Source organism: Bradyrhizobium genosp. SA-3, from assembly GCF_004212635.1.
Lineage (GTDB): Bacteria > Pseudomonadota > Alphaproteobacteria > Rhizobiales > Xanthobacteraceae > Bradyrhizobium.
This window is the reverse complement of the sequence record NZ_PSRT01000072.1, coordinates 1-44613: the sequence shown is the minus strand read 5'-3', so window position 1 is coordinate 44613 and position 44613 is coordinate 1. Positions and strand designations below refer to the sequence as shown.

Sequence of the window (44613 nt, the reverse complement as noted above, 5' to 3'; positions counted from 1 at the left end):
AGCGAAGCAATCCAGAGTCCTTCCGCGGTGGCAGTCTGGATTGCTTCGCTACGCTCGCAATGACGATGTCGAGACAGCCGCGCAATCCAGGACAACGTGCACCGCGGTTCCTGAGAACGCCGTTCAACTCTCAGCCTTCCGGTCCGATGGCGACTGCGAAAATCGAAAGTAGCAATGGCTCGCGCCGCCGGCCAGCGTTTGCGTCCTGTCCGAGCGGGAGGCGATGGCGCATGGCCGTCTCCATGACACCGCAGATGCGACTCGTAGAAGGGATGGATGATCTCCGCCATAGGACACCTGGCGCATTTGGCCTATTGCAAGGTTGGTGAGAGCTGTTTTCACTCCGCTGCGATCGCCTCGATCTCCAGCAGCCATTTGCTGTCGACGGTTTCAGCGATCATGACCGTCAGCGCGGGTTCGTGTCCTTCGAGCATCTTGCGACGAATGGCACGATTGGGCACGACCTGACTGATGTCGGTCAGGAACGTCGTGACCTTGACCAGATGCGTGACGCCGAGGCCGGCGGCGGCGAGCACCTCGATGACATTGCGCCAGGCTTGCTCGCATTGCGCTTCGAAACCTTCGGGCACACTGCCGTCGGATTTTTCGGGCACCTGGCCGCTGACGAACAGCAAGCGGCGATGCTGACTGAATTCAAGCCCCATGCTGTAACCACCGGCGGGAGCATGGACCGATGGAGGATTATGACCGACGATTTGAGCCATGTCAGATTGTCTCCTGTTCGCTCCGGTTTGCGATCGGTCGACCCTAACCGGCGGCATCGCGCCGGCGCAAAGCAATGTTGCTGCGGTTCAGCGCAAGAAAATCTATTGCAAGCGCGCGGCCATTCAGTGACAAGCTAGGCAGCGATGACCTACATCCTTCCTCCGCTGAACGCGCTCCGCGCATTCGAAGCCGCCGCGCGGCATCTTAGCTTCAAATTGGCCGCGCACGAGCTGCACGTAACGCCCGCCGCCGTGGGGCAGCAGGTGAAGGCGCTGGAGGCGCGCCTCGGCGTGCGCCTGTTCGATCGGCTGCATAAGCAGCTCATCCTGACCGCGGCCGGTCAGGCCTATCTGCCCGGGATATCCGAAGGCTTTCGTCACATTGCGGAGGCGACCTCGCAATTGAAACCGGCAGGTGCGGCGCTGCTGCAATTGGGAGTCCATGGCAGCGTCGACCTGCGCCGCCTCGAATTGACGGAGTTTCGCAGCGCGCATCCAGACATCGGTCTGCGGGTGCTGCAGCCCGCCGGCCTGCACGAACTGGTCGAGGGCAAGGTCGACCTGCTGATCGCCCGCGGTCTTGGCCACCATCCGGGCTATCGCTGCGACCGGGTCAGTGAGGGGGCCGGTTTGGGTGATTGGCTGGTTGCGCCTGAAGGCACTGCGGATTGCCCTGAAGTCGTCAGCTTCCGCGAATGGCTGCGCGCCTTCCTCCCCGAGAACCCGCGCACAAACCACCGCCGCCCTCGCCTGGTCGGCATCAGCGGACGTTGAGGCGCCCCTCTGTCGTTGCCAATCCCGCCTGCGCCACAATCTCGTCGCTTCGCCAGCACCGGACCGAATGCCCGTCGGCACGCGTTTCAAGCATTGGACCCGGCTCGCTCCGGCACACCGCTTCGGCGTGACGACAGCGCGGGCTGAACGCGCATCCGTTTGGCGGATTGAGCGGATTGGGCAGGTCGCCCCCTGTCGTCGCTAACGGTGCGTGGCGCAGCGGATCGGGGATGGCGGCGATCAGGGCTTGGGTATAGGGGTGCGCCGGTCGTTCGAAGATCTCGCGCCAGTGGCCATTCTCCACGATGCGGCCGAGATACATCACCGCGACCCTGTCGCTCATGTGCTCGACGACGCCGAGGTCGTGGCTGATCATGATGAATGAGAGGCCGAGCGTGTCCTTCAGTTCCAGCAGCAGATTGATGATCTGGGCACGGATCGAGACATCGAGCGCGGAGACCGGTTCGTCGCAGATAACGATCCTGGGATTGAGGATCAGCGCACGCGCAATGCCGATGCGCTGGCGCTGGCCACCGGAGAATTCATGCGGGTAGCGGCCTGACTGTTCGGGGCGCAGGCCCACATGCCGCAGCATCGTCGCAACGCGGTCCTCGATCTCGCTTTTCGCGGTTACGCTGTGCACACGCAGCGGATCTTCCAGCGTTCGACGAACGGTCTGGCGCGGATTGAGCGAGGCGTAGGGATCCTGAAACACCATCTGCACGATGCGGGCCAAGGCCTTCCGATCGCCGGATTGCCGGTTCGTCACGGCCTGTCCGTCCACCACGATGCGGCCGCGCGTCGGCGTCAGGAGACCAAGGATCGACAACGCGACGGTCGACTTGCCCGAGCCGGACTCGCCGACGAGGCCGAGGCATTCGCCGCGCCTCAAGCTGAGATCGACGCCGTCGACGGCACGGAGCAGCCGCTTCTCGCGGCCCAGCAAGCCACCCCCGAGCGGAAAATGAACCGCGAGATCCTCGACGCTGAGGATGACGTCGTCATCCGCTCTCCCCTGCGGTTCATGCATGGTGGTGGCACCTGACAAGACCGCCTGCTTCCAGCAAATCCGTCTCTGGCGCGGTGGTCCGGCAAATATCGGTCGCCTGCGCGCAACGCGGATTGAACCGGCAGCCGTCTGGGAAGCTCGTGATGGCCGGAACGACGCCCGCGATCTCCTTCAGTCTGCTACGGCCAAGCGCGGCGCGGCTGCCAAGCCGCGGCAGCGAGGCGACCAGACCTTGCGTATAGGGATGCGATGGCGTTCGAAAAATATCGGCCGAGCCGCGCTCCTCGACGATGCGGCCGGCATACATGACGGCGACGCGGCGGCAGACATTGGCCACCAGGCCGAGATCATGGCTGATCATCAGAATGGCCGTCCCTCTCTCGGCGCATAGATTGCGCATCAGCTCGATGATTTCCGCCTGCACGGTCACGTCGAGCGCGGTGGTCGGCTCGTCTGCGATCAAAAGATCCGGACCGCATGCCAGCGCGATGGCGATCATCACGCGTTGACGCATGCCGCCCGAGAGCTGGTGCGGGTAATCCTTCACGCGCCGCTCCGGCGCGGGGACGCGGACGCTCGCCAGCGCCTCGACCGCCAATTGGTTGGCTTCCCGCCAGCTCTTGCCCTTGTGCAGCACGAACATCTCGGCGATCTGCCGTCCCACCGGCGAGACCGGGTTCAGGGCCGTCATCGGCTCCTGGAAGATCATCGCGATGCGGTTGCCGCGCAGCTCCCGCTGCCCGGCGGTGGAAAGTCTCTGGATTTCCTGTCCCTCGAAGCGGATGGCGCCACCGCCGATCGATAACGGCGGCCGCAGCAGACCGATCAAGGCGAGCGCCGTGATGCTCTTGCCGCAGCCGGATTCGCCGACCAAGCCGAACGTCTCGCCACGATCGATGCGGAACGAAACGTTCTCGACGGCGGGTACCTTGCGGGATCCGTCGTCGAGATCGATGCGCAGATCCTCGACTTCGATCAGCGGCGAGCCCGTCATGTGCGCCGGCTCCGCGATTGTGGATCGAGAATGTCGCGCAGGCCGTCGCCGAGCAGGTTGAGGCCGAGCACCGTCAGGAAAATGGCAAGGCCGGGAAAAACCGAGAGCCACGGCGCCGTCGTGATCTGGTCGCGGGCTTCCGACAACATGCTGCCCCAGCTCGGAAATGGCGGGCGGACGCCGAGGCCGAGGAACGACAATGCGGCTTCGGACAGGACCGCGCTGCCCATGCCGAGCGTGCCGATGACGACGATCGGTCCGAGCATGTTGGGCAGCAGCTGCGTGATCATGATGTGCAGATCGCCATAGCCGAGCACGGTTGCGGCCTGCACATAGCCCTGGCTCCTCAGCGACAGCGCCGAGGCCCGTGCGATCCGGCAGGTAAAGGACCAATTGGTCAAGCCGAGCGCGATGAGCAAGCTGGTCAGGCCGGGCCCAAGCACCGCCATGATGGCCAGCGCGAAGATCAGGGAGGGGATCGCCAGCATGAGGTTGGTCAGGGCGTTGACGACATCGTCCCACCAGCCGCCCAGGTACCCGGCGCTCAGGCCCAGTGCCACGCCGATGATGCTGTTGATGAGCTGGGAGACAATACCCACCGTCAGCGAGACGCGCGCCCCGTACACGACGCGGGAATAGATGTCGCGGCCCTGCCCGTCGGTGCCGAACCACCAGGTCCAGCTCGGCGCCTCCTCTGCGTTCATGAGGTTGGCGTCCATGACGGGATCGGTGTGCGCCAGCCACGGCGCAAGCAGGCCGACCAGGATCGCAAGCGCGAACAATACGCCACCGATGATGAGATTGGCGCGGAGCTTCATGCGTATCTGATCCTGGGGTCGATCACGCCGTAGAGCACGTCGATCAGCAAATTGATCGCGAGAAAGGCCAGAACCACCACGAGAATGGAGCCCTGAACGGCGGGAATGTCGCGCTGGAGAACACTGTCGACGAGCAGCGAGCCGATGCCCGGCCACGAGAACAATTTCTCGACGACGACGGCTTGTCCCATCAACGCACCGAATTGCAGGCCCATTGTCGTGAGGATCAGGACGAGCGCGTTGCGCATCACGTGCCACTTCACGACACGCATCTCGCTCATGCCCTTGGAGCGCGCCGTGCGGACAAAATCGGCGGTCATGATCTCGAGCACCGCGGCGCGCGTCGTCCGGGCCAGCAGCGCCATCGGCGAGACGCCGAGTGTCACGGCCGGCAGGATCAAATATTTGAGGCTGCCGTCGCCATAGCCGAAGCTCGGCAGCCAGCCGAGCTTCAAGGCGAACAGGTACATCAGTAGCAGCCCGAGCCAGAATTTGGCCATTGACAGGCCCGACACTGCGACAACCATGGAGACCGTGTCGACGATGCCGCCTGGTCGCAATGCTGCGACGAAGCCGAGTGGAACGCCAATCGCAATCGCAAACGTCAAGGCTGCGAATATCAATTGTAGCGTCGGCCACATCCGTTTTGCGATCATGATCGTGACCGGCTCACGGGTCCGGAACGACGTCCCCAGATCACCGGTCGCAAGCTTGGCGATGTAGGAGCCAAAGCGCATGTAAACGGGATCGTCGAGGCCGAGCTGCTTCTTCATGCGTTCCACGACCTGCGGGTCCGCTGCACCTCGGCCGTCATCGCTCATGCTCGATACGATGCTGCCCGGGACCACGCTGAACAGCACGAAGACCACCAGCACCACGGCCAGCACGGTCGGAACGGTTTGCAGGATTCGACGGATCAGGAAGGCGAGCATTTGCAACTGTTCCTCCCTCCCTCCATCGCTTGCTGCGATGGCGGGAGGGTGAGAGCGCGTGTCACTTGGCGGGCGACGACTCGTCCACCCAGAGGTCCTCGACGTTCTGATGGGTCAGTTCCGTCGCATTCAACTGAATCCCCTTCAGCCACGGCTGCACCGCCATGACCGCCTTGTTGTAGTTGAAGAACCAGACCGGCGCCTCTTCATAGAGCAGGGCATTGGCCTTCTGCAGCAATTGGTCGCGTTTTGCGGCGTCGTCGGTCTGCCCGGCTTCGTCGATCAGCTTGTCGAAATCCGCGTTCTTGAAGGATGTGTAATTGCAGGCTGATTGCGGCGTCGACGAGTAGAAGCATTTCAGCGCCGCCTGAGGATCCGGCCCTGTCGCCATGGAATAGACATAGGCCTGGAAGTCGCCTTTCTTGATTACCTCCGCCAGCACCGCGGTCTCGACCTGCTTGACCTTCACCTTGATGCCCACGCGGTCCAGCATCGGGATGATGGCCTCGACGATCGGCAGACCCCAGCTTTCATTCTGACTGGTCGTCCATTCGAATTCGAAGCCCGTGGGATAGCCGGCCTCCGCAAGCAACTGCTTTGCTTTCGCGGGATCGAAGGCGTAGGGCTTCATTGCCTTGTCGTAGAGTGGCGAGGTCAGAGGCAGCCAGCTGGTGGCGCGATAGGCCTTGCCTTTGACCAGCTTTTTGATGATCAGGTCGGTATCGATCGCGTGGTTGATCGCCTGCCGGACGCGCTTGTCGGCAAACGGCTTGAATGCCGGATTCATCCCCATGTGACGCGTGAAGACCTCGGCGACTTCGACGATGGTGCCCTTGAGGTCGGGGTCGGCCTGATAGGCGAGATATTGTGCAGGCCCGAGCACCGAGGTGTCGATCTCCTTGTTGCGGAATGCGACATCGCGGGCCGCGGCCTCGCCCATGACCGACACGATGAGCTTGTCGGCATAGGGCTTGCCGGGCTTGTAGAACCGGTCCCAACGTTCCAGAACGATGCGCGATCCCGGCACGTGCTCGACGAACTTGAACGGGCCGAGGCCGATCGGCTTCTGGATGAAGCTTTCCTTTGCACCTTCGTCTGCGGGATAGATCGAGGTCAGCGCGTTGAAGAAATAGAAGCCCGGATCGACCTTCTCGGTCAGCTTCATCTCAACGGTAAAGTCGTCGATCTTCTTCAGGCCGGAGATCTCCTTGGCCTGGCCCTTCTCCACTGCGGCCGCGCCCTCGATCACCCGGACGAAACGCGCGCCGGGATAGGCTTTGGTGCCGTCCATGATGCGATTGTAGGACCAGATGACGTCATCGGCCGTCATCTTGCGGCCGTTGTGGAAATAGGCATCGTCTCGCAGCTTGAAGGTGTGAACCAGGCCTCCGCCCGAGACCACGTCTTCCTTGGCAAGCTCCAGGACCGGCTTGCCTTCCGCGGAATTCCAGATGTAGAGCGACCGATGCAGGGCCTTGGCGTAGATCTCGTCCTGGGCGCGCTGTGTCGTGTGAATGTCGAGGCTGGAGAAACTCGAGCCATAGGGCGCGGTCATGCGGATGGTTCCACCCTTGCGCGGTGTCTGGGCCTCCGCTGTGGTAACGAGCGCCAGCCCCAAACCAGCGACGATCGCAATCATCCTGAACATCATGTGTCCCCCAAGAACGCAGGTATTCCGATCAGGGATTTGATCATTCGTCGCCTGTCGAAAGCAAGCTTCGTTTTTGGTGACAACCGATGCCGGTTCCGGATAGCAACCCTTCGACGGCTACCCCGTTCTCAGGTTGTATCCCCCGGGCGATGCAAGCCGCCGATTGACGCGGTGCGTCATCGAGCGACCCGAACCAGTGAACATTTTTCGCGATCAACGCGACCAAGCTCAGGATCGTTATCCGAGTCCGAGGGACCGCGCACGGCGTCCTGCTCGCGGTGCGGCTTTATTGACGTTCAGCGACAATCCCTCCCCGTCATTGCGAGTTTGGCACCGGCCGATGGCGGACCCGCCCTTGATGTAACGGGAGAAGCAATCCAGAATCTTTCCGCGGCGGCAGTCTGGATTGCTTCTCGCAATGACGGAGCGCGAAGGCGCGCTCCTCTTGAGGCTCTCAACTGGATAACTCCGGTTGCCAATCGCGCAGTTTCCGCGCTGCACTGGTGACGTCAGCGATCGTTCGAAACGCTTCCGTCTCCACCATCATCGCCCTTGCCAGACGCACGGCGCGGGCCTCGCTGATCGCGCGCTTCTTCGGATCCTCGATCAGCTCGAAGTCGATGTTATGGGCGAGGCCGAAGATACGGCGGATGGTTTTTGCGGCTGCGAAGCCGACCGTATCAGTGAACAGGCGCTGCATGTAGGCCTGCCGCTCGGCCTCAAGACGTGCGGCGCCCTTCTCGCCGGAAAAGAGTGAGACGGGATAGGCATCGCCAGCAGCGCCGGCGCGCCAGAGGCCGAGGAATTTGCGGGCGAACTCGCTCCAGACCTGCCCAATGGTCTCCAGCACCCAGTCCTCGAACGCCCCCCGCTCACCCGGCGAGCGCTCATGGCCGGCGGAGGCGAAATACGCCATCAGCAGGTTGGCCAGCACGGCGCCGACGTCGAATCCCATCGGGCCGTAGAACGCGAATTCGGGGTCGATCACCCGCGTCTGGTTCTCCGTCACCATGATCGAGCCGGTGTGGAGGTCGCCGTGGATCAGCGCCTCGGGGCTTGCCATGAACTTCAGCTTCAGCCGGGAGATCGCGACATGCAGGTCCATGTCGTCGCGGAGGCTTGCGGCCAAGCCATCGAGGTAAGGCGCGGTCCAGCGGTTCTGTTCGGCTATGCGGTAGGGATCGGTGAAGATCAGGTCTTCGGTGATCTTGCACAGCGCGTGATTGCCGGCGAAGGCGGCGATGCCCTGCTTCTTCTCGGCCGCGGAGAGCGCGAGATCGGAGGTGAAGAACAGCGTCCGCGCCATGAAGGTGCTGATATCGTCCACAAAGCGCGGATATTGCGTTGCCGCAACCAACCCCTTGCGCATGATGATGTGAGGCTCGAGCAGCTCCATCACCGTCAGCGCCAAGGCCTCGTTGTGATGCAGCAGAGCCGGCACGAGGCCGGGTGCGAGCTGGGCCTGCTTCGACAGCGCCAGATATTCGTAATGAGCCCGCGACAGCGGCAGCGGCCAGCTCTCGCCGACGAGGCGGACATAGGGCAGTGCCTGCTTCACCGCGATGCCGCCGCGCCCGCCTTTGACGATGAAGACGAGGTTGAGATTGCCGTCGCCGACCTCGGTGATCGCCCAGGATGGTGGCGCATCGCCGAGGAGTGCCTTGAGGTCCGGCAGGCCCGCGAGATAATCCCGCAACGCCGCCTCATGCAGAATCCGGTAATCCCCCTGCCCCTGCACCATGACGATCCCATCCCATGCGCGATGAGATCGCGCTTTAGATTATTATTTGAGCATGATCTTCTCGGAAAACCGCTTCGCACTTTTCCGGATCATGCTCTTGGCATGGCCGGATCGTTACTCCCGCTCCAGGAAGCTCGAGCCGATCCCGGCCTTTCTTTTGATCGGATCGTAATCACAATAGACGCTGTCCGCCACCAGCGTGTAGCTGGCGCTGACGATGTATTTGTCCAGCTTGACCGAGTTCAGGCCGATCACCGAGGTGCTCTTGCCGCCGTTCCATTTGAACGGCGTCGAGCTCTTGGCCTGCTCACACGCCATCACCGCCTCATTGAAGACGTAGCCCTCGACGAACGCCTTCAGGGTGCGCACCTGCACCGCCATCTTCCATTCGACATAGCCGATGGCACCAAGGCCGGCGACGATCAGCACCAGAAGCGCGATGACGATGCGCTGAAAAGTCATTCTTCCCCCCAAAACAATAATCAGCAAAAAACGTCTAGAACGGCATTCCCATCATCTTCGACAGGCGTTCGATCGAGAGATAGCCGGCGTGATAAGCGGCCATGCCGAGGCCGTAGATGATCGCCGAGATGATCGTGGTCCAGATCAGCTTGCGCCCCATCCGCGTCAGGATCGGTGCGCCTGGGTCGGTGCCTGGCGCACCGACGCCGTCCTCGTGCTGGCTGCGCACGCCGAACGGCAGCGTCAGAAACAGCGCGATCCACCAGATGACGAAGTAGATCGCGATTGCCGTTGATATCTGGATGGCCATGGGGCGGCCTTATGCTTGCTCAATCTCGACCAGGGCGCCGGAAAAATCCTTGGGGTGCAGGAACAGCACCGGCTTGCCGTGGGCGCCGATCTTGGGCACGCCGTCGCCGAGCACGCGCGCGCCCTCCTTCACCAGCGTGTCGCGCGAGGCAATGATGTCGACGACCTCATAGCAGACATGGTGGATGCCGCCATCGGCATTGCGCTCGAGGAATTTTGCGATCGGCGAGGCCTCGCCGAGCGGCTCGATGAACTCGATCTTGGTGTTGGGCAGCGTCGCGAACACCGTGGTGACGCCGTGCTCGGGCAACGCCACGGCTTCCGAAATCTGCGCCCCGAACGCCGCGCCATAGATCTTTGCGGCCTTGACGGCGTCCTTCGTCGCAATCGCGACATGGTTGAGCCGGCCCAGCATGTCCTTCTCCCTTAGAGCATGATCCGGAAGCGATTTTGCAAAGAGATCATGCCCAAATTATACCGTCAGCACGTGTACCAGACAGGGGGGCTTTTTGCCCCAATGTTCGTTGATCACGGCCCGCACCGCGCGCCGCACCGACTCGGCCAGCGCGTCCGGATCACGGCGCCGCGGCCGGGGCAGGCCCTCGATGGTGGAGACAACGGCATCGAAGACGATGTCGTCGAAGGTCTCGCCCGCCCTGTTCTTGTCGGGGATGCCGACGAGATCGACCTCGGGATCGTCGGCGAGCTCGCCCTGCTCCGTCATGGCGATGGCGACGAAGGCACAGCCGGAGAACGCCATGCGGCGCCGCTCGACCACAGCGCGGGATTTTGCGTCCTCCAGGATCATGCCGTCCTTGTAGAGACGGCCCGACGGCACCTCGCCAACGATTCCGGGATCGCCGGGGCCGAGCTTGACGAGGTCGCCGTTGCGGCAGACCAGCACGCGCGGCACGCCGGCGGCGCGCGCGAGTTTTGCGTGCTCGTGCAGGTGCAGGGCCTCGCCATGGACGGGGATCAGGAGCTGCGGCTTCACCCAGGAGATCAGATCGCGCAGCTCGTCGCGGCGCGGGTGGCCGGAGACGTGGACCAGATGGTCGCGGTCGGTGATGATCTCGACGCCCTGGAGCACCAGATTGTTGATGATCGAGCCAACGGCCTTCTCATTGCCGGGAATGGTGCGCGAGGAGAAGATGACGCTGTCGCCGCGGTTCAGCGTGATCTCGGGATGGTCGTCATTGGCGATGCGCGCCAGCGCTGCGCGCGGCTCGCCCTGGCTGCCGGTGCACAGCGCCAGCACCTTATCCTGCGGCAGATGGCCGTAGACCTCGGGCGAGCGGAAATTCTGCACGCCGTCGAGATAACCGGTCTCGCGCGCGACCTGCACCACGCGCTCCATGGCGCGGCCGACCACGACGACCTCGCGGTCGGCGGCTTTCGCAGCCTCGGCCACGGCCTTGATGCGGGCGACGTTGGAGGCGAAGGTCGTCACCGCGACGCGGCCCTTGGCGGACTTCACGAGATCAATGATGGTCCGGGCGACCTCGGCCTCCGACGGCGAGCGGCCGTCGCGCACCGCGTTGGTGGAATCGCCGATCAAGGCGAGCACGCCCTGCTCGCCGAGCTCGCGCAGGCGCTTCTCGTCGGTCGGGACCCCCAGCGTCGGGGTCGGGTCGATCTTCCAGTCGCCAGTGTGCAGCACCGTGCCGGCTTCGGTGTGGATCGCCAGCGCATGCGCTTCCGGAATCGAGTGCGCGACCGGGATGAACTCGACGTTGAACGGGCCGACATCGACGCGGCCCCCGGACGGGACCACCGTCACCGGAATGTTGGGCGCACCGCGCTCAGCTGCGCATTTGGCCTCGAACAGCGCCGCGCTGAATTTGGTCGCGTAGATCGGGCATTGCAGCTTCGGCCAGAGATCGATGATGGCGCCGAAATGATCCTCGTGGGCATGGGTGAGCACCAGGCCCATCAGGTTCTTGCGCTCCTTCTCCAGGAAGGAGATGTCCGGCATGATCAGGTCGATACCTGGCAGATGCTCCTCGTCACCGAAGGAGACGCCGAGATCGACCGCGAGCCAGGCGCGCTGGTGGCGGTTGCCGAGGCCGTAGATCGACAGGTTCATGCCGATCTCGCCGACGCCGCCGAGCGGCGCAAACACCAGTTCGTCGGGCCTCGCCATCACGCAGCTCCCACGGAGGCGGCCGGGCCGAAGAACACCTCGCCCGCCGCAACCGGCACCCGCCGCCCCTCCGCGGTGCGGACGATCAGACAGCCTGTTTCGTCGATGGTGTCAAAAATGCCTTCCAGCGCCGTCGTCCCCGTATGGATCGCAACCCGCTCGCCGAGGCCGGCGGCGCGCTCAAGCCACAGTTTACGGATATCGACAAAGCCGCGGCCGTTGTCCCATATGCCACGGAATTCGACCCAGGCGTCGGACAGCGCCGCAAACAGCTCCTCCGCACTGATCTGGACGCCGAGGGCGGCCAGCGAGACCGCCGGCGTCGGCGTGCCCTCCGGCGCTGCGACGACATTGGTTCCGATGCCGACGACGACGGCAAGGCGATCGCCAATGGCCTCGGCCTCGAGTGCAATGCCGACGAGCTTCTTGCCGCCGGCAAGCACATCGTTCGGCCATTTCAGGGCGTAGCGGGGGCGGCCCTCGCCGAGGCGGAGTGCAGCCTCCAAGCTGACCTTCTCCAGCGCGGCCTCCTCCGCCAGCCCGGCGGCAAAGCCGAGCGTCGCGGCCACCGCCGGGGCTACGTCCATGACTTCGAGGATGCTGGCTGCGAGATTGCCCCGTGGCGCGATCCAGGCGCGCTGGCGCCGGCCGCGGCCGGCAGTCTGCTCGGACGTCACGAACCACATCGGGCCGCGTTCGCCGGCGCGGGCGTGCTCGATCGCGTCGGTATTGGTCGAGCCGGTTCGTTCGAAAGCCGCGAGCTTGTAGCCCGCGGCCTGTGCGCGAGGACCGAGCGCGAATCCCATCCTAGAACAGCGACTTTGCCGCTGCGGAGGCCACGCTCACCACCGGGCCCGCGAACAGCGCAAACAGGATGTTGAACAGCCCCGCGACCGCCAGAACCGTCCGCACCTCGACGCGCACCGGATCGACCTGGCCGGCCGGTTCGTCGAAATACATCGTCTTGACGACGGCGAGATAGTAGTAGGCGCCCACCACGCTGGTCAGCACGCCGATGACGGCGAGCGTGAACAGGTTGGCCTTGATCGCGGCGACGAAGACGTACCACTTGGCAAAGAAGCCGGCGAGCGGCGGAACGCCCGCGAGCGAGAACAGCAGCATCGCGAAGAAGAAGGCAAGCAGCGGATTGGTCCGCGACAGACCGGCGAAATCGCTGATCTGCTCGACCGCCTGGCCGTTGCGTTTCATGGCGAGGATGACCGAGAACGCGCCGAGCGTCATCGTCACATAGATCACGATGTACATCAGTACGCCCTGAGCACCCTCGACGGTGCCGGAGGCAAGCCCGACCAGGGCAAAACCCATATGGCCGATCGAGGAATAGGCCATCAGGCGCTTGATGTTGCTCTGGCCGATTGCCGCGAAGGCGCCAAGCGCCATCGAGGCGATCGACACGAACACCAGGATCTGCTGCCACTGCGGCACGATGCCGGGGAACGCGGTCAGCGTGACGCGGGTGAAGACGGCGAGCGCGGCGACCTTCGGCGCAGAGGCGAAGAAGGCCGTGACCGGCGTCGGCGCGCCCTCATAGACGTCGGGCGTCCACATGTGGAACGGCACCACCGAGATCTTGAAGCAGAGGCCGGCAAGCAGGAAGACGAGGCCGAAGACCAGTCCGACATTCGCTGATGTCGCGGCGGTAGCGATGCCGGTGAAGCTGACGGTGCCGGTGAAGCCGTAGATCAGCGAGGCGCCGTACAGCAGCATGCCCGAGGACAGCGCGCCCAGCACGAAGTATTTCAGGCCCGCCTCGTTCGACTTGGCATTGTCCCGGTTCGAGGCCGCCACGACGTAGAGCGCCAGCGACATCAACTCGAGGCCGAGATAGAGCGAGATCAGATCGCCGGCCGAGATCAGCACCATCATGCCGAGCGTCGAGAGCAGCACCAGGATCGAATATTCGAAGATCCGCCGCGACGGATCTGACAGGAACTCGGTCGACAGCACCAGTGTCACCGCCGAGCCGATCAGGGCCAGGATCTTCATGAAGCGGGCGAAATCGTCGACGATGAAGCTGCCACCGAAGGTGACCTGTTTGCCCGCAGGCTGCATGTAGACGAGCGCGCCGACCACGATCAGCAGCACCACCGCCAGCGAGGTGACGGTCTTGGTCGTCCCCTGCCCGCGATAGGCTCCCAGCATCAGAAGCGCCATCGCGCCGACCGCGAGCAAGAGCTCGGGCAGCACCGGCGCCAGTTGATATCCAGCAGTCTCAAAGCTCATGGCGATATCCTGACCTGCCCGCTCACTGGAGCAGTGCGGCGGCCTTCACGGCCGTCACAGCGGTGTTGTAGTTGTTGACGAGTTGCTGGACCGAGGCGGCCGACATGTCGAGCACCGGCTGCGGATAGACGCCGAACAGGATCGTCAGCGCGATCAGCGGGAACAGCGTCAGGCACTCCCGGAAGGTGAGGTCCTTGATGGTCATCAGCGACGGCTTTACCAAGGATCCGAACACGACCTTGCGGTATAGCCAGAGCGCATAGCACGCCGACAGGATGACGCCTGATGTGGCGAAGAACGCGGTCGGGATCGAGGTCTTGAAGGTACCGAGCAGCGTCATGAACTCGCCGACGAAGCCTGAGGTACCCGGCAGGCCGACATTGGCCATGGTGAAGACCATGAAGGTCATGGCGTAGAGCGGCATCCGGTTGACGATGCCGCCATAGGCCGCGATCTCGCGGGTGTGCATGCGGTCGTAGACGATGCCGACGCAGAGGAACAGCGCGCCGGAGACGATGCCGTGCGAGATCATCTGGAACACGCCGCCGGCGACACCCTGCATGGTGCCGGCGAAGATGCCCATGGTGACGAAGCCCATATGCGCGACCGAGGAGTACGCGATCAGCTTCTTCATGTCCTCCTGCATCATCGCCACCAGCGAGGTGTAGATGATGGCGATGGTAGACAGCGTGAAGATCAGCGGCGCGAAGTCATGCGAGGCCAGCGGGAACATCGGCAGCGAGAAGCGCAGGAAGCCGTAGCCGCCCATCTTCAGGAGGATCGCCGCCAGGATCACCGAGCCGGCGGTCGGCGCTTCGACGTGTGCGTCCGGGAGCCAGGTGTGCACCGGCCACATCGGCATCTTCACCGCGAAGGAGGCGAAGAAGGCCAGCCACGCCCAGGTCTGCAAGGACCGCGGCACGGCCGTGTGCATCAGGGTCGGAATGTCGGTGGTGTTGCCGTTCCAGTACAGCGCCATGATGGCGAGCAGCATCAGGACCGAGCCGAGCAGCGTGTAGAGGAAGAACTTGAACGAGGCATAGACCCGGCGCGGGCCGCCCCACACGCCGATGATCAGGAACATCGGGATCAGGCCGCCCTCGAAGAACAAGTAGAACAGCACGAGGTCGAGCGCCGAGAAGGTGCCGACCATCAGCGTCTCCAGGATCAGGAACGCCATCATGTATTCGCGCACCCGGCTCGTAACCTTCCAGCTCGCGATGATGCAGAACGGCATCAAGGCGGTGGTCAGGATCACGAAGGGCAGCGAAATGCCGTCCACGCCCATGTGGTAGGTGATGCCGGTGGCGAGCCAGTTCGCCTTCTCGACGAACTGAAAGTCGGCGGTCGAGGCATCGAAGCGCGCTACCAGGATCAGTGACACCGCGAAGGTGATCAGCGTGGTCCACAGCGCGATCCAGCGCGAGTTGCGCTGCGCGGCCTCGTCGTCGCCGCGGCTGAGATAGACGATCAGCGTCCCGACCAGCGGCAGGAAGGTGGTGACGGATAGGATGGGCCAGGTTGTCATTTACTGGCCTCCAAAGCCGAACATGAACCAGGTGATCAGGCCGGCGACGCCGATCAGCATGGCGAATGCGTAGTGATAGAGATAGCCGGTCTGGATCTTCACGACGTTACGGGTGACGTCCAGCACGCGCGCCGAGACGCCGTCGGGACCGAGCCCGTCGATGATGAAGCCGTCGCCCTTCTTCCAGAGCTGATAGCCGATCCACTTCGCCGGACGGACGAAGATGACGTCGTAGAGTTCGTCGAAGTACCACTTGTTGAGCAGGAACTGGTACAGCATCGGCTGCGTCTTCGCCAGCTCGACCGGCAGATACGGCCGGCGGATGTAGAACAGGTACGACACCAGGAAGCCCAGCACCATCATCACCGTCGGCAGGAAGGCGATGGTCTCGGGGATGTGGTGCATCTCCTCGATGATGTGCGGGTTCATCTTCACGGATTCGCGGAAGAACTCCTCGATGCCGTGACCGGCGAACAGCTCCTTGAACGGAAGGCCCGCGACGAACGAGCCGACCGCGAGCACGCCGATCGGGATCAGCATCCAGATCGGGGCCTCGTGTGCGGCCTCGTAGTGATGCTCGTCATGCGGCTCGCCATGGAAGGTCTTGAAGATCAGACGCCAGGAGTAGAACGAGGTCAGGCCGGCGGCGACGACCGTCATCAGGAAGCCATAGACCGCGAACGGATTGTGCGCGGCGTAGGCGGACTCGATGATCGCGTCCTTGGAGAAGTAGCCGGCGGTGAGCGGGAAGCCGGTCAGGGCCAGCGTGCCGACCACCATCACCGCGTAGGTGTAAGGGATCTTGCGCCAGAGGCCGCCCATGTTGCGGATGTCCTGCTCGTGGTGCATCGCGTAGATCACCGAGCCGGAGCCCAAGAACAGCAGCGCCTTGAAGAAGGCGTGCGTGAACAGGTGGAACATGCCGACCGAATAGGCCCCTGCCCCCATCGCCACGAACATGTAGCCGAGCTGCGAACAGGTCGAATAGGCGACGATGCGCTTAATGTCGTTCTGGACGAGGCCGATGGTCGCCGCGAAGAACGCGGTGGTCGCGCCAAAGAACATCACGACGGCCTGCGCGTTCGGGGCGAGCTCGAACAGCGGCGACAGCCGCGCCACCATGAACACGCCGGCGGTGACCATGGTCGCGGCGTGGATCAGCGCGGAGACCGGGGTCGGGCCTTCCATCGCGTCCGGCAACCAGGTGTGCAGCAGGAACTGCGCCGACTTCCCCATCGCGCCCATGAACAGCAACAGGCAGGTCAGGGTCAGCGCGTCGGCGTGCCAGCCGAAGAAGTTGATGGTCTTGCCGGTGAGACCAGGCGCGGCATGGAAGATGGTCTCGAAATCGGTCGAGCCGGCCAGCATGAAGATCGCGAAGATGCCGAGCGCGAAGCCGAAATCGCCGACGCGGTTGACCACGAAGGCCTTGATCGCCGCCGCGTTCGCCGACGGCCTCTGGTACCAGAAGCCGATCAGGAGGTAGCTGGCCAGCCCCACGCCTTCCCAGCCGAAGAACAGCTGCACGAGGTTGTCCGCGGTGACCAGCATCAGCATCGCGAAGGTGAACAGCGAGAGATAGCCGAAGAAGCGCGGCCGGTTCGGGTCCTGATCCATGTAGCCGATGGAATAGAGGTGCACGAGCGAAGACACGGTCGTCACCACCACCAGCATCACGGCGGTGAGCGTGTCGACCCGCAGCGTCCACCAGACCTGGAGATCGCCGGAGAAGATCCAGGGCAGCAGCTGGATGCGGGCGTCGTGATGCATGAAGCCGACGTCGACCAGCGTGAACCAGGACAGCGCCGCCGACACGAACAGCAGTCCCGTCGTGATCAGCTCGGCCGCGCGAGAACCAGCCGCTGGCGGCTCGTGGTCGTGATCGCCCGGCTCGTCATGGGTCTCATGAATGACGCTCCCCTCCTCCTTGATGGAGGCAGCGGAGACATGACCGTTATTCGCACCATTACCGTGCGCCTCGTCGTGATGTTCGACCGTGTCGCCTGAGGGATTGCGGGCATGCGCGCCGACCAGCGAGATCAGGCCGGCCAGAATGGCGCCCAGCAGCGGCAGGAAAACGATTGCCTGAACCATGACTGAGCTCAGCCCTTCATCAGATTGACGTCCTCAACCGCGATCGAGCCGCGGTTGCGGAAATAGACCACAAGGATGGCGAGACCGATCGCGGCTTCCGCAGCAGCGACGGTGAGCACCAGGAGCGCGAAGACCTGGCCGACGATGTCGCCGAGGAAGGTCGAGAACGCCACGAGGTTGATGTTGACCGAGAGCAGGATCAGCTCGATCGACATCAGGATGACGATGATGTTCTTGCGGTTCAGGAAGATGCCGAGGATCCCGAGCGTGAACAGGATCGCGCCGACCGCCAGATAGTGTCCGAGCCCGATCGTCATTTCACCCACTCCGCCGCATCGGCATCCGAGAGCCCCTGCCCCGACACCACCTTGCGCATCGCCATCGCCATCTCCGGCGTGCGCGCGTTCTGTACGTTGATGTCCTGCCGCTTCACGCTCGCCTTGTGGCGCAGCGTCAGCACGATGGCGCCGATCATGGCGACCAATAGCACCATGCCCGCGAGCTGGAAGTAGTGGATGTACTTCGTATAGAGCACGAGGCCGAGCGCTTCGGTGTTGCTGACATTGGCCGGGATCGCCGCCGTGATGGTCTTGGAGACGCCGGGGTTGATGACCCAGAAGCCGACGGTGAGCAGCAGTTCGAACATGAAGATGCCGCCGATCACCAGCCCGACCGGCAGGTACTCGATGAAGCCCTCGCGCAGTTCGAGGAAGTCGACGTCGAGCATCATGATCACGAACAGGAACAGCACCGCGACGGCGCCGACATAGACGACGATCAGGATCATCGCCAGGAATTCGGCGCCCATCAGCACGAACAGGCCGGAGGCGTTGACGAAGGCCAGGATCAGGTACAGCACGGAGTGCACGGGATTGCGCGAGACAATCACCATCACCGCCGAAGCGACGCAGACGCCGGCGAACAGATAGAAGAACAGCGCGGGAAGGATCATGCCCTCACCTCACCGGTACGGCGCGTCGAGCTCGATCGCCTTCGCGATCTCGCGTTCCCAGCGGTCGCCGTTGGCGAGCAGCTTGGCCTTGTCATAGAACAGTTCCTCACGGGTCTCGGTCGCGAACTCGAAGTTCGGACCTTCGACAATGGCGTCAACCGGACAGGCCTCCTGGCAGAGGCCGCAATAGATGCACTTCACCATGTCGATGTCGTAGCGCACGGTGCGGCGGGTGCCGTCGTTGCGGCGCGGGCCGGCCTCGATGGTGATGGCCTGCGCCGGGCAGATGGCTTCGCACAGCTTGCAGGCGATGCAGCGCTCTTCGCCATTCGGATAGCGGCGCAGCGCATGCTCGCCGCGGAAGCGCGGCGAGATCGGGTTCTTCTCGAACGGATAGTTGATGGTCGGCTTCGGCTGGAAGAAATAGCGCATGGCGAGGAAGAACGCCGAGACGAATTCCGACAGCAGAAGCGAGCGTGCAGTGGCGTTGACGTTGATACCCATGGCGGACCTCACTTCGGCGCGATGCCGGCGAAATGCAGCACGCCGGCCACCACGATCACCATCGCCAGCGAGATCGGCAGGAACACCTTCCAGCCGAGGCGCATCAGTTGATCGTAGCGGTAGCGCGGCACGATCGCCTTGGCCATCGCGAACAGGAAGAACATGAAGAACAGCTTCAGCGAGAACCAGATGATCCCCGGCACCCAGTTGAAGGGCGGCAGGTCGACCGGCGGCAGCCAGCCTCCCAGGAACAGGATCGTCGCCAACGCGCACATCGTGACGATCGCGACATACTCGCCGAGCATGAACAAGAGGTACGGCGTCGAGCCGTATTCGACCATGAAGCCGGCGACGAGCTCGGATTCGGCCTCCACGAGATCGAACGGCGGACGGTTGGTTTCCGCCAGTGCCGAGACGTAGAACACCACGAACATCGGGAACAGCGGCCAGACGTACCAGTTCAGGATGGTGAGCTGCGGCAGCCCGATCAGGCTGGCAAGACCGCGCGCATGCTGGGCCTCGACCACGGCCGTGAGGTTCAGCGTGCCGGCGCAGAGCAGCACGGTGATGATCACGAAGCCGATCGAGACCTCGTAGGACACCATCTGCGCCGCCGAGCGCAACGCGGCCAGGAACGGGTATTTCGAGTTCGACGACCAGCCGGCCATTATGATGCCGTAGATCGACAGCGACGAGATCGCGAAGATGAAGAGGATGCCGACATTGATGTCGGAGATCACCCAGCCGAGATTGGTCGGGATCACCGCCCAGGCGGCGAGCGCGAGCACGCAGGACACCAGCGGCGCCAGCAGGAACACGCCCTTATTGGCGCCGGCCGGGATGATCGGCTCCTTCAGCACGAACTTGAGCAAGTCCGCGAAGGACTGCAGCAGCCCCCAGGGGCCGACCACGTTCGGGCCGCGCCGGATCTGCACCGCCGCCCAGATCTTGCGGTCAGCGAGCAGGATGTAGGCGATCGCGACCAAGAGGACGACGAGCACCAGGACGCTCTCCGCGACCATGATGATCAGCGGCCAGAGGAACCCGGTCCAGAATGCGCTTTCGAAAAATTCCATCAGATCACGCTCACTCCGCTGCGGTCAGCATGTGCCCGGAGGCGAGGCGCGAGCATTCCGCCATCACGGCGGACGCACGCGCGATTGGGTTGGTCAGGTAGAAGTCCTCGACCAGAGGCTTGAACGGCGCCTTCTCCGGCGAGCCGCCCTTCCCCGCCAGCTTCTTGATCTGGTCGGCGGTGCCGGCCTCGATCTGGTCGAGACGGATCAGATGCGGCACGGCCTTGAAGATCGCCTGACGCAGGGCGGCAAGCGAGTCATAGCCGAGCTTCTTACCGAGCGCTTCCGACAGCGCGCGGATGATCGCCCAGTCCTCGCGGGCTTCGCCCGGCGGGAACGCGGCGCGGCCGGTCATCTGCACACGGCCTTCGGTGTTGACGTAGATCGCGGACTTCTCGGTGTAGGCCGCTGCAGGCAGGATCACGTCGGCGCGGTGCGCGCCGCGGTCGCCATGGGTACCGATATAGACGACGAAGGTGCCATCCGGCGCCTTGATCTCATCGGCCCCTAACAGGAACAACAGATCGAGCGTTCCGAATGTCGTCATCTGTGCCGCGTTCAGCCCGCCCGCCGTGGCGGAGAAGCCGATATCGAGCGCACCGACGCGCGAGGCGGTCTCGTGCAGCACGCCAAAACCGTTCCAGCCGTCCTTGGCCGCACCGACATCGAGCGCAAGCTTGGCGCTCGCGGCGAGAATGGCGGCGCCGTCGTGACGCGAGGTCGCGCCCGCGCCGACCAGGACGATCGGGTGCTTGGCGTTCTTCAGCACCTCCATGAAGGAGTGCTTGCCGGCCGCGAGATCGCCGAGCGTCTCAGTGCCCGCGCCGAGATGGTCATAGTCGTAGGTCAGGTCGGCCTTGGCGCCGATCACACCGATCTTGAAGCCGCCGGCGCGCCAGCGCTTGCGGATGCGGGCGTTGAACACGGCCGCCTCTTTGCGCGGATTGGCGCCAATGATGAGCAGCGCGTCGGCCTGCTCCACGCCTGCGAGCGTCGGGTTGAAGATGTAGGAGCCGCGGCCGAACGCGGGATCGAAGGCGTCGCCGCCCTGCACCGCCAGATTGCCCGAGCCGTATTTGGCGAGCAGGTCCTTCAGCGCGAACATCTCCTCGACACCGGCGAGGTCGCCGGCGATCGCACCGATGCGCTTGCCGTCGGTGCGCCCCGCCTTGGCCGCGATCGCGGCGAAGGCCTCGGGCCAGCTCGCCGCACGCAGCTTGCCGGCTTCACGGATATAGGGCCGGTCGAGGCGCTGGGTGCGCAAGCCGTCGACGACGTGGCGGGTTTTGTCGGAGATCCACTCCTCGTTCACGGCCTCATTGATGCGCGGCAGGATACGCATCACCTCGCGGCCGCGGGTATCGACGCGGATCGCCGATCCCAGGCCATCCATCACGTCGATCGACTGGGTCTTGCCGAGCTCCCAGGGGCGCGCGGCGAAGGCATAAGGCTTCGAGGTCAGCGCGCCGACCGGACAGATGTCGACGAGATTGCCCTGCAATTCCGATGTCAGCGCATGCTCGAGATAGGTCGTGATCTCCATGTCCTCGCCGCGGCCGGTCGCACCCATCTCGGGCGCGCCGGCGACTTCCGCCGAGAAGCGGACGCAGCGCGTGCACTGGATGCAACGGTTCATCGAGGTCTTGACCAGCGCGCCGAGATATTTGTCCTCGACCGCGCGCTTGTTCTCGGCGAAACGGCTGGTGTCGACACCGTAGCCCATCGCCTGGTCCTGGAGGTCGCACTCGCCGCCCTGATCGCAGATCGGGCAGTCCAGCGGATGGTTGATGAGAAGGAATTCCATCACGCCTTCGCGCGCCTTCTTCACCATCGGCGAACGCGTCGAGATCTCCGGCGGCTCGCCCTTGGGACCCGGACGGCAGTCGCGCACGCCCCAGGCGCAGCTCGCGACCGGCTTCGGGCCGCCCTTCACTTCGACGAGACACATCCGGCAATTGCCGGCGATCGACAGCCGCTCGTGATAGCAGAAGCGCGGAATCTCGGCGCCCGCAGCCTCGCACGCCTGGAGCAGCGTGTACTCGGCGGGCACATCGATCTCTTTGCCGTCGATGATGAGCTTGGTCATTTATCCTACTCCGCCGCGACCATGTTCACGGGATCGCGGACGCCGATATCGTCGATATCGGCCCTGTGCGAATACTGGTCGATGCGCGCTTCGATCTCGTGACGGAAATGGGCGATCAGGCCCTGGATTGGCCAAGCCGCCGCATCGCCGAGCGCGCAGATGGTGTGGCCCTCGACCTGTTTCGTCACTTCAAGCAGCATGTCGATCTCGCGCTTGTGCGCGCGGCCTTCGGCCATGCGGGTGAGCACGCGCCACATCCACCCCGTGCCCTCGCGGCACGGCGTGCACTGGCCGCAGCTCTCATGCTTGTAGAAATAAGAGATGCGGGCGATCGCACGGATCAGGTCGGTCGACTTGTCCATCACGATGACGGCCGCGGTGCCAAGGCCCGAGCGCAGCTTGCTCAGGCTGTCGAAATCCATCGGCGTGTCGATGATCTGCTCGGCGGGCACCATGCGCACCGAGGAGCCGCCGGGGATCACGGCCTTCAGATTGTCCCAGCCGCCGCGGATGCCGCCGCAATGCTTGTCGATCAGCTCACGGAACGGGATGCCCATGGCCTCTTCGACGTTGCAGGGCCGCTCGACATGGCCGGAGATGCAGAAGAGTTTGGTGCCGACATTGTTCGGACGGCCGATACCGGCGAACCAGGCCGCGCCACGCCGGAGAATGTCCGGCGCGACCGCAATGGACTCGACGTTGTTGACGGTGGTCGGGCAGCCGAACAGACCGACATTGGCCGGGAACGGCGGCTTCAGCCGCGGCTGACCCTTCTTGCCTTCGAGGCTTTCGAGCAGCGCGGTCTCTTCGCCGCAGATATAGGCGCCGGCGCCGTGGGCGACGTAAAGGTCGAACGGCCAGCCGTTGACGTTGTCCTTGCCGATCAGCTTGGCCTCATAGGCCTGGTCGATCGCGGCCTGGAGGCGCTCGCGCTCGCGGATGAATTCGCCGCGGACGTAGATGTAGCAGGCATGCGCGTTCATCGCGAAGCTCGCGATCAGGCAGCCCTCGACCAGGAGATGCGGATCGTGCCGCATGATCTCGCGATCCTTGCAGGTGCCGGGCTCGGATTCGTCGGCATTGACGACGAGGTAGCTCGGCCGGCCGTCGGTCGATTCCTTCGGCATGAACGACCATTTCAGGCCGGTCGGGAAGCCGGCGCCGCCGCGGCCGCGCAGGCCCGAGGCCTTCATCTCGTTGATGATCCAGTCGCGGCCCTTGTCGATGATGGCCTTGGTGCCATCCCAGGCGCCGCGGCGCCGCGCACCCTCGAGCCCCCAATCGTGAAGGCCGTAAAGGTTCTTGAAGATGCGGTCCTTGTCCTCGAGCATATCAGTGCTTTCCGATCAACGATTGGACTGCTTGTAGGCAAGTCCGGCGGCGCAGACGGCGAAGGTCAGCGCCCAGAGCAGACTGGATTCCAGCGACGCGTTCAGGATGAAACGCTGTAGCAGGAAAATGAAAATGGCCGCCACCGCAGCATGCATCGCGATGAAGCCCCACTTCTTCATGGCACCGCTCCCCTGCACTGAAGGTGACGAGAGATCACGCATCAGGTGATCTCCTTCAGCGTGGTCGGCCCGGTGATCGGCGCCGAGAACTGGCGGCCGTTCTGCGGGCCGGGCTTGGGCGGATTGCCCGAAGCAAAACCGTCGAGCACCTTGCCAAAACTCTCCTTGGTCAGGTCCTCATAGGTGTCCTTGCCGATCAGCACCATCGGCGCGTTCACGCAGGCGCCCAGGCACTCGACCTCCTCCCAGCTGAAATTACCGTCCTTGGAGAGATGGAAGGGCTCGTGATGGATGCGGTGCTCGCAGACATGGATCAGATCCTCGGCGCCGCGCAGGCGGCACGGCGTGGTGCCGCAAACCTGGACGTGGGCCTTCTTGCCGACGGGGGCGAGCTGGAACATCGTGTAGAAGGTCGCAACTTCGAGCACGCGGATATAGGGCATGTCGAGCATGTCGGCGATGACGCGGATCGCGGCTTCCGAGACCCAGCCCTCGTTCTGCTCCTGCGCGCGCCAAAGAATGGCGATGACTGCGGAGGCCTGGCGTCCGGCCGGATATTTCGCGATCTGCTGCCGCGCGAATGCGAGGTTCTCCTCCGTGAACGCAAAGCTCGCGGGCTGGACTTCCTTCGGTGCTAATCGGCGAACGGACATCTCTTCAATCTCTCACTGCATGCGGCGCGCGGACTTGGCATTCAGATTCTTGGCATTCAGGTTCTTGGCATTCAGGGCATCGATCCTGTCCTGCCAGAATGCGCTTGCGGTGCCGAAAACGTTGTAGCCGACGTGGGTCGAGACCTTGATGCGGTCGAGGATCGACAGCTCGGTCACGGTCTCCATCCGGTTGCTGCGCGGATCGAACACGATCAGCTTCAGCGGGGTCTGCTCGAGGATGTAGCGCGACACCGCATGGGAGCGGTCGCTGCCGTGCTCCTCGCACATGATGACGCTGTCGGCCTGGAGCAGCCGGGCACCGCCCTTGATCGCCTCGATCTCGACGCCCTCGACGTCGAGCTTGATCAGATACTTGCCGCTGGCGGCAACCTTGCCGTCGTCGATCAGGTTGTCGAGCGCGATGACAGGCACCTCCTCGCCGCCCACTGAGGGATCGCCGGCGATGCTGAAGGCTTCATGCTTGGTGCCGGACAAGCGCGCGGTGCCGCGGGCTGCGCCAATCGCGCATTTCATCGTCTCGAAGCGGCCCTCGTTGATGCGGGCGTTGTTGGCGAGCTTCGGATAGTTCTGGCCCGACGGCTCGATCGCGATCGCCTTGTGCGAACCGAACGGCCTGCTCGACACCAGCACCGACCAGTAGCCGTAATTGGCGCCGCAATCGAGCAGCGTGTAGTCGACGTCGACGGAGTCGGAAAACAGCAGCTCGAGCTCGTCTTCGTAGTTGTAGGAGCGGTTGAGCAGCTTGCTCCAATAGCCGTCGCCATAGGGGAACTCGAACACGGCGTCGGGATTGAGCCTGATCGCGATGTTGCGCTTCGGCAGCGTCTTCGCCAGCAAATTGGCGCAGGCGATGTAGCCCATATGCGAGAAGCGCGACGAGATCTTCGATCCCGTCACCAGCGCCAAGGCAGCCGTCCGCTCCCACAGGTTGGCCCCTTCAAGGGCCCCCGAGGCACGGTCAAACTGGATTGGCGCCTGCGCCATCACCGATCGACCTCTCCGAACACGATATCGAGCGAGCCGAGGATCGCCGAGACGTCGGCCAGCAGATGGCCGCGGCAGATGTGGTCCATCGCCTGCAGATGGGCAAAGCCCGGCGCACGGATCTTGCACTTGTAGGGCTTGTTGGTGCCGTCGGAGACGAGATAGACGCCGAACTCGCCCTTGGGCGCCTCGACCGCGGCATAGACCTCGCCGGCCGGCACGTGGACGCCTTCGGTGTAGAGCTTGAAGTGGTGGATCAGCGCTTCCATCGAGCGCTTCATCTCGCCACGGCGCGGCGGCGCGACCTTGTTGTCGGCGACGACGACGGGGCCCTTCCCCTCAGGCGCATTCAGCTTCTGGATGCACTGCTTCATGATGCGCACGGACTGGCGCATCTCTTCCATGCGGATCAGGTAGCGATCGTAGCAGTCGCCGTTCTTGCCGATCGGAATGTCGAAATCCATCTCGGCGTAGCATTCATAGGGCTGCGACTTGCGCAGGTCCCAGGCCGCGCCCGAGCCGCGCACCATCACGCCCGAGAAGCCCCACTCCCAGGCTTGCTTGAGCGGCACGACGCCGATGTCGACGTTGCGCTGCTTGAAGATGCGGTTGCCGGTGAGCAGGCGATCGAGGTCGTCGACCACTTTCAGGAACGGATCGCACCAGGCCTCGATGTCGTCGACCAGCTTCTGCGGCAGGTCCTGATGCACGCCGCCGACGCGGAAGAAGGCTGCATGCATACGGCTGCCCGAAGCGCGCTCGTAGAACACCATCAGCTTCTCGCGCTCTTCGAAACCCCACAGCGGCGGGGTCAGCGCGCCGACGTCCATCGCCTGCGTGGTGACGTTGAGCAGATGCGACAGGATGCGGCCGATCTCGCAATAGAGCACGCGGATCAGCTGGCCGCGGCGCGGCACCTCGGTGCCGAGCAGCTTTTCGGCGGCTAAGCAGAAGGCATGCTCCTGGTTCATCGGCGCGACGTAGTCGAGCCGGTCGAAATATGGGATCGCCTGCAGGTAAGTCTTCTGCTCGATCAGCTTTTCGGTGCCGCGATGAAGCAGGCCGATATGCGGATCGACGCGCTCGACGACTTCGCCGTCGAGCTCCAGCACCAGCCGCAACACGCCGTGCGCCGCCGGATGCTGCGGGCCGAAATTGATGGTGAAGTTACGGAGATTCTGCGGTTGCTCGTTCATGATCAGCTCTTCGGCCCCGCTTTTTCATCCCCCGGCAACGGATAGTCCGCCCCTTCCCACGGCGAGAGGAAATCGAACTTGCGGAACTCCTGGTTGAGCCTGACAGGCTCGTACACCACGCGCTTCTCCTGGTCGTCGTAGCGAACCTCGACGAAGCCGGTAAGCGGGAAATCCTTGCGCAGCGGATGGCCCTCGAAACCGTAATCGGTGAGGATGCGGCGCATGTCGGGATGGCCGACGAAGAACACACCGTAGAGGTCGTAGGCCTCGCGCTCGAACCAGTCGGCGCCGGGGAATTCGTCGATCAGCGACGGCACCTGCGTGGTCTCGTCGGCTTGGGCCTTGAGCCGGACCCGCGTGTTCAGCGTCGGGGACAGGAAGTGATAGATCACGTCGAAACGCTTCTCGCGATCCGGATAGTCCACCGCCGTGATGTCGGTGATGTTGACGAAGCGGCAGTTCGGATCGTCGCGCAGGTACTTGACCACCTCGACGATCTTGGCGGCCTCGACGTCTACCGTGAGCTGGTTGAAGGCCACCGAGTGACCGGTAGCGGCGCCCGGAAGCGCGCTAACGATCGTCTGCCCCAGGGCGTCGAGCTTGGCGTCGTCCATGACGTAAAACCTTAGCGTTCGATGGTGCCGGTGCGGCGGATCTTCTTCTGCAGCAGCAGCACGCCGTAGAGCAGCGCTTCCGCCGTAGGCGGGCAGCCCGGCACGTAGATGTCGATCGGCACGATGCGGTCGCAGCCGCGCACGACCGAGTAGGAATAGTGATAGTAGCCCCCGCCATTGGCGCAGGAGCCCATCGAGATGACGTAGCGCGGCTCGGGCATCTGGTCGTAGACCTTGCGCAGCGCCGGTGCCATCTTGTTGGTCAGGGTGCCCGCGACGATCATGACGTCGGACTGACGCGGCGAGGCACGCGGCGCGAAGCCGAAGCGCTCGACGTCGTAGCGCGGCATCGAGACCTGCATCATCTCGACCGCGCAGCAGGCGAGACCAAAGGTCATCCACATCAGCGAGCCGGTGCGCGCCCAGGTGATGAGATCATCGGTGGCCGCGACGAAGAAGCCCTTGTCGGACAGCTCGTGCTTGACCTCGAGGAAGAACGGATCATTCGCCCCGACCGGCTTGCCGGTCGATGGATCGAGAATGCCCTTCGCTGCCGGCGCGACGACCGGAGCCAAGGACTGAGTAGGAGGGTTCAATCCCATTCCAGTGCCCCTTTCTTCCATTCATAGGCGAACCCGACCGTCAGCACGGCGAGGAACACCACCATGGACCAGAAGCCGGTCGCGCCAAGCTTGCCGAACGCCACCGCCCACGGAAACAGGAACGCCACCTCGAGGTCGAAGATGATGAAGAGGATGGCGACCAGGTAGAAGCGGACGTCGAACTTCATGCGGGCGTCGTCGAAGGCGTTGAAACCGCACTCATACGCCGACAGTTTTTCCGGGTCCGGCTGCTGGAACGCCACGATGAAGGGCGCGATCAGCAGCACGAGGCCGATGAGGCCCGCGACCCCTATAAAGACGACGAGTGGAAGATAGTTCTGTAGAATGCCGCTCATTGACGAGCCCTTTTTCCCGCAGCCTCGGGACAGCCACGGATTCGTCCGATTTGGAATTATTCTGAGCCTTAGCGCAGTGCACCAATGGGCGCAAGACACGCTGTTTTCAGGCCCTTTGCCGCTCCCAGAACGGTGGAAATCCCGGAATCACCCCGCGCTGGTATGGAGCAGATCAGCTGCCCCAGCAAGGGCGATCCCCGATCAGTCCACGCGCGCTCGGCCGTGACGGCCATTATTGGGAAGGCGCACTTTATCTAGGCTGGGGCGCAGCAAAGTCCAGATTACAATCAGGACAGGCGCTCCCACCGTCACCCAGGCGACATATTGGCCAACCGTGCCCCAGAGCAGCGCCGCCAAAAGACCGGTGATGGTGGCGGCCGCGAGCAGGATAGGTGCAGCAAAGACACGTATCCACAGCCGCGAGCGGTCGGGCGAGCCATGCATCACGACGGGACCGGAACTCGTCTGGCGAATGCGTCGGCGCGGGCGGACGACCGCTTCCGCCGCCGCGCCAGCCAGAGATAGAGGCCGCTGCCGATCACGATGATCGTGAGCACGTCGAGCGCGGCCCAGATCACCTTGAGCGGCATGCCGCCGTAGTCGCCGAAATGCAGCGGCTGCGAGATCAAGAGCGCCTGCAGATAGAGCGGCAGTGCCCGGCTGTCGGCGACCTCCCCGCTTTCGCCGTCCAGTAGGACAGGCTTGAGCAGCCGCGCCGTCAGGGCCGTATCGCCCCGCATGAAGGCGGCGAAATGATGCGAGGATGTGAACGGCGTGCCCGGAAACGCGATGAAGGCGATCTCCATGCCGGGAGCCGCCCGCTTCGCGCGCGCGACGACATCATCGAGCGAGGCGAGATGCGCGGGCGGCGGCTTGCCGGCATAGGGTGCGACCATGCTGGCGAGCTCGGTCGCCTTCCACTGGTTCAGCATCAGCTCGGCCCAGGTGTTGACGACGCCGGTCAGCCCGACCACCAGCGCCCAGGCCACCGTCACCACGCCGATCAGGTTGTGCCAGTCGAGCCAGCGCACGCGGCGGGAGGCATGATCGCGGACGGTGGCAAAGCGCAGACGGCGGGTGAACGGCCAATACAGCACCACGCCCGAGACGATGGCGACGGCGAACAAGAACCCCATCGCACCGAGGAACAGTTTTCCGGCCTGGCCGGCGAACATGTCGGTGTGCAGCTTGAGCACGATCAGCATCGGCCCGACCCCGACAGGCCCGAGCAGCTTGGCCGAGACAGCGTCGAACGCTCGCACCGTCGCATTGTCGGGAACCCCGTCAGGGGCGCTGTTGGTGAAGGCCATCACGATCCCGGGCTCGTCCTTGTCCCAGGAGATATATTGCATCACCCGGCCGGGATCGGCGGCGAGCGCGGCCTTGGCGACGGCTTGCGGCGTCGCGCGCGCCGCGCTCGCATGAGCTTCGGGCTGGGGGGCATAGCCCAGGAGCTCATCGATCTCGTGGTGGAACACCAGCGGCAGGCCGGTCAGGCAGAGCAGCAGCAGGAACACGGTCGAGATCAGGCTGGTCCAGGTGTGGACCACGGACCAGAGCCTGACCGTGCGCGCCTTCACGATCGCCTCCCCTCGCCTGCGCCTACCACTTGTAGGACACGCTGGCGGTGACGCGCCGGCGGTCGCCGTAGAAGCAGGACGTGGCCGACGCGCAGCTCGCGACATACATCTTGTCGGTCACGTTGATCACGTTGAGCGCCGTCCGCCAGTTCTGCCATTCGTAGTGGACCGCGAGATCACCGAGCACCACCGCGGGAACTTCGAGGGTGTTGGCCTGGTCGGCCCAGGAGGAGCCGACGTAGCGCACGCCGCCGCCGAAACCAAATCCTTCCAGCGGTCCGTCCTTGAAGGTGTAGTCGGCCCAGCCCGAGACGAGGAGCTCAGGCGTGTTGGTCGGCGTCTTGCCGACCAGCGCCGGATCGAGATCCTTGCTGTTGAAGAGATGATAGGCCGTGAAGGAGCCGATCAGCTTCAGCTCCCTTGTGGCATTGGCCACCGCTTCGAGCTCGATGCCGCGCGAGGTCACCTCGCCGGTCTGGTTTTGCAACACGGGCACGCTGCCCGGCAATGTCGTCGCGACATTTTGACGGACCAGATCGAAAGCCGAGACCGTGAAATAGCCGTCGAAGCCTTTTGGCGCGACCTTCACGCCGATTTCGGCCTGCTTGCCGGTCTCCGGCAGAAACAGCTGGTTCTGGGCATTGAGGCCGATGATCGGATTATAGCTCGTCGAATAGGAGACGTAGGGCGCGATGCCATTGTCGAAATTGTAGATCAGCCCGGCGCGGCCGCTGAACCTGCTGTCGTCGCGGCTGGCGACCAGAGCGCCGGTGTCGCGCGCTTCCTGCGTCGTCTCCACCCAATCATTGCGCCCGCTCAGCACCAGCGTGAAGTTGCCGAGCTTCATCTGGTCCTGAAGATACGTGCCGGCCTGCTTCTGCGTGATCAGGAAGTTCCGGAACGGAGCGCTCGGTAATGGAACCTCGGCCGATCCATAGACGGGATTGAAGACGTTGATCGCAGGCACGCCGAACCCGAAGGCCTGATAGTCGTCGATCTGGTAGCCCCTCAGGTCGACCCCGAACAGCATCGTGTGCCTGACCGGGCCGGTGTCGAAGCGGTACTCGAGCTGGTTGTCGAGATTGGCCTGATTGGCAGTGTTCTTCGCATACCAATTGTACCGATTGAGAGTGGCCGTGCTGATGTCGCCCCAACCGTTGCCGACATAGCCGCGGTAGGTGATGTCGACATGTGCAAAGCGGGCGTTCTGACGGAACGTCAGGTCGTCGGTGAGATTGCGCTCGAACTGATAGCCGAGCATCTCCTGCTCGCGCGTGAATTTATCGACGCTGGGATCGCCGACGAAGAAGCTGGTCGGGATCTTGCCGAACGGCGCGCTGGTCACCGTGCCCTGGTAGGGCAGGAAGTTGATGCCGCGGGTATCCTGCTTCGAGGCCGAGGCCAGCACCGTGAAGGTCGTGTCGGCATCCGGCTTCCAGGTGAACGACGGCGCGATGAAGTAGTTGTTGTCGGGCGTGAAGTTGACCTGCGTCGGTCCGTTCTGGACCTGGCCGACCACGCGGTAGAACAGCTTGCCGTCCTGGGGCTGCGTCGCGACGGGACCGCCGACATCGAAGCCGACATAGGCGTTGCCGAAATTGTTGACGCCGGTCTCGATGTAGCGGATCGGCTCGGCCGGCGGCAACTTGCTGATGACGTTGACGATGCCGCTCGGGCTCGATCCGCCATACAGCACCGCCGACGGACCGCGCAGCACCTCGACGCGCTCCATGTTGGGCGTCTGGAGCTTCCAGCTCGCATAGGAGGTATAGAACAGTTGCATGCCGTCGAGGAACAGTCCGATGTCCTCGGACTTGAAGCCGCGGATCAGCCACCAGTCGTTGCGAGTATCTGTGCCAAACGTTCCGGCGCGCACGCCGGCGGTATAGCGCAGCACCTCGTCGAGCTTGTTCGCCTTCTGGTCGCGGATCTGCTCGGCACCGATCACCGATACTGACTGCGGTGTCTCCATGATCGGCGTGTTGGTCTTGGTGCCGGACGAGCTGCGGCCGGCGACGTAGCCGTTCACCGGACCGCGCGGCGTCTCGACGAAGCCGACATTGCGCTGCGGCTGCGGCTTATTCCTGTTGTCGGTCTGCACCGACGACCGCGGCGCACGGCGCTGAGGGGTCGCAGCAGTGCGGCGGCGCGCTTCCGGCGCCGTGACCGTCACCGACGGAATGTTCTGCGCGCCACTCTGCGTCGATGATTGTGCCAGCGATGCCTGCGGCATCAAGACCCAAGCGGATGCGGTCGCCAACACGGCCGACCGCAGCATTCCAAGACTGTTCAACGCGCCACCCCAAGCTGCATGTTTTGATGCGTCATGCCGCCAGTCCCCGCGGCGACATGCGCTGCGGTGACGCTTATGTGAGGGCGCGCGAATTGCCTACTTGAAAACTTCTTAGAAAGATTCTTAGAAGCGCTCCAATATTTCCAGAGATTGCCGAGACATCAGCGCGAATTCTTCTCGCTCTCGAGCATCTCGGCGGCGATCGCCGTGAGTTGATCGACCTGCCGCAGCAGTACGTGGAACTCGGCTTCGCTCAAATGTTGCAGCAGGCGCCGATTGCGTTCCTGCGCGCCATCGACGATCGCATCATGCGCGGCGAGGCCCGTCGCAGTCAGCGAGATCAGCACCTCGCGGCTGTCCTTCGGGTTTGCCGTTTTCGCGATCAGCTTGCGCGACAACAGGTTTGCCAGCGCACGGCTGATCTGTCCCTTGTCCTGGCCGACGGCCTCGGCGAGCCGCGCCACGCTCATAGGTGGCCGCCGCCCAAGCGAGGCGACGAGACCGAACTCGACCGAGTTCAGCCCCGTGAGACGCTTGTAGCGGAGGATGGCGCCGCGCTTGAGCAGGTTGGCGAGCACCATCAGCCGCGATGACAGCATCGCGGTGATCGGCGCCGCCGGCGCGCTCTCGTCCGTTTCGGACGACGTCGACCCGCCCCTGCTCTCCGTCTCGCTCATGATTCCACCTCTGCCAAGAAAGCCGGGGCGTGCCAAGCCCGGGTCACGGCGGGCGCAAGTAAGCCGCCGCGAGGACCGCTGTGAGCCGCGCGATCACCTCGGCCTCGTCCGTCCACTGGTGGTGGGCATGGTCAACGACATTCTAAAGGCGTTATGGCACGGACGCCGTACGCTACTCCCTGCTCTCGGCCGCGGTCACGACCACGCTTGGCGCCCTGCTGTTCATCTGGGCCGCCCGCTCGATCCGGGATGACATCGACCGGGCGGCCGCCTGACGCCGCTTCAGGCCACCAGCCCGGCGAAACCAAGCGGGCGGATTAATGAAACCATTTTGCGGAACCCGCGAAACCATCCGGAAACAGAGAGTGCCTAGAAGAGGAGCCCATAGACGGCGGCAAAGCCCGTCGGGAGGCTCAGATGAACCACTCAATTCACTCTGCTGATCGTGCGACCCACCTCAAGATCGTGGTGGTGGCGCTGGTCGCCGGCATTGCAGTGGCCGGCTTCGGGATCGCGGCCCGCACCCATGCCGATTACGCCCAGACCGCCCAGTCCACTCACGTGATGAAGGCCGGCAAGCCAGTGGTGGTGACCAGCGCGGGCACGTCTGAGATTCGCTGAGACGAAAGGTCCGATTTGATGCCAAACGGCCGCCCTCGGGCGGCCTTTTTGATGTCCAGCGACAGGTAAAGACAAGCCGCCAAACCATTGATTTTATGAGATCGAGGGGTGTATTCCGCCATGAAATGGCGCGAGAGACGGGGCTCGAACCCGCGACCTCCGGCGTGACAGGCCGGCGCTCTAACCAACTGAGCTACTCCCGCGTGACACGCAAATGTCTGCGGAACGAGGGGGGACTTAAAGGCCGGACTTGGTGAAGTCAAGGACGTTGCGTCGTTAGCCGCAACGCCGGCGTTTCCTACCAAGCACCGCATGCAGACGATGCTTAACGGGCCGCGCAGGCGCGTAGTCAGTCCATTCCCGAATCGTCTACGCCTCGCGGAACTTGCGGAGTTCCCAGACTATCTTCCTAGAGGACTCCGGCCAGAATCGAGGAGGCAGACATGGCGAAGAAAGCAGCCGCTCCCGCCACCATCACACTCAAGCACCTCGCCGCTGACATCGCGGAGAGCCAGGACCTGTCGAAAAAGCGCGCCGAGGCCGTCCTGACCGACATGGTCGAGTTGATCGCCAAGCACCTGAAGAAGGGCGACCGCGTCCGGATCGTCGGTCTCGGCATCCTCCAGGTCCGCAAGCGCGCCGCCCGCACCGGCCGCAATCCCGCCACCGGCGAGCCGATCCACATCAAGGCCAGCAGGAAGGTCGCGTTCCGCCCGGTCAAGGAACTGAAAGAGGCGATCTAGTCATTACGTTTCGTTAAGCCTGATCCGACCTCGTTCCGGCCGCAACGCGGCCCGCTTTTCTGGTATATCGCCTTGCTCACCTGACCCGGCGGTTTGACCAGAAATGTCCTCCCTCACCTTTTCGCATACCGTGACCGAGCGCTTCCTGCGCTACGTCACCATCGACACCCAGTCCGATCCGGATTCTCCGGCCTCGCCTTCGACCGAGAAGCAGAAGGATCTCGGCCGCGTACTCGCCGCCGAGTTGAAAGCCATGGGTGTTGAGGACGCGCATCTCGACGACTACGGCTATGTCTATGGAACGATCCCGGCCAACACACCTAAGAAGGTGCCGGTGATCTGCTTCTGCTCGCACATGGACACCTCGCCCGACGTCACCGGCAAGGACGTCAAGCCGCAGGTGGTCACGAACTATCGCGGCGGCGACATCGTGCTGCCTGGCGACACCAGCCAGGTGATCCGCTTTGCCGAGCACCCCGCGCTGAAAAGCCAGATCGGCAACGACATCATCACGACCGACGGCACCACGCTGCTGGGTGCAGACAACAAGGCCGGCGTCGCCGAGATCATGGATGCCGCGCATTTCTTCATCAACAATCCCGATGTGAAGCACGGCACCATCAAGATCCTGTTCACCCCGGATGAAGAGATCGGCCGCGGCGTCGACAACGTCGATTTGAAGAAGCTCGGCGCCGATTTCGGCTACACCATGGACGGCGAGAGCGCCGGCTGCGTCGAGGACGAAACCTTCTCGGCCGATGGGGCCACCATCACCATCAACGGCGTCAGCGCCCATCCCGGCTATGCCAAGGGCAAGATGGAGCACGCGATCAAGATCGCAGCCGCCATCGTCGAGCGCCTGCCCAGGGAAGGCTGCTCGCCAGAGACGACCTCAGGCAAGCAGGGCTTTCTGCACCCGGTCGGCATCGAGGGCGCGCTGGAACAGGCGACGCTCTCCTTCATCGTCCGCGACTTCACCGAGGAAGGGCTGAAGGAGAAGGAGGTCCTGCTCGAAAACATCGTCAAGGACGTGATGAAGGACTATCCGCGCTCGACCTACACGTTCGAGGTGCGCGAGCAGTACCGCAACATGAAGCAGGTGATCGACCGTCACCCGCACGTGCTCGAATACGCCATCGAGGCGATCCGCCGCGCCGGCCTGCGCCCGATGCGCACCGCGATCCGTGGCGGCACTGACGGCTCGCGCCTGTCCTTCATGGGACTGCCCTGCCCCAACATCTTCGCCGGCGAGCACGCGTTTCATTCGCGGCTGGAATGGGTCAGCCGGCAGGACATGGAAAAGGCGGTGCAGACCATCGTGCATCTCGCGATGATCTGGGAAGAGCGAGCGTAAGGCCACCGCGACAGGACGCGGGGCCAGCACGGCCCCGCGAGACAGATACGATGTCCGAGGAGTCGCATGAGCTTCTATCAGGACAGGATCTTGCCTTGGCTGACGCAGCTCGCCATGCGCCAGGCCCAGCTCGTGCCTTATCGTACCCGGGTCGCATCCGCCGCAACGGGGCGCGTCCTTGAGCTCGCCATTGGTCCGGGGCTCAATCTCGGATTCTACGGGCCGAGCGTGACGCAAATCATCGGCATTGATCCATCACCCAAGCTGCTGGAGGTCGCGCGCAACGCCGGTCGGCAGCATGCGAGCCGGCTCGATCTGATCGAAGGCTCCGCGGAAGCCATTCCGCTGGAGAGTTCGAGCGCGGACACCGTCGTGACGACGTGGACGATGTGCAGCATCCCCAACGTCAATCGCGCGCTCTCGGAGGCTCGACGTATCCTGAAGCCGGGCGGACAGCTTCTGTTCGTCGAGCATGGCCGCGCGCCCGAGCCCAGCGTGCAATGGTGGCAGGATCGTTTGACCCCGCCCTGGAAGGTCATCGCGGGCGGCTGCCATCTCAACCGCGCCATCGCAGACCTGATCCGCACCAACGGCTTCGCCGTCCAAGATCTCAATGTCGGCTATATGCGGGGACCAAAGCCGATGACGTTCATGTATGAAGGTCGAGCCCTCCCGCGTTCGTAATGACCGCAGTTGCCGCGCCCGCGATGCCGAAGGCCGGCATCGTCGGCGGGAACAAACATTCGCGATGCCTTCCGTTTTTGCGGGCGCGTCACATGTCCTATGTTAACGACGTCCATTACGCGATGCATCAAAGATGCGGTCGGGGCGGAAAACTCGGGAGAGCCGCGTGGACCGCAGAACCGCTTGCCTGAAGCAGGCAGACGCATTTCGGGAAAAGGCCATCGCCGATCCAGCGCACCATGACGAATGGATCGACGAGGCCATCAAGTGGCTGGAGCGGGCAATGGAGGCGAGCCGCCGCGTCGCGGTCACGATCGAAGCCAAAGATGATTGGCTCCTTCAAGATGCGGCAGCTGAAGCGTTGTTGTCGCAACGCCCCGAGCGCAGTGCCTGATCGCACGCTCCTCCAAAAATTCAGAATTTGCTTAACGCGAATTATATTGCCCCACGCGCAAGATGCCGCCGCGTCCGCCTCTGGCCAAATCGTGATGTCGGGCCGGTTTACAGATTCCGCCGTGCCATGCGACAATGAGGCATGCACCTGAATAGGTTCGCCAAGGCTGTCGTGATGCTGCTCGTGGCGGTCGGGCTCCTGCTCGCACCGCTGGCGACGCCGGCATCTGCTATGGCGGTATCGGGTGCAGGAAGCAGCATGACGGCGATGTCAGACGACACGCAAGGCATGTCCGAAGACATGCCCTGCTGCCCGGATCAGACCAAGAGCAAGACCTGCGATTCCTGTCTGCTCGTCGCGCTGTGCATGCTGAGCCTCTCGCTCTCCGCTCCTTCCGGAGCGAGCACGGAGATCGAGCGGCAGCCGCAGAAGAGCGCGCTCGCGCCGGGCAATGACCGCCTGCGCGACGGCCTCGCCGCAAAACCTCCCGACCATCCTCCTCGAACCCGGGCCTGATCGGCGCTGACGCGCCTGATGATCGTGCGCGCCGACGGCGTGCGCGCCATTGCCTGCCGCTTGGCTGCATGTCGGCTTGCCGCGAGCAGCTCCAGCGGCTCCATCAGACCCATCGAGGAACTATAAATTATGACGACCACCAAGCTCGCGCGCGCCGCCATCGCCGCGCTGATCGGCGCTGCGCTCACGGGGAGCGTTCACGCCGAAATCAAGAACTACGAATTCCATCTGGTTCAACCGACCATCAAGACCGGGGCCGATCGCATCGTGACCGTGCGGCTGGTCGACAAGACCAGCGGCAAGGCGATACCCGATGCGGTGATCTTCGCCAGCCGGCTCGACATGGCGCCTGACGGCATGCAGGAGATGGTCACCAAGGTCACGCCGATGCCGGGCACCGAACCCGGGACCTATCGCTTCAAGGCCAATTTCAGCATGGCCGGACGCTGGCAACTCTCGCTCGGCGCCAAGGTACAGGGCGAGACCGGCACGGTCGAAAACAAGCTCGTCGTCACGGCCGAGAAATGACCCGCCTCGCCGTTACAGGCACTGCCGCTGCGATTTTCGCGGCGGCAGGTGTCGCACTGATTGGCGGCCGCGCCGTGCAGCCTCAGTCAGATTCAAGCTCGCTGACCTTCGCCGCGCATGCGGCTGACGCGGGCGCACCGATCTATTTCCGGGATCCGGACGGCAAACCGTTCTATTCGCTCACCCCGAAGAAGACCGCCGACGGCCGCGACTATCGCGCCGTGCGGGCGAACGAGGACATCAGCTTCGAGGAAGCTGACGAAGCGCCCGCCGTCATGGCAACCGACGCCAAGGGCGATCGCAAGATTAAGTATTACCGCAACCCGATGGGCCTGCCGGACACCTCGCCGGTGCCGAAGAAGGACTCGATGGGGATGGATTACATCCCCGTCTACGAAGGCGAGGACAGCGACGACGGGTCGGTGAAACTGTCGCCCGGCAAGATTCAGCGCAGCGGCGTCAAATCCGAACCGGCCGAGCTGCGCCGGATCAGAACGCTGGTGCGCGCGCCCGGCACGATCCAGCTCGATGAACGCCGGGTCTCGGTGGTCGCGATGCGCGCCGACAGTTTTGTGCAGAAGGTCGCCGACGTCACCACCGGCAGCCGCGTGACCAAGGGCCAGCCGCTGATGGAGATCTACAGCCCCGCCGTCTCGTCGGCGGCCGCCGAATATCTCGCGACGATCACCTCGAAGACGACGGCGGGTATCGAGCCCTATGGCCGCGGCTCCCGGCAGCGCCTGATCAATCTCGACGTTCCCGAATCCGTGATCGCCGAAATGGAGAAGAGCCACGCCCTGCCGATCACGGTTCAGTGGTCATCGCCGCGCGACGGCATGGTGCTCCAGCGCAACGCCATCGAGGGCATGCGCGCCCAGCCCGGCGACGTGTTGTTCCGCATCGCCGACATCTCGCGGGTCTGGGCCACGGTCGATGTGGCCGAGCGCGATCTCGGCAATGTCGCTGTCGGCCAGCCCGTGATGGTGCGGGCCCGCAGCTATCCCGGCCGCGACTTCAAGGGCCTGATCAGCGTGATCTATCCGCAGGTGAACAAGGAAACGCGCACGGCGCGGGTGCGAATTGAGCTGGCGAATGCCGACCTCGCCTTGCTTCCCGACATGTATGTCGACGCCGAGATCGACACTGGCACGCCGGCGGCGGTGCTCAGCGTCGCCGAGAGCGCGCTGCTGGACACCGGCAGCCGGCAGGCCGTGCTGGTCGACAAGGGCCAGGGGCGTTTCGAGCCGCGCGAGGTCAAGCCCGGACGGCGCGGCGACGGCTATGTCGAAATCCGCGACGGCCTTGCCGAGGGCGACGCCGTCGTCACCTCCGCCAACTTCCTGATCGACGCCGAGAGCAATCTGAAGGCCGCGCTGAAAGGTTTTGCCGAGACCGGCACGGTGCAAGCCGGCGACAAGGCGATGGGAGCCAAGCCATGATCGCGCGCCTCATCGCATGGTCGGCACGCAACCTGCTGCTGGTGCTGTTCGGCACCGGCTTTGCAGCCGCCGCGGGCCTCTACGCCCTCGTCCATCTGCCGCTCGACGCCATTCCTGATCTCTCCGACACCCAGGTCATCGTCTACACCGAATATCAGGGACAGGCGCCGCAGGTGATCGAGGACCAGGTCACCTATCCCCTCACCACGGCGATGTTGACGGTGCCGAAATCGAAGGTGGTGCGCGGGTTCTCGTTCTTCGGCGTCTCCTTCGTCTACGTCATCTTCGAGGACGGCACCGACATCTACTGGGCGCGCTCGCGCGTGCTCGAATTCCTCAACGGCGCGGCATCACGGCTGCCGGCCGGCGTGGCGCCGACGATCGGCCCGGACGCCACCGGCGTCGGCTGGGTCTACCAATACGCCGTCATGTCGAAGGAGCTGAACCTCGCGGAGACCAGGACGATCCAGGACTGGAACCTGAAATTCGCACTGGCCAAGGCCGAAGGCGTCGCGGAGGTCGCCGGCGTCGGCGGCTTCGTCAAGCAATACAATGTCATCCTCGATCCGCAGCGCATGCGCGACCTCGGCATCACCATGCAGAAGATGCGCGAGGCGATCCGCGCCAGCAATGCCGATGTCGGCGGCCGCACCGTCGAGCTGTCGGAGTTCGAGTATGTCATCCGCGGCAAGGGTTATCTCAGGAGCATCGCGGATCTCGGCAACATCGTGCTGAAGACCAACGACGGCACTCCGGTCAAGCTACGCGACGTCGCCCGCATCGAGCTCGGTCCCGACGAGCGGCGCGGCATCGCCGAGCTCAATGGCGAGGGCGAGGTCGCGAGCGGCATCGTGCTCCAACGTTTTGGCATGAACGCGCTCGACGTGATCGAGAACGTCAAGAAGCGCTTCAGGGAGATCGCGACAAGCCTGCCGAAATCGGTCGAGATCGTTCCGGTCTATGACCGCTCGAACCTGATCTACGCGGCGATCGATACGCTGAGGCATACGCTGGTCGAGGAGAGCATCGTCGTCGCCCTCGTCTGCATCGTGTTCCTGTTGCACGTCCGCAGCGCGCTGGTCGCGATCCTGATGCTTCCCGTGGGCGTTCTGATGGCCTTTGGCGCCATGAAGCTGCTCGGGATCGGCTCCAACATCATGAGTCTGGGCGGCATTGCGATCGCAATCGGCGCCATGATCGACGCCGCCATCGTCATGATCGAGAACGCCCACAAGCATCTCGAACGCGCCGAGCCCGGCCGCTCGCGGGTCGCGATCCTGATCGAGGCCGCCGCGGAAGTCGGCCCCGCCCTGTTCTTCAGCCTCCTCATCATCACCGTGTCGTTCATGCCGATCTTCACGCTGGAGTCTCAGGAAGGCCGGCTGTTCAGTCCGCTCGCCTTCACCAAGACCTTTGCGATGGCGGCGGCGGCACTGCTGTCGGTGACATTGGTCCCGGCGCTGATGGTAATCTTCGTCCGCGGCAAGATCGTTCCGGAACACAAGAATCCGATCAACCGCTTCATGATCTGGATCTACCGCCCGGTGATCTCTGGCGTGCTGCGCGCCAAGATCCCGGTGATCCTCCTCGCGCTCGGCGTGCTCGCCATCTCGGTGTGGCCGGCCGGGCGACTCGGCACCGAGTTCATGCCGAGCCTCAACGAAGGCACCCTGCTCTACATGCCGACGACGCTGCCCGGCATTTCCGTGACCAAGGCCGCCGAGCTGATGCAGATCCAGGACCGCATCATCCACTCCTACCCGGAGGTTGCCTCGGTCTACGGCAAGGCCGGCCGCGCGGCGACGGCAACCGACCCTGCACCATCGGAGATGTTCGAGACCATCATCAATCTGAAGCCAAAGACCGAGTGGCGCGCGGGCGTAACCGTCGACAGCCTGGTCGCCGAGATGGACAAGGCATTGCAGTTTCCTGGCGTCTCCAACGCCTGGACCATGCCGATCAAGGCTCGTATCGACATGCTCTCGACCGGCATCCGAACGCCCGTCGGCGTCAAGGTCATCGGCACCGATCTCGCCGGAATCGACAAGCTCGCAAAGCAGGTCGAGCAGGTGCTCAAGGCGGTCCCCGGCACCTCCTCGGCCTATGCCGAGCGCGGCCTCGGTGGTTACTACCTCGAGATCACGCCGAACCGCGAGGCGCTGTCGCGCTACGGCATCATGGTACAGGACGTGCAGGACACGATCGCGACCGCACTCGGCGGCCAGACCGTGACGACGACGGTAGAGGGACGTCAGCGCTTCACCGTCAATATGCGCTACCCGCGCGACCTGCGCGACAATCCGAAGGCGATCAGCAGCGACATCCTGGTGCCGATGCCATCAGGCGGCGCCGTCCCTCTCGGTGAGGTCGCAAGCGTGACGCCGGCACGCGGGCCGACCTCGATCCGAACCGAAAACGGCCAGCTCGCCACCTACATCTATGTCGACATTCGCGACCGCGACCTCGGCGGCTACGTCGCCGATGCGCAGCACGCCGTGCAGGCAAGCATCGAATTCCCGCCCGGCTATTATCTGGTCTGGAGCGGGCAGTACGAATATCTCGAACGCGCCACCGCGCGGCTCAAGATCGTGGTGCCGGTGACGCTGCTGATCATCTTCCTCCTGCTCTATCTCAACTTCCGCTCGGTCACCGAGACCTTGATCGTTATGCTCTCGCTGCCCTTCGCCCTGGTCGGCGGCCTCTGGCTGATGTGGTGGCTCGGCTTCAACCTGTCGGTCGCGGTCGCCGTCGGATTCATCGCGCTCGCGGGCGTGGCAGCCGAAACCGGCGTGGTGATGCTGATCTATCTCAACCAGGCGCTCGCCGAGACCAGAGCGCGCTGCGCGCTCGCGGGCCGCCCGCTGACCCGCGAGGATCTCTACGCTGCCATCATGGAGGGTGCCGTCGAGCGCGTCCGCCCGAAGATGATGACGGTGGTCGCGATCATGGCCGGCCTGCTGCCGATCATGTGGAGCACCGGCACCGGCTCGGAGATCATGCAGCGCATCGCCGTGCCCATGATTGGCGGCATGATCTCCTCGACGCTGCTGACGCTGATCGTGATCCCGGCGATCTTCGGCCTGGTGAAGGGCTTCCATTTGCCTTCTGCGGGCAAACCACAACCTCCGGGAAAATCGAAAGCGATCGTCGCAAAATTGCGAATCCAGGAGCCAGCCGAATGAGGTGAGCCATGATGCAGGACATGATGTCGGGAATGATGGGCGGCATGGGGCTGATCGGGGTTCTGGTCGTCGTCGTGCTCGCGCTGGGGGCGGCAGCGCTGGTCAAGTATCTCTTCTTCTCAAATCGGGGAGACTGAACATGGATCGCCTTCTCTTCGTGGCATTCGCGGCCATCCTCGTCTCCTCGCCGGCCGGCGCGCAGCAGGACAGCGTGGCTCGGGGCGAACGCGATTTTCGCGTCTGTGCGGCATGTCACTCGCTCGAGCCCGACCGCAACATGACGGGGCCAAGTCTTGCAAATCTCTGGGGGAGGAAGGCCGCAAGCTTGCCGAGTTTCGACCGCTACTCCGACGCGCTGAAAGCTTCGGGAATCATCTGGGACGACCGTTCGCTGGATGCCTGGTTGACCGATCCTGCGCGCATGGTGCCGCACAACGAGATGCCGTTCGAGGGGATCGATGACTCACGCGTTCGCGCGGATCTGTTGGCATTCCTTAAGGAGGCCACCAGGCCGGGGGCCGCGCCGGAGCGAACGGCCGAAAACCGCATGAATGGGGGCGGCATGATGGGAGGGATGATGGGCAGCGGCCGCGCCCCCAATCTGAAGAAGCTGGATCCCGCTCAGCGCGTCACCGGCATGACCCACTGTCGGGACACCTACCGGGTGACAACGGCCGACGGCAAGACGCGCCCCTTCTGGGAGCGCAATCTGCGTCTGAAAACGGATTCCAGCCAAGACGGACCGCAGAGCGGCGCGCCCGCTATCGTGTCGGCCGGCATGATGGGTGACCGGGCGGACGTGATTTTCGCCGCGCCGAACGAAATCTCCAAAGCGATAGAAGATCACTGCTGAGTTCGTGGCTGGTCTCTATCTGGCCGTCAACCAAGGTTTTGTTCTAGGCCGGAGCAACCTTCAGCTCCATTCGGGAGTGCCGTACCACGACAACCGCTCCCTGAAGCGCGAGGCCGGCCATGATTGCGGCCACGATGATATCGGGCCAGCCCGTACCGGTCCCGAACACGCCGAGGGCGGCCAACAGCACGGCGATGTTTCCGAGCACGTCATTGCGGGTGCATATCCAGGCGGAGCGCATATTGGCGTCGCCCTTGCGATGGGCCCACAACAATCCGAACGAAGCAGCGTTCGCGGCAAGCGCCGCGACACCAACCGTCCCCATGGTGAAAGCGTTCGGCAGCGTGCCATGGGCTGCGTGCCAGACCACCGTGCCGACGACCCAAAGGCCAAAGGCGCCCATCGTCAGCCCCTTCGCCAGGGCCGCGGCCGCACGATGGCGCAGCGCCATGCCGACCACCAGAAGGCTGATGGCGTAGTTCGCGGCGTCTCCAAGAAAATCGAGCGCGTCAGCCTGGAGCGACGCCGATCCCGCAGCAAGGCCCGCGCCGATCTCGGCCAGGAATATGACGGCATTGATGGCGAGCACCGCCCAAAGCACACGACGATACGCCTTGTTGTCGCGATGGCAATCGAGATCGAGCGGCGGCGGTGAGCAGCATGCATCAGCCATGCTCACAAAATAGAGCGGTTGCACGCGCCGGACAATCGCGGTGGGCCGGCGCCCGCGACATCAAGTTCCCAACACGTAACATTGTTGCGGGTCGACACTGTTCCCGTCGCCGTGCTAGGCCAGCCTGACTGACAGGATGAGTGAATTCGTGGTCTTGAACCGCCGGCCTTTCAAACTCAGGCACACGCGCAATTGGCGTGGGCTCATGGCTGTGTTTGTTGCGGTCATGTACCTGCTGTCGGGCGCGCTGCATGGTACGCATGATATCGACGTGACCAGCCCGTCCGGCGGCTCGGAAATCGCTTCGATCCTCGAGGGCTCCACAGGCCACGGCGACCACAAGGCGATCGGCGGCCATCATTGCCATGGCTGCTTCTCGGTGACGGTGGCGCAGCCGGCGCTATCCGCCGCATCGGTCGCGCATATGTCTGCATCGCGCCTGCAACGTGGGCCCCGGCTCGCTGGAATTATTCCCGCTACCGACTCCCCGCCTCCCAAACACATTGCCTGAACGGATTGGTCGGGCGCTCCGCGCCCATTAGGTTCATCCTTCACAGGTCGGTTTCATGTTTTGCAGGGGAATGGCCGCGCGCCTCGCGTGCGCGGCGGCGTGTCTACTTGCCGGATTGGCGCTTGCACCGTCTCACGCCCAGACTTTGACGATGCGGAGCGCGCTGTCGCGCGCGCTGGCCGCGAGTCCGCGCCTGACGGCAGCGGAGCGCGACGTCGGCATCGCCACGGGCCAGCGCATCCAGGCGGGCGCGCTGCTCAATCCGGAACTGACCTATGAACAAGACGATTCATTCGGCTCCGGCAAATATCGCGGCATGCGGTCGGCCGAGACCACGCTTCAGATCAGCCAGGCCTTCGAGCTGTTCGGCAAACGGGAGGCGCGGATTGCCGCGGGCGCGGCCGGCATCGAGGTCACCGCGATCCAGCGCAAGGCCGTCAGGCTGGAGGTGCTGTCGGAGACCGCGATCGCCTTCCTCAGCGTGCTCGGCGCGCAGCGGCGCATCCAGATCCTCGACGAGCAGATCGCCGCGATCGACCGCCTGACGCCGCTGCTCCGCCGCCGCGTCGAGGCCGGCGCCTCCTCG

The 44613-nt window shown here is 63.9% G+C and carries 46 protein-coding genes, 1 tRNA gene and 1 pseudogene; 15 read left to right on the top strand and 33 right to left on the bottom strand.

Translation table 11 applies throughout. The features are described from left to right. Positions 1-338 precede the first annotated feature (338 nt). Positions 339-725 carry a RidA family protein gene (locus CWO91_RS24385; protein ID WP_130216983.1) on the bottom strand — a complete coding sequence of 129 codons (387 nt, stop codon included), beginning with the start codon at positions 723-725 and terminating at the stop codon, positions 339-341. 144 nt (positions 726-869) lie between these two features. Here CWO91_RS24385 and CWO91_RS24380 point away from each other — a divergent pair, with 144 nt between their 5' ends. Continuing rightward, positions 870-1499 (top strand): LysR family transcriptional regulator, encoded by a 630-nt coding sequence (locus CWO91_RS24380; RefSeq protein WP_130216981.1) that lies wholly within the window; start codon positions 870-872, stop codon positions 1497-1499. On the opposite strand, the gene CWO91_RS24375 is transcribed toward CWO91_RS24380, so the two are convergent. The 30 genes from CWO91_RS24375 to CWO91_RS24230 all read right to left on the bottom strand — a co-directional run bounded on the left by CWO91_RS24375 (position 1486) and on the right by CWO91_RS24230 (position 32529). Next, the gene (locus tag CWO91_RS24375; RefSeq protein ID WP_130216979.1) at positions 1486-2529 is read right to left on the bottom strand and encodes an ABC transporter ATP-binding protein; all 1044 of its coding nucleotides are present in this window, start codon (positions 2527-2529) and stop codon (positions 1486-1488) included. The genes CWO91_RS24380 and CWO91_RS24375 overlap by 14 nt on opposite strands. Beyond that, positions 2522-3502 carry an ABC transporter ATP-binding protein gene (locus CWO91_RS24370; RefSeq protein WP_130216977.1) on the bottom strand — a complete coding sequence of 327 codons (981 nt, stop codon included), beginning with the start codon at positions 3500-3502 and terminating at the stop codon, positions 2522-2524. The genes CWO91_RS24375 and CWO91_RS24370 overlap by 8 nt, the downstream gene beginning before the upstream one ends. Continuing rightward, positions 3499-4320 carry an ABC transporter permease gene (locus CWO91_RS24365; protein ID WP_130216975.1) on the bottom strand — a complete coding sequence of 274 codons (822 nt, stop codon included), beginning with the start codon at positions 4318-4320 and terminating at the stop codon, positions 3499-3501. Before CWO91_RS24365 ends, CWO91_RS24370 begins: the two co-directional genes overlap by 4 nt. Next, positions 4317-5252 (bottom strand): ABC transporter permease, encoded by a 936-nt coding sequence (locus CWO91_RS24360; RefSeq protein ID WP_130216989.1) that lies wholly within the window; start codon positions 5250-5252, stop codon positions 4317-4319. Before CWO91_RS24360 ends, CWO91_RS24365 begins: the two co-directional genes overlap by 4 nt. 61 nt (positions 5253-5313) lie before the next feature. Then, positions 5314-6903: an ABC transporter substrate-binding protein gene (locus CWO91_RS24355; RefSeq protein ID WP_130216973.1), complete on the bottom strand. Its 1590-nt coding sequence runs from the start codon at positions 6901-6903 to the stop codon at positions 5314-5316. 454 nt (positions 6904-7357) lie between these two features. After that, the gene (mtnK, locus tag CWO91_RS24350; RefSeq protein WP_130216971.1) at positions 7358-8644 is read right to left on the bottom strand and encodes an S-methyl-5-thioribose kinase; all 1287 of its coding nucleotides are present in this window, start codon (positions 8642-8644) and stop codon (positions 7358-7360) included. A 114-nt stretch (positions 8645-8758) separates the two neighbouring features. Beyond that, entirely contained in the window at positions 8759-9106 is a 348-nt protein-coding gene (locus tag CWO91_RS24345) for a hypothetical protein (RefSeq protein ID WP_130216969.1), read from the bottom strand. 34 nt (positions 9107-9140) lie between these two features. Further along, the gene (locus CWO91_RS24340; protein WP_128933453.1) at positions 9141-9416 is read right to left on the bottom strand and encodes a DUF1467 family protein; all 276 of its coding nucleotides are present in this window, start codon (positions 9414-9416) and stop codon (positions 9141-9143) included. 9 nt (positions 9417-9425) lie between these two features. After that, on the bottom strand, positions 9426-9830 hold the full coding sequence (gene mce / locus CWO91_RS24335; protein ID WP_011087668.1) for a methylmalonyl-CoA epimerase: 405 nt from the start codon (positions 9828-9830) through the stop codon (positions 9426-9428). A gap of 57 nt (positions 9831-9887) precedes the next feature. Beyond that, positions 9888-11558 carry a ribonuclease J gene (locus CWO91_RS24330; protein WP_130216967.1) on the bottom strand — a complete coding sequence of 557 codons (1671 nt, stop codon included), beginning with the start codon at positions 11556-11558 and terminating at the stop codon, positions 9888-9890. Then, entirely contained in the window at positions 11558-12364 is an 807-nt protein-coding gene (locus tag CWO91_RS24325; protein WP_130216965.1) for a biotin--[acetyl-CoA-carboxylase] ligase, read from the bottom strand. The genes CWO91_RS24330 and CWO91_RS24325 overlap by 1 nt, the downstream gene beginning before the upstream one ends. Before the next feature lies 1 nt (position 12365). After that, positions 12366-13802 carry an NADH-quinone oxidoreductase subunit NuoN gene (gene nuoN, locus CWO91_RS24320; protein WP_130216963.1) on the bottom strand — a complete coding sequence of 479 codons (1437 nt, stop codon included), beginning with the start codon at positions 13800-13802 and terminating at the stop codon, positions 12366-12368. Between the two features lie 22 nt (positions 13803-13824). Beyond that, entirely contained in the window at positions 13825-15330 is a 1506-nt protein-coding gene (locus tag CWO91_RS24315; protein WP_130216961.1) for an NADH-quinone oxidoreductase subunit M, read from the bottom strand. After that, positions 15331-17424, bottom strand: a complete 2094-nt coding sequence (nuoL, locus tag CWO91_RS24310) for an NADH-quinone oxidoreductase subunit L (RefSeq protein ID WP_130216959.1) — start codon at positions 17422-17424, stop codon at positions 15331-15333. It lies immediately after the preceding gene. 8 nt (positions 17425-17432) lie between these two features. After that, positions 17433-17741: an NADH-quinone oxidoreductase subunit NuoK gene (gene nuoK / locus CWO91_RS24305; RefSeq protein WP_008547737.1), complete on the bottom strand. Its 309-nt coding sequence runs from the start codon at positions 17739-17741 to the stop codon at positions 17433-17435. After that, a complete protein-coding gene (locus CWO91_RS24300; protein ID WP_130216957.1) occupies positions 17738-18376 on the bottom strand; it encodes an NADH-quinone oxidoreductase subunit J in 639 nt (212 codons plus the stop codon). The genes nuoK and CWO91_RS24300 overlap by 4 nt, the downstream gene beginning before the upstream one ends. Before the next feature lie 9 nt (positions 18377-18385). Beyond that, positions 18386-18880 carry an NADH-quinone oxidoreductase subunit NuoI gene (gene nuoI / locus CWO91_RS24295; protein ID WP_433995575.1) on the bottom strand — a complete coding sequence of 165 codons (495 nt, stop codon included), beginning with the start codon at positions 18878-18880 and terminating at the stop codon, positions 18386-18388. A gap of 8 nt (positions 18881-18888) precedes the next feature. Next, on the bottom strand, positions 18889-19956 hold the full coding sequence (gene nuoH / locus CWO91_RS24290; RefSeq protein WP_091885977.1) for an NADH-quinone oxidoreductase subunit NuoH: 1068 nt from the start codon (positions 19954-19956) through the stop codon (positions 18889-18891). Positions 19957-19966: 10 nt separating this feature from the next. Continuing rightward, positions 19967-22042 (bottom strand): NADH-quinone oxidoreductase subunit NuoG, encoded by a 2076-nt coding sequence (gene nuoG, locus CWO91_RS24285; protein WP_130216955.1) that lies wholly within the window; start codon positions 22040-22042, stop codon positions 19967-19969. A 5-nt stretch (positions 22043-22047) separates the two neighbouring features. Then, complete coding sequence (nuoF, locus tag CWO91_RS24280) at positions 22048-23373, bottom strand: NADH-quinone oxidoreductase subunit NuoF (protein WP_128933446.1); 1326 nt, start codon at positions 23371-23373, stop codon at positions 22048-22050. 15 nt (positions 23374-23388) lie between these two features. After that, positions 23389-23595 carry a hypothetical protein gene (locus CWO91_RS24275; RefSeq protein WP_130216953.1) on the bottom strand — a complete coding sequence of 69 codons (207 nt, stop codon included), beginning with the start codon at positions 23593-23595 and terminating at the stop codon, positions 23389-23391. Continuing rightward, positions 23595-24206, bottom strand: a complete 612-nt coding sequence (gene nuoE, locus CWO91_RS24270) for an NADH-quinone oxidoreductase subunit NuoE (protein ID WP_091885987.1) — start codon at positions 24204-24206, stop codon at positions 23595-23597. The genes CWO91_RS24275 and nuoE overlap by 1 nt, the downstream gene beginning before the upstream one ends. A 12-nt stretch (positions 24207-24218) precedes the next feature. Then, positions 24219-25211, bottom strand: coding sequence for an FkbM family methyltransferase (locus CWO91_RS24265; RefSeq protein WP_165405672.1), 993 nt, complete (start codon positions 25209-25211; stop codon positions 24219-24221). After that, on the bottom strand, positions 25211-26407 hold the full coding sequence (locus CWO91_RS24260; protein WP_130216949.1) for an NADH-quinone oxidoreductase subunit D: 1197 nt from the start codon (positions 26405-26407) through the stop codon (positions 25211-25213). The genes CWO91_RS24265 and CWO91_RS24260 overlap by 1 nt, the downstream gene beginning before the upstream one ends. A 2-nt stretch (positions 26408-26409) precedes the next feature. Further along, entirely contained in the window at positions 26410-27021 is a 612-nt protein-coding gene (locus tag CWO91_RS24255; protein WP_130216947.1) for an NADH-quinone oxidoreductase subunit C, read from the bottom strand. Between the two features lie 11 nt (positions 27022-27032). Beyond that, positions 27033-27623: a NuoB/complex I 20 kDa subunit family protein gene (locus CWO91_RS24250; RefSeq protein ID WP_164940344.1), complete on the bottom strand. Its 591-nt coding sequence runs from the start codon at positions 27621-27623 to the stop codon at positions 27033-27035. Further along, positions 27614-27979, bottom strand: coding sequence for an NADH-quinone oxidoreductase subunit A (locus CWO91_RS24245; protein WP_008136158.1), 366 nt, complete (start codon positions 27977-27979; stop codon positions 27614-27616). Before CWO91_RS24245 ends, CWO91_RS24250 begins: the two co-directional genes overlap by 10 nt. Positions 27980-28422: 443 nt before the next feature. Further along, entirely contained in the window at positions 28423-29559 is a 1137-nt protein-coding gene (locus CWO91_RS24240; RefSeq protein ID WP_130216943.1) for a PepSY-associated TM helix domain-containing protein, read from the bottom strand. Between the two features lie 22 nt (positions 29560-29581). Next, positions 29582-31837 carry a TonB-dependent siderophore receptor gene (locus tag CWO91_RS24235; RefSeq protein ID WP_130216941.1) on the bottom strand — a complete coding sequence of 752 codons (2256 nt, stop codon included), beginning with the start codon at positions 31835-31837 and terminating at the stop codon, positions 29582-29584. Positions 31838-32013: 176 nt separating this feature from the next. After that, a complete protein-coding gene (locus CWO91_RS24230; RefSeq protein ID WP_130216939.1) occupies positions 32014-32529 on the bottom strand; it encodes a MarR family winged helix-turn-helix transcriptional regulator in 516 nt (171 codons plus the stop codon). 106 nt (positions 32530-32635) lie between these two features. Between CWO91_RS24230 and CWO91_RS45255 the strand changes: the two are divergent. Together CWO91_RS45255 and CWO91_RS24220 are read left to right on the top strand one after the other, a co-directional pair. Further along, positions 32636-32804, top strand: a pseudogene (locus tag CWO91_RS45255) (spinster family MFS transporter); the annotation flags it as partial. Between the two features lie 142 nt (positions 32805-32946). Continuing rightward, positions 32947-33150, top strand: a complete 204-nt coding sequence (locus CWO91_RS24220; RefSeq protein WP_128933438.1) for a hypothetical protein — start codon at positions 32947-32949, stop codon at positions 33148-33150. Between the two features lie 126 nt (positions 33151-33276). Here CWO91_RS24220 and CWO91_RS24215 read toward each other — a convergent pair. Continuing rightward, positions 33277-33353 (bottom strand) — tRNA-Asp (locus CWO91_RS24215). Between the two features lie 240 nt (positions 33354-33593). Here CWO91_RS24215 and CWO91_RS24210 point away from each other — a divergent pair. From CWO91_RS24210 to CWO91_RS24170, 10 genes are all read left to right on the top strand, one after another. Further along, a complete protein-coding gene (locus CWO91_RS24210) occupies positions 33594-33893 on the top strand; it encodes an HU family DNA-binding protein (protein WP_130216937.1) in 300 nt (99 codons plus the stop codon). Positions 33894-33996: 103 nt separating this feature from the next. Continuing rightward, a complete protein-coding gene (gene pepT / locus CWO91_RS24205; RefSeq protein WP_130216935.1) occupies positions 33997-35247 on the top strand; it encodes a peptidase T in 1251 nt (416 codons plus the stop codon). A 66-nt stretch (positions 35248-35313) separates the two neighbouring features. Beyond that, positions 35314-35931, top strand: coding sequence for a class I SAM-dependent methyltransferase (locus CWO91_RS24200; protein WP_130216933.1), 618 nt, complete (start codon positions 35314-35316; stop codon positions 35929-35931). Positions 35932-36097: 166 nt separating this feature from the next. Further along, complete coding sequence (locus CWO91_RS24195; protein ID WP_130216931.1) at positions 36098-36325, top strand: hypothetical protein; 228 nt, start codon at positions 36098-36100, stop codon at positions 36323-36325. A 141-nt stretch (positions 36326-36466) separates the two neighbouring features. Continuing rightward, positions 36467-36841: a hypothetical protein gene (locus CWO91_RS24190; RefSeq protein WP_130216929.1), complete on the top strand. Its 375-nt coding sequence runs from the start codon at positions 36467-36469 to the stop codon at positions 36839-36841. A 129-nt stretch (positions 36842-36970) separates the two neighbouring features. Further along, positions 36971-37369, top strand: a complete 399-nt coding sequence (locus tag CWO91_RS24185) for a FixH family protein (RefSeq protein ID WP_130216927.1) — start codon at positions 36971-36973, stop codon at positions 37367-37369. Beyond that, positions 37366-38808 carry an efflux RND transporter periplasmic adaptor subunit gene (locus CWO91_RS24180; RefSeq protein ID WP_130216925.1) on the top strand — a complete coding sequence of 481 codons (1443 nt, stop codon included), beginning with the start codon at positions 37366-37368 and terminating at the stop codon, positions 38806-38808. Before CWO91_RS24185 ends, CWO91_RS24180 begins: the two co-directional genes overlap by 4 nt. Continuing rightward, positions 38805-41990, top strand: coding sequence for an efflux RND transporter permease subunit (locus CWO91_RS24175; RefSeq protein ID WP_130216923.1), 3186 nt, complete (start codon positions 38805-38807; stop codon positions 41988-41990). Before CWO91_RS24180 ends, CWO91_RS24175 begins: the two co-directional genes overlap by 4 nt. Positions 41991-41998: 8 nt before the next feature. Continuing rightward, the gene (locus CWO91_RS45060; RefSeq protein WP_283810993.1) at positions 41999-42127 is read left to right on the top strand and encodes a hypothetical protein; all 129 of its coding nucleotides are present in this window, start codon (positions 41999-42001) and stop codon (positions 42125-42127) included. A 2-nt stretch (positions 42128-42129) separates the two neighbouring features. Beyond that, positions 42130-42843 carry a c-type cytochrome gene (locus CWO91_RS24170; RefSeq protein WP_130216921.1) on the top strand — a complete coding sequence of 238 codons (714 nt, stop codon included), beginning with the start codon at positions 42130-42132 and terminating at the stop codon, positions 42841-42843. 43 nt (positions 42844-42886) lie between these two features. Here the strand turns inward: CWO91_RS24170 and CWO91_RS24165 are convergent, their stop codons facing one another. Beyond that, positions 42887-43516 carry a cation transporter gene (locus tag CWO91_RS24165; protein WP_130216920.1) on the bottom strand — a complete coding sequence of 210 codons (630 nt, stop codon included), beginning with the start codon at positions 43514-43516 and terminating at the stop codon, positions 42887-42889. A 136-nt stretch (positions 43517-43652) separates the two neighbouring features. On the opposite strand from CWO91_RS24165, the gene CWO91_RS24160 reads away from it, so the two are divergent. Beyond that, a complete protein-coding gene (locus CWO91_RS24160) occupies positions 43653-44027 on the top strand; it encodes a hypothetical protein (protein ID WP_165405671.1) in 375 nt (124 codons plus the stop codon). A gap of 55 nt (positions 44028-44082) precedes the next feature. Then, positions 44083-44613, top strand: a 531-nt coding sequence (locus tag CWO91_RS24155) for a TolC family protein (protein WP_130216918.1), incomplete at its 3' end; no start/stop codon positions are given.

Coding starts and splice junctions, on each gene's coding strand:
- CWO91_RS24385 (WP_130216983.1), bottom strand. CDS start 725: ATGGCTCAAATCGTCGGTCATAATCCTCCATCGGTCCATGCTCCCGCC.
- CWO91_RS24380 (WP_130216981.1), top strand. CDS start 870: ATGACCTACATCCTTCCTCCGCTGAACGCGCTCCGCGCATTCGAAGCC.
- CWO91_RS24375 (WP_130216979.1), bottom strand. CDS start 2,529: ATGCATGAACCGCAGGGGAGAGCGGATGACGACGTCATCCTCAGCGTC.
- CWO91_RS24370 (WP_130216977.1), bottom strand. CDS start 3,502: ATGACGGGCTCGCCGCTGATCGAAGTCGAGGATCTGCGCATCGATCTC.
- CWO91_RS24365 (WP_130216975.1), bottom strand. CDS start 4,320: ATGAAGCTCCGCGCCAATCTCATCATCGGTGGCGTATTGTTCGCGCTT.
- CWO91_RS24360 (WP_130216989.1), bottom strand. CDS start 5,252: ATGCTCGCCTTCCTGATCCGTCGAATCCTGCAAACCGTTCCGACCGTG.
- CWO91_RS24355 (WP_130216973.1), bottom strand. CDS start 6,903: ATGATGTTCAGGATGATTGCGATCGTCGCTGGTTTGGGGCTGGCGCTC.
- mtnK (WP_130216971.1), bottom strand. CDS start 8,644: ATGGTGCAGGGGCAGGGGGATTACCGGATTCTGCATGAGGCGGCGTTG.
- CWO91_RS24345 (WP_130216969.1), bottom strand. CDS start 9,106: ATGACTTTTCAGCGCATCGTCATCGCGCTTCTGGTGCTGATCGTCGCC.
- CWO91_RS24340 (WP_128933453.1), bottom strand. CDS start 9,416: ATGGCCATCCAGATATCAACGGCAATCGCGATCTACTTCGTCATCTGG.
- mce (WP_011087668.1), bottom strand. CDS start 9,830: ATGCTGGGCCGGCTCAACCATGTCGCGATTGCGACGAAGGACGCCGTC.
- CWO91_RS24330 (WP_130216967.1), bottom strand. CDS start 11,558: ATGGCGAGGCCCGACGAACTGGTGTTTGCGCCGCTCGGCGGCGTCGGC.
- CWO91_RS24325 (WP_130216965.1), bottom strand. CDS start 12,364: ATGGGATTCGCGCTCGGTCCTCGCGCACAGGCCGCGGGCTACAAGCTC.
- nuoN (WP_130216963.1), bottom strand. CDS start 13,802: ATGAGCTTTGAGACTGCTGGATATCAACTGGCGCCGGTGCTGCCCGAG.
- CWO91_RS24315 (WP_130216961.1), bottom strand. CDS start 15,330: ATGACAACCTGGCCCATCCTATCCGTCACCACCTTCCTGCCGCTGGTC.
- nuoL (WP_130216959.1), bottom strand. CDS start 17,424: ATGGTTCAGGCAATCGTTTTCCTGCCGCTGCTGGGCGCCATTCTGGCC.
- nuoK (WP_008547737.1), bottom strand. CDS start 17,741: ATGACGATCGGGCTCGGACACTATCTGGCGGTCGGCGCGATCCTGTTC.
- CWO91_RS24300 (WP_130216957.1), bottom strand. CDS start 18,376: ATGATCCTTCCCGCGCTGTTCTTCTATCTGTTCGCCGGCGTCTGCGTC.
- nuoI (WP_433995575.1), bottom strand. CDS start 18,880: ATGGGTATCAACGTCAACGCCACTGCACGCTCGCTTCTGCTGTCGGAA.
- nuoH (WP_091885977.1), bottom strand. CDS start 19,956: ATGGAATTTTTCGAAAGCGCATTCTGGACCGGGTTCCTCTGGCCGCTG.
- nuoG (WP_130216955.1), bottom strand. CDS start 22,042: ATGACCAAGCTCATCATCGACGGCAAAGAGATCGATGTGCCCGCCGAG.
- nuoF (WP_128933446.1), bottom strand. CDS start 23,373: ATGCTCGAGGACAAGGACCGCATCTTCAAGAACCTTTACGGCCTTCAC.
- CWO91_RS24275 (WP_130216953.1), bottom strand. CDS start 23,595: ATGCGTGATCTCTCGTCACCTTCAGTGCAGGGGAGCGGTGCCATGAAG.
- nuoE (WP_091885987.1), bottom strand. CDS start 24,206: ATGTCCGTTCGCCGATTAGCACCGAAGGAAGTCCAGCCCGCGAGCTTT.
- CWO91_RS24265 (WP_165405672.1), bottom strand. CDS start 25,211: ATGGCGCAGGCGCCAATCCAGTTTGACCGTGCCTCGGGGGCCCTTGAA.
- CWO91_RS24260 (WP_130216949.1), bottom strand. CDS start 26,407: ATGAACGAGCAACCGCAGAATCTCCGTAACTTCACCATCAATTTCGGC.
- CWO91_RS24255 (WP_130216947.1), bottom strand. CDS start 27,021: ATGGACGACGCCAAGCTCGACGCCCTGGGGCAGACGATCGTTAGCGCG.
- CWO91_RS24250 (WP_164940344.1), bottom strand. CDS start 27,623: ATGGGATTGAACCCTCCTACTCAGTCCTTGGCTCCGGTCGTCGCGCCG.
- CWO91_RS24245 (WP_008136158.1), bottom strand. CDS start 27,979: ATGAGCGGCATTCTACAGAACTATCTTCCACTCGTCGTCTTTATAGGG.
- CWO91_RS24235 (WP_130216941.1), bottom strand. CDS start 31,837: ATGCTGCGGTCGGCCGTGTTGGCGACCGCATCCGCTTGGGTCTTGATG.
- CWO91_RS24230 (WP_130216939.1), bottom strand. CDS start 32,529: ATGAGCGAGACGGAGAGCAGGGGCGGGTCGACGTCGTCCGAAACGGAC.
- CWO91_RS24220 (WP_128933438.1), top strand. CDS start 32,947: ATGAACCACTCAATTCACTCTGCTGATCGTGCGACCCACCTCAAGATC.
- CWO91_RS24210 (WP_130216937.1), top strand. CDS start 33,594: ATGGCGAAGAAAGCAGCCGCTCCCGCCACCATCACACTCAAGCACCTC.
- pepT (WP_130216935.1), top strand. CDS start 33,997: ATGTCCTCCCTCACCTTTTCGCATACCGTGACCGAGCGCTTCCTGCGC.
- CWO91_RS24200 (WP_130216933.1), top strand. CDS start 35,314: ATGAGCTTCTATCAGGACAGGATCTTGCCTTGGCTGACGCAGCTCGCC.
- CWO91_RS24190 (WP_130216929.1), top strand. CDS start 36,467: ATGCACCTGAATAGGTTCGCCAAGGCTGTCGTGATGCTGCTCGTGGCG.
- CWO91_RS24185 (WP_130216927.1), top strand. CDS start 36,971: ATGACGACCACCAAGCTCGCGCGCGCCGCCATCGCCGCGCTGATCGGC.
- CWO91_RS24180 (WP_130216925.1), top strand. CDS start 37,366: ATGACCCGCCTCGCCGTTACAGGCACTGCCGCTGCGATTTTCGCGGCG.
- CWO91_RS24175 (WP_130216923.1), top strand. CDS start 38,805: ATGATCGCGCGCCTCATCGCATGGTCGGCACGCAACCTGCTGCTGGTG.
- CWO91_RS45060 (WP_283810993.1), top strand. CDS start 41,999: ATGATGCAGGACATGATGTCGGGAATGATGGGCGGCATGGGGCTGATC.
- CWO91_RS24170 (WP_130216921.1), top strand. CDS start 42,130: ATGGATCGCCTTCTCTTCGTGGCATTCGCGGCCATCCTCGTCTCCTCG.
- CWO91_RS24165 (WP_130216920.1), bottom strand. CDS start 43,516: ATGGCTGATGCATGCTGCTCACCGCCGCCGCTCGATCTCGATTGCCAT.
- CWO91_RS24160 (WP_165405671.1), top strand. CDS start 43,653: ATGAGTGAATTCGTGGTCTTGAACCGCCGGCCTTTCAAACTCAGGCAC.